Raw genomic sequence first — 57671 nt, 5'->3', positions numbered from 1 at the left:
AATGGTTTCTTCTTCTGTAACTACTTCAGAGAAATTCCGTCAAGTATTAGAAGCTTACACAATTGAAGCTGCATACAGCTCTTTAGTTTCTGCTTCACAAGGTACTTTAGAAGTTGATGGCAAGAGCATTAACGTTGATTTCGGCCAACTTGGTCGTATCACTTACGTTGCTCAATCGTTTGACTTAAAGCACGCATGGGTATGGGATAACAACACTAAACAGTGGAAAGAATTAGGTGATGAATACCTAAAACCTGTTAAAGAAGTTATTCGTATGGCGCGTAAGCAAGCGACATTAGAACTTGTTAAACTACCAATCTTTGGCGCGGAGTAATCAATAATGAAGAAACTATTTAAAGGTTTTGCTGTTGCAGCAGTACTATCTGTTTCTGCAGGTACCGCGCTTAACGCACATGCAAATACTGATGCTTTAGATAAAATCCTTGAGCAAGTTAAGCAAGAGCGTATCTCTGAAGGCAAAATCAATAAGCAACGTGAGCAAGAGTTCTTATCAGATCGTGCTGATAAGCAAGCGTTACTTAATAAAGCGAAAAGCCAATTAGCTGCTGAAAAAGCACGTGGCGATAGCTTAACAAAGCAGTATGCACAAAATGAAACTACTTTAGCTGAAAAAGAAGCAGCTCTACAAAGTGCACAAGGTACTTTAGGTGAGATGTTTGGTGTTGTACGTCGTGCAGCACAAGATGCAATCGGTTCAATCGAAGCGTCACTTGTTTCTGCTGAAAAGCCAGGCCGTGCTGAAATCTTACGTTCATTAGCAGCTGCTAAAGAATTACCAACAGTTCGTGAACTTGAAGAACTTTGGATTTCACTACAAACTGAAATGACTGAATCAGCTAAAGTTTCAACGTTTGAAACTGAAGTTGCAGGTCTTGACGGTAACCCATCAGTTAAGAAAGTAACGCGTATCGGTAACTTCAACTTAGTTACAGACGATGGCTACTTAATCTATTCACCAGAAACTAAGTCTATTCAGCCACTAGGTAAACAACCAGATGGTTATATTCTTGCTGGTATCGATGACTTAGCAAATACTTCTGCTGATAACTATGCTGGCGTATACGTGGATCCAACACGTGGTGCTATCTTACGTATCAATACACAAAAAGCGACGCTTGAAGAATACTTCCACCAAGGTGGCGTAGTTGGTTATATCATCACTGCGTTATTAGGTTTAGGTATGTTGATCACTGCAGTTCGTTTTGTTGACCTTACACTTACTACTAGTAAGATTAAGAGCCAACTTAAAAATGTTGCTACACCGAATACAAATAACCCACTGGGTCGTATTCTTAAAGTGTACCATGACAACAAGAATCAAGACGTTGAAAACCTTGAGCTTAAATTAGATGAAGCGATTCTTCGTGAAACGCCACGCATCGAAGCTGGTATCAACATCATTAAAATTCTTGCTGCAATCGCACCGCTACTTGGTCTACTAGGTACGGTAATCGGTATGATCTTAACGTTCCAAACAATCACATTGTTCGGTACAGGTGATCCGAAGATCATGGCAGGTAACATCTCTCTAGCACTTGTAACTACTGCGCTAGGTCTAATTGCTGCATTACCACTTATTCTTCTTCACGCTGTTGTTGCGGGTCGTAGTAAGTCGGTATTACACATCCTTGATGAGCAAAGCGCGGGTATCGTTGCTACTCACGCGGAGAAGGAGAAAGCCTAATGCTAGTCCTGATGGAGATCTGGGAATCTATCAGGGATTTTGTTGGCACAGGCGGCCAGGTTTTATACGTGGTCGCGATAGCACTCTTTCTGATGTGGGTTTTAATGATTGAGCGCTATTGGTTCTTACTTGCTGAGTTTCCTCGTATATCGAAGGGAATTGTAGCTAAGTGGGATGCCCGCCAAGACACTACGTCTTGGTACGCACACAGAATCCGTGAAGCATGGATTTCTGAAGCGTCTGAAAAATTAGATCAGCGTATGTTGTTGATTAAAACATTAGTAGCTGTTTGTCCTTTAATCGGCTTACTTGGTACAGTAACAGGCATGATCGCGGTTTTCGAAACCATGGCCAGCCAAGGTACAGGTAATGCACGTTTAATGGCATCAGGTATTTCAATGGCAACAATCCCAACAATGGCTGGAATGGTTGCGGCACTATCTGGAGTTTTCTTTAGCTCACGCCTTGAGGCAAGAGCGAGAATGGTGAAAGCCAAACTTGTAGATAGCATGCCTCATCACTAGAGAGAGAATTAAATATGGCACGTAAACAACGTTTTCGTGAAGAAGAAGAAGCAGCGGTAGATATGACACCGATGCTTGACATCGTATTTATCATGCTTATTTTCTTTATCGTAACTACATCGTTCGTTAAAGAGGCTGGTATCGAGGTCAATAAACCAAAAGCGGCCCAAGCTACGAAGCAAAAAAATGCTAACATTTTTATTGCAATTCGTAACAACGGCGAGATCTGGATTGATAAGCAACAAGTTGATGTTGAACGTGTTTCAGCAAAAATTGAAAGCTTATTAGCAGAACAACCTACTGAAGTTGTAATTTTGCAAGCTGATAAAGAAGCAAAACACGGCACAGTGGTTAAAGTTATGGACCAGATCAAAGCGACGGGTGATAACCTGAGAATTTCAATAGCTGGAGATCAGTAATGATTCGTTTTCTGTTTTCACTGATTGCAGGTGGGGCAGTTACTTTCGGCTTGTTCTACTTCATGGCCTTCCTCATCTCTGGTGGGGCTGACCGTAATACGGAACAAAAAGAGCAGATCATAGTCGAAATTATGACGAATCCGCCTGAATCTAAGGTGCAGGAACGGAAGCGAGTACCGCCTCCGCCGCCTCCACCGCCAAAGCAGCCGCCTAAACCGCAGCCGCCACAGCCGGAAAATAACAACCCAAATCCTGGTGCAATGTCATTTAATATGGGCAGCATCGATGTGGGAAGTTCGGCAGGTGGTCTAAGTGGTCCAGGGGCATTCGGACGAGATGGTGATGCGACACCTATCGTTCGTATTGAACCAAAATATCCAACACAAGCAGCACGTGATGGTAAAGAAGGTTGGGTTCAACTTTCATTCTCAATCGATGAGTTAGGTGGCGTAACTGACGTTGAAGTTATTGACGCAGATCCTAAACGTATTTTTGATAGAGAAGCTAAGCGTGCACTGAGCAAGTGGAAATACCGTCCTAGAATCATTGACGGTAAACCACAAAAGCAAGTTGGTTTACAAGTTCAGCTAGACTTTAAAATTAACCAAGGCAACTAAGGAGGCAAGTAATGAGAAATTTATCTAAAGTAACAGCACTTGCGGTACTTATGTCTCTTTCGGGTGCAGTATTTACTGCACCAGTTCTAGCAGCGCCGGATGCCGCAAAGATTGAAGCGCGCAAAAAAGCAAAAACTAGAGTGATGGGAGAGCGTGTTGGTAAGAAAGTTATCAAAGCGTTTGACTTGTATAACGAAGAAAAGCTTGATGAAGCTATCGCTATGTTGAAAGAAATCGACGCATCTGATGATTTCGACAAAGCAACGGTTAACCGCTATTTAGGTAGTATGTATGGTCAAAAAGAGCAGTATAAAACTGCGATTAAACACCTACAATTAGCTGTTGCCCCTGATGTTTTAAACTTTGCCGATCAAGAGCAAAGTTTAAAAACATTGGGCGATATGTACGCGGGTACCGAGCAGTATGCAAAAGCCAAAGAAGCATATGTAGCGTGGATGGATTTTACTGGTGAAGAAGATGCAACGGTTTATACTCGTATAGCTCAAGCTAACTACCAGTTAGAACAATTCAAAGACGTTTTTTCACCAGCAGATAAAGCAATTAAGCTTCAAAAAGAGCCTAACAAAGGCCCTTACCAACTTAAATTAGGTTCTTACTTTGAACTTAAAGACTATAAAAATATGGTTAAAGTTGGTGAAGAAATTGTTCGTATCTGGCCTGATGATAAAAAAGCATGGGTAAGCTTAGGTAAATACTACCTTCAAACGGAAGACTACAAAACGGGTCTTGCAACGATGGAAGTAGCTTACAAAAATGGTTATTTTGAATCTGAAGTTGATTATAAAGTTTTGTCTAACTTCTATTCATTGAATGAAATTCCTTATAAAGCCGCATTGGTTTTAGAGAAGTCTATCAATGATAAGATTGTTAAGCGTAATAAACAAAATATCAGCGCGGTAGCGAGTAACTATCATCGCTCGAAAGATATTGAAAAAGCAGCTAAATACTATGAAGAAGCGGCAAAATTTGATGATGATGCTGAGCTTTATCGCAAAGCAGGTTCATTATTATTGCAATCGCAAAATTATAGTGCAGCCGTTGTTCGTTTGAACAAGGCACTTGAATTAGGTTCTGATAAAAAAGGAACTATTTATTCAGATTTAGCAGAAGCTTATTATTATCAAGAGAAGTATAAGCAAGCTTATGCTGCAATTACTAAAGCAATGGATGACCCACGCACACGTAAGTTTGCCAAAGGTTGGTCTGTATTTATTAAAGATAAAGCCGCTCGCAACGGTGTTAAAATTTAACTTTAATTTGCTATAGCAATTTGTAAAAAGCCCCCTTTGGGGCTTTTTTATTGGATTAAATTTATGCTAAAGAACTTAATATGGGTATGCCTCAGTGCGTTTTTTTTGAGCGCATGCAGTGATGGAAATAAGCAGTATCAATCTAAAGAGCAAGCCCAACAGGCATTATACTCTCTCAATCAGTTTTTAAGACCGGCAAGTAATGTTACAAGCCCTGGTATATCTGAATCACAGTGGCCGTTTAGTGATGCGTATTTAAAAGAGCGCCACACAATATACCAAGCGATGCAGTCTCTGGAGTTATCAGCAAGTGATAAGCAGCTATTAGACTACCTCGTCATTGCAGAGCGTTTTCCACAGCGTTATTTCAGCTGGCCGGTATCTGTACCGGTGCTTGATACTATGCTCGAATACAATCAACAACAGGATATTACAGCTGGTATCGTTAGCTGGGTTAGTTTTACGCAGCAACAACTTGTGTCAGCAAAAGAAAGTAAACTTAGGCTCAATGCTATCGAGCTTAATGCATTGCAAACGCAAGTATCAAAAAGTCTTTCCCGCAAAGACTTACCAGTAGTTATTAAGCACACATTAACCGATTTCAATGCTTTTTTAGCGTCTTATACACCACGTGGTAGTGTTGGTTTACATGGTATATCCAATGGCGGGCCATGGTATCAAAGTAAGTTAAATTACTTCTCTGGGACAACGCAAGCCCCCATCAATTGGCTGGTTGCAGTGCAATCTCAATTGAAGGGTAGCAAACAGCAAGTCACCTCGTTTAATTTTGCAGTTGATCATCAACACTCTGTGCTTGAGCAGCATTTGGCACTGACTAAAAACCAACTAACTGGTTTTGATTGGGCGCAAAATTACCAAAACCTTCGCAGCTCTGCTCAACATCGAGCAAACGAACTTAGTGATGATGAGCGGGTATTCTGGCTTGCGATGATGGAAACCGATCTTGGTATTCATTACCATGCTTGGACAGTGCAACAAGCGAAAGTTAATTTACTGAAACGGCTAAAAATGACTCCACAACAAGCTGATTATTTAGTCGCAGATATCATTTTTTATCCGGCTTACAGCTTTGCGTTTGCAACACTTATCACTGCACCTTGAGTAATCAGTCGCATACTTTTATAAATTAGGCTCGCAATTGCTACAGCGTTGGATGGTAGGATCAACAATCAGTCGCTGCGGGTCGATTTCTTCTTCACAGTCACAGCAGTAGCCATATTGGCCAATATCAATTTGGCAAATGGCGGCTTCTAGTTGCTCTAATCGTAAAATAATATCTTGGTATTCTGTGCCAAGTTGCTTTTGTACCAGCTCTAACCATTGCTCAGGGTTGTGTTCGTGTAACGTAGCAACCAATGCATGATGAATAAGGTTATTTGACTCTGAAAGTCTTAATAGCAAGGTTTCTCTTGCTTGTAGCAATTCTGTATTTAGTAACTGAAGGTGGTGTTGAGCATCGATCATGGTTATTTCCTCGTTGAGCAATGCTGTTAGTATTCATGAATTAACAAAAAGCACCATGATGTGTGTCAACTTAAGGTGCAATTGCGTATTTTTTCAAAACATCAGCCACATCTTCTTTTATCTTCAAACGTCTGATCTCATCAAACAACGTATCAGCTTGTGCGTATTGACGTTTCAAATAGCCTAGCCATTGCTTAGTGCGAGCTGCAAAGTACTTTTCATCTTTCGCTGGATCATGATGTATGGCTGAATTAATTAAATGATGCAATACATGCTCCCATTGTAAGCTCGCATAGTGTTCATTGTTGATGTGTGCTTTTATTTTGCGTGCTAAATCAGGATGAGAAAGCGCGCCGCGCCCTAGCATTAAGTCAGTGCAGCCACTACGTTGTTGGCAAAGTAACGCATCTTCTACTTGCCAAATCTCGCCATTTGCTACCACGGCAATATTTTTATCTTTGATAAGGGGAGGGATTTTTTCCCAATAAGCAGGGGGGTTGTAGCCATCGCGTTTAGTACGGGCATGAATAGCAATGCTATTTGCACCAGCACTGACAACGGCATCAACAATTTCTTGGCTGTTACTGTCATCATCAAAACCTAAACGAATTTTTGCGCTTACTTGATGCTCGTTTGGCACGGCATCACGCACAGCTTTGATTATCTCATACATGTGCTCAGGATCTTTCAGTAGCACAGCGCCGCCTTTACTTTTGTTGACGGTTTTTGCTGGGCAGCCAAAATTAAGATCAACACCATGGGAACCCAGTTCGATCACTTTTACGGCATTTTCAGCCAATGCGTGTGCAACTTGGCCAAGTAATTGGATACGTACTGGAGTACCAGCGCGCGTTAAGCCATTGTTTTGCAATTCAGGGCAGTAGCGCTTAAACACTTTATCAGGTAGGCAGGCATCTATAACACGAACAAATTCAGTTACGCATAAATCAAAGCCACCGATATCGGTGAGTAGTTGACGCATTTTAAAATCGACAACTCCTTCCATAGGCGCTAAAACTAATTTCATGATCGAGGCACTTCATACTACTGAAAAGGAGGCGTAGTTTACCTGTATACTCATGTTACCTCAAGATATGAACCATACAGACAAGTTGCAAAGATAATATTGATAAATCCCGATTTAACTCCCATAGTTAATGTCGTCAGTTGTGTGACTTATGCAGTGAAAGCAAAAAATAATGTAAAAACTTGCGGCTAAGTGAAATATTATTTTTTGTAGCGAGGTCTACTTAATAGTTAGTACATCCTTTGTTTAGAGAGAGTCATAAAATGAATACAATTAAAAAGAATTCAATTGCGTTAACATTAGGCGCAGTCGTAGTAGGCAGCACAAGTTTTATTTCTGCAGATGTTCAAGCAAACCCATTTGAATTTCAACAAATGGTGACGGGCTACCAAGTTGACGCTACCGAAGGTAAATGTGGCGAAGGCAAATGTGGTGGTGATGCAAAAACGAAAGACGACAAAGCTAAAAAAGAAGGCAAGTGCGGCGAAGGTAAATGTGGTGGCGATGCTAAAGACGCCAAAGCTAAAAAAGAAGGTAAGTGCGGCGAAGGTAAATGTGGCGGCGATGCTAAAGACGCCAAAGCTAAAAAAGAGGGCAAGTGCGGCGAAGGTAAATGTGGCGGCGATGCTAAAGACACCAAAGCTAAAAAAGAAGGTAAGTGCGGCGAAGGTAAATGTGGTGGCCGTAGCTAATTTGGTTTGATATAAATTAGTCGCAATGCATAATCAGGGCCTGCATAGGCCCTTTTTTATTGGTGGAGATTTAAATGGCAGTAATAAAACAAGATGAATTTGGCATGGTAGGGCTTGGCTTACGTCGAGAGATGCTTGATGAGTTACTTACTCAGATGCCAAGTCAAATTGATTTTATGGAAGTTGCGCCAGAGAACTGGTTAAAACTGGGTGGCCGTTTCGCTAAGCAATTTAAGTCACTTACTGATGCTAATAATTTCCTATGTCATGGCTTATCGTTATCTATAGGTTCCCCTGAGCCGTTAGATATTGAATTTGTAAAATCATTAAATGTATTTTTCAAAACGCATAACATTAAACTCTTTAGCGAACACCTTAGTTATTGCTCAGGTAGCGGGCATATGTATGATTTAATGCCGATACCCTTTACTGAGCAGGCAATTAAACATGTTGTCTCTCGAATTAAACAAGTGCAAGACATTCTCGAGCAACAGATTGCGATTGAAAATGTCTCTTATTATGCTGCGCCAGATCAGCAAATCAGTGAATTGGATTTTACCAATGAGATTTTACAGCAAGCCGATTGTAAGTTGCTACTTGATGTAAATAACATTTATGTGAATTCAATCAATCATAGTTACAACAGCGAACATTTTTTAGCAAATTTGCCAACCAATCGAATAGCGTATGGTCATGTAGCAGGGCATTACAATGAAGCGGATGACTTGATTGTCGACACACATGGTGCGGATGTGATTGATCCGGTGTGGCATTTACTGGATCTTGCTTATCAGTATCACGGGGTGTTTCCTACTTTATTAGAGCGTGACTTTAATATTCCTGCGATGCCTGGGCTTATTAAGGAGCTGGATATCATTCATCAGCTACAAGCAAAGCATACTGTAACTCAGAATAAAGAAACTGCCTGATATGAACTTTATTGATAGCCAACAAGCGTTTATGGCACATATTCGTGACCCGAAATTACACCCAAAGCCCGATGGTATCGAAGACCGCCGTATGGCGATTTACCGTGACTTATTCTTTAATAATATTAGTGGCTTTATTTCCTCTGGTTTTCCTGTTTTGAAAACTCTTTACAGCGATGAAGACTGGTCAAAACTCGTTCGGCGGTTTTTTGCAGAACATGATTGTCAATCTCCGTATTTTTTGGATATCGCAGGTGAGTTTATTGCTTATTTAAGTAATGATTACGAATTACAACCAAGCGATCCCATCTTTATGTTAGAGCTTGCTCATTATGAATGGATTGAGCTGGATGTATCAATAACGCAAACCGATCCACAGGAATGTGCTATTACTGATCAGCTAACAGAGGCGGCACTTTATCTCAGTAGTACTGCCAGAAACTTAAGCTATCAGTTTGCTGTGCAGCACATTAGTGTGGATTTTCAACCACAGCACCCTAGTGAGCAGCCTCACTATTTCGTGGTGTACCGTGACACACATGACGATGTACAATTTTTAGCCACCAATGCAATGACGGCGCTGCTATTATCGATTATAGATAGCACACCGAGTATTCAATTACCGGCTTTAATTGCGCAAGTTGCCCAACATGCCCCACAATTTACACCAGAGCAATTATTTCAAGGTGCGACTGCAACTTTAAGTGCGATGGCTGAATTGGGTGTGATCGTGACAAAAAATCACGCTTAAAACCTTTATTGATTATTTTACATCGTCTATTATGTGCGCCTTAATTTGTCGCGCTTAATAAAAGGTAGTACCTCATGTCTGAAGATAAAGATTTTAAAGACCCATTTAATGCAATGTATTTTCTTGCGTTTTTAGCCGTGTTTGTAGGAATTGGCTGTTTAAATGCAATCCTAGGCTGGATCACCACAGTATCTTAATTTGCACCGTGCAAATTTAGCGGCTGCCTTTGCAGCCTTATCTTTTTCTAAACTTCCTGCCGACAACTGATTTTTGTGATGTTATACTTATCTGCTTTGTAATATTACAGATAAATAATTTAAATTATGACTCAAGTAACTCCATCTATCATCAAAGATAGCATTACTACCATTGCCGATTACCCTAAAGCGGGCATCATGTTCCGTGATGTAACAACGTTAATGGCTAACCCTGCGGCATTTCAAGCAACCATCAATGCATTTATTAGCGCCTATAAAGATCAAGGCTTTACTAAAATCATTGGAACAGAATCTCGTGGTTTTATTTTTGGTGCACCACTTTCCTATGCGCTTGGCATTCCGTTTATTCCTGTGCGTAAACCGGGCAAGCTACCACGTGCCGTGATCTCTCAAGATTACCAGCTAGAATATGGTGAAGATGTTTTAGAATTGCACACTGATGCGATTGTCCCTGGTGATAAAGTGTTATTAGTGGATGACTTATTAGCCACCGGTGGTACGATTGAAGCGACGGCTAAGTTAGTGAACAAATTAGGTGGTCATGCGACAGATGCAGCATTTGTAGTATCGTTACCTGAACTGGGCGGCGAGCAACGCATTGCAAAAATGGGTATTAAAATCCTAAAACTGGTTGAATTCGAAGGCGAATAATTAATGAGTTATCAAGTCCTAGCGAGAAAGTGGCGTCCACAGACCTTTCATGAATTGGTCGGTCAGTCCCATGTGAAACAAGCACTTATTAATGCTTTAACACAAAATAGACTGCATCACGCTTATTTGTTCACTGGGACTCGCGGGGTGGGTAAAACCACCATCGCACGAATTTTTGCAAAAAGTTTAAACTGTGATGAAGGTATATCGGCGCAACCGTGTGGAAAATGTAGCAGCTGTGTAGATATCGAAACCGGTCGCTATATTGATTTGCTTGAAATTGATGCGGCATCACGGACGAAAGTGGAAGACACCCGTGAAATTCTTGATAACGTACAATACGCCCCCACTCGTGGGCGCTATAAAGTGTACCTTATCGATGAAGTACACATGCTCTCAAAGCACAGTTTTAATGCATTATTAAAAACCCTTGAAGAGCCACCTGAGCACGTTAAGTTTTTACTCGCCACCACTGATCCGCAAAAACTACCAGTTACTATTTTATCTCGCTGTTTGCAGTTTAATCTTAATGCGTTATCACAACCGGAAATACTCCAACAGCTTGAGTATGTATTAGGCGAAGAAAAACTACGTTTTGAAACACAAGCACTGCAAATTATTGCCAAAGCGGCTGATGGTAGTATGCGTGATGCATTGAGTTTAACTGATCAGGCAATTGCACAAACCAATGGTGATATACAACATCAAGCCGTGCAAGCAATGCTTGGCTTGATAGATAACCATTATAGTCAGCACTTATTGGTTGCATTATTAGCCCAAGATGGCCCCGCATTGATGGCGCAAATTGAGCAAGTTGCGACGCAAAATCCAAATTATATTGCTTTGTTAGACGACCTAATCGGCCTGACGCATTTGACGCAGTTAACACAATTGGTGCCTGATGCTGCCAAGTTAGATGATTACAATCGAGAATTTATTAGTGAAGTAGCGCTTAGCTGCGACTCTCAGCAAATTCAGGTTTATTATCAATTGCTGCTCAACGGTAAAAAAGACTTACAATGGGCCCCAGAGCCTCGCTTAGGTTTTGAAATGATCATGCTGCGTTTACTGGCATTTCAACCAATTGATCATCAGGCACTTGCCAGCACAACCTCTACAGCCACATCGGCTGATGAGAAGCGTGACCGTGCGGGCTCTCTCAGGGATATTCTTAATAAAAATAAGCAAGGCTCTGCAGAGCGTTTTGCTAACCAAGACTCACTAGCAGCTACGTCGAGCACAACGGTCACTGAAGAAAGTAATACAGTCGATGATACAGTTCACCCTGCTACAATGCAGCAAGAGCAAATCAGTAACGTCAATAACGAGCCTGCTCCAGCCACTGCAAGTGCACCACAATCGAGTAATCCCGATGGTGTAGCGGATGATTCAGATAACGAACTAGAGCAGCAATTAGCATCACAATATGATGATGTGATGGGGAGTGCCCTCGAGCAAGGTTTTCATGCTGACAACGCTCATCAAGCAGAACAATATGCGAGTGAACAACAACCTGATATTGAGCAAAGCAGTGCTGCGTTACAGAACAATTCAATGCCAGAGTATGCCGCGACTACGGATGCAGGCCAAAAAGAAGCGCAAGCGCAGTCTGCCATAGCGCGTATTTTGCGTGATAGAAATATTTCTGGTGCTGGCACACTTTCGGGTGGTAAATCATCAGCACAGCCACAAATGGATAGTACCGCTGAGGTTGAGAGCAATCCATCAGTAAAAAAGTCACAACCCCAGATAACGGGGATACCTAGCCCTAGTAAAGCCGAGGCTGGCAGCTACACGCCTAAGAGTATGCCAACAAAGGTTATCAAGCCTGACTTTAAAGAAAAGCACCAGACGATAGTAGAAAACTTAGCGCCCGAGTTATTGGAGCAAATTAATCCACAAAAAGTGGTGGCTGAGGCAGAGCCTGAAATAAATATTCAAGTGCCAGATGATTTTCAAAGCCCGATCAGCGATATTCGTTTTGCGCATCAGCAAGATGAATGGGCTTATTTAATTAAGCGTATGGGGCTTGGTGGGCGGATGCGTCAGTTTGCTTTACATTCAATTTATTCTAAACAGCAGCAACAGCTGCATTTAGAGGTGGATGAGTCGCAAAAACACCTTGATACCCCCATGTTAAGACAAAAGCTTAATGCTGCTTTAGCGAGTATTTATGAGCATAACGTTGACTTAACCATCAATTTTGCTCCTGGGGTGATTGATTCTCCTTATTTAATTCAGCAAAAAATAGATGCAGGGCGTCATCAGCAAGCTATTGATGTGATCAACAGCGATGAAAATATCGTGCAACTACAGCAGCTATTTTCTGCAATTATCGATGAAAACAGTATTCAGGCATTGTAATTCACTGCAATAGCCCTTATCTTCATGGCAATTAGAAATAGAAAGAGAGAAAGTTATGTTTAAAGGTGGAATGGGTAATATGATGAAGCAAGCGCAGCAAATGCAAGAGCGCATGCAAAAAGCCCAAGACGAAATTGCTACACTAGAAGTCGTTGGCGAAGCCGGTGCTGGTTTAGTTAAAGTAACTATGCTTGGTAATCACAATGTTCGCCGCGTTGAGCTTGATGAGAGCTTAATGGAAGACGACAAAGACATGATTGAAGACTTACTTGCTGCTGCGTGTAATGACGCAGTACGTCGTGTAGCAGAAGAGACGCAAGAGCGCATGGGTAAAGTTACTGGCGGTATGCAATTACCACCAGGTATGAAAATGCCTTTCTAAGGCAAATCATGCAACTTTCCGAGAGTTTAAATCAGTTAATTGAAGCATTGCGCTGTCAGCCAGGTATTGGCCCAAAGTCAGCTCAGCGCATTGCATTTCATTTACTTGAGCGTGACCGTAAAGGTGGCGCTCAGCTAGGTGCTGCACTGAGCAAAGCAATGACCGCGATTGGTCATTGTCAATCGTGCCGTACATTTGCAGAGCAGCCACAGTGCGAAATATGTTTAAGCCCTAAGCGTCAAGACAGCGGCATTTTGTGTGTTGTTGAATCACCTACTGATGTACTTGCGATTGAACAGACTGGGCAATACAAAGGTTTATACTTTGTGTTAATGGGGCACTTATCACCCATTGATGGTATTGGTCCGAATGAGATTGGTCTTGATATTCTTGAAAAAAAATTAAGCCAAGGCGGCATCAATGAAGTGATTTTGGCAACTAACCCGACAGTTGAAGGCGAAACCACAGCGCATTATATCGCTCAGCTGTGCCATCGCTACAAGGTTGCTGCATCACGCATAGCCCATGGTATTCCGGTCGGTGGTGAACTTGATTTACTCGATGGTATGACCCTCATGCATGCTTTTAGTGGTCGCAGAGTTGTGGGGCAAGATTAATCATTTTTAGTTAATAACTGCAACGCGACTTTAGAACCTGCATTAACGCCCGTTATGCAGGTTTTTTGTTCTTACTGCCTTGGTAGTAAAAGTTTGATCGTAATTTTTTCATTAACTGTGTAATCTATTTTGTAGTGACGTGAGTTCATTTTTCATCAGTCAGGTTAATTTGTAAGGATCACAATGCAAGATAATAAAAAACCTCAGCGCGCTTTGTTAAAGAGCCGACGCTTTTTACCACTGTTTGTTACTCAGTTTTTCTCTGCGTTAAACGATAATATTTATAAACAAGCGGTGTTGCTGTTACTCATTTTTCAAACCGCAAATGTTGCCGATGGCGCTTTGTATTCTAATTTAGCAGCTGGCTTATTTATTTTACCGTTCTTTTTATTTTCAGGGATGGCGGGGCAACTTGCAGAAAAAAAAGAAAAATCAAAATTGATCCGTGCCGTAAAACTTGCAGAAATCCCGATTATGCTGGTAGGCGCAGTGGCCATTTCAACGCAGTCTGTTTGGCTGATGTTAACAACGGTATTTTTAACGGGGTTGCAAAGTACCTTTTTTGGCCCACTAAAATATTCAATTTTACCGCAACACGTCGCAGCCGACGAATTAACCAAAGCCAATGGCCTAGTTGAGTCAGCGACATTCGTGGCCATTTTGTTAGGTACAACGTTTGGTACGTATTACATTACTCAAACTTTAGGGCCAACGATTATTAGTGTGACAATTGTTGGCTTAGCGATTATTGGCTATCTGAGTAGTCGTTCAATACCGAACAGTCCGGCGAATGATGCTAATTTAGTGTTTAGCTTTAATCTTTTTTCATCAACTATAGGTTTGTTTAAAGTACTCAATGCTCAGACTGAATCAGTCGGAAAATCCGTACTTGGCATCAGCTGGTTTTGGTTTATAGGGGCGATTATTTTAACGGCGCTACCAAACTATGTGAAATATGTGATGGTTGGTGATGAGCTTGTTGTTACCAGCGCATTAGTGGTGTTTTCATTAAGTATTGCAATAGGATCGCTATTGTGCGAAAAGTTATCTCGCTCACGGATTGAACTTGGCATCGTGCCGTTTGGCGCGCTGTTGATCACATTATTTCTGTATTTACTAAGTCAAGAACCGGCAATGAGCTTTTACCAACCAGCCACTGTGAAGCTAATGACACTGGAGCAAATACTGCATACCGGTGATATGTATTGGCATTTTATCTGGATGGCAGGTATTGGTATTGCAGCGGGTTTTTATACGGTGCCGTTGTACGCGTTGATCCAACAACGTACCGAAGAATCAAGCCGTTCACGTATTATTGCTGCAAATAACGTATTAAACGCGTTGTTCATGGTCGCCAGTGCGGTGTTAAGTATTATAACGCTGTCTGTATTTGCATGGTCAATTCCACAGTTGTTGTTATTACTGGCAGGATTAAATTTACTGATCTCTGTGTATATTTATACCAAGGTGCCGGAGTTCTTCTTACGCTTTGTTATCTACTTGCTGACCATTTGCATGTATCGAGTGCGTACTAAGGGGGAACATAATATTCCCAGTGAAGGCGCCGCAGTGCTGGTGAGTAACCACGTCAGCTTTGTCGATTGGATGTTTATTTTAGCGGCATCACCAAGGCCTATTCGATTTATGGTGTTTGCCCCTATTTATTATTCACCCGCGCTGCATTGGCTATTTAAAATGGCTAAAGCAATTCCAATTGACAGTGAAAAAACTAATCCAAAGGCGTTTCAACAAGCATTTGATGAGGTTGCTAAAGCATTAGAAAATGGCGAGTTAGTGGGGATTTTCCCTGAGGGCAAACTAACTGGTGATGGTTCTATTGATATTTTCCGCCGCGGTATTGAACGTATTATACAGCGTTCACCCGTACCTGTTATTCCTGTTCATTTAGGCGGTTTGTGGGGCAGTATGTTTAGTCGTAGAGCTAAATGGCGACTACCACGACTTAAATGGTCGCTGGTGGCTGTGACAGTTGGCGAGCCAATAGCTGCAAGCCAAGTAACAGCCGATAAGTTGCGTGAGCACGTAGTTGCTTTAAATGAGCAGTATGAAGAAGGCGCCGTTTGATAACGATTAAACGTTAAAACAAAAAGATGTAAATCTAGCGCGCACCACTTATTGAGTCATCAGTGGTGCGTGTGAGTCTGTGTTTAGTGGTTTACTAACTTACGGCAAGCCATACGCCAACTGCAACCATTAAACTACCGGCGATGCGATTCATCCATTTTATATTATCACCTTGATTTAAAAACAGTCGTAAACTTTTCCCGCCCGTGGCATAGAGCATCATACAGGTAAATTCACTGAGCATAATAATGGCGACTAGAATACTTAACTGTGGCGCAATCGCGTAGTCAATATTTATAAACGGTGGCAGTAGTGAAATCATAAATGCCCAACCTTTAGGGTTGGCAATTGCGGTGATAAAACCTTGTGAGAACAGAGCTTGGCGAGAGACTTTTAGCTGGCTTTGGTTATCTAATTTGAGGGTTGATTTTGCGCGCCACATCATCACACCTATGTAGATTAAATAGCCTGCGCCGAGCCATTTTAATCCATTAAAAACCGCGGGGTAGTTGAGCATAATACTCGCTACACCGGCAACCGCAGCAATAGCGACCATGGCAACACCGAGTAACTCACCAATCATCATCCACATGGTTCTGCGAACACCAATACTCATCCCGAGCGTCATGGCCAAAGTCATACACATTCCAGGGGTAATAGAAACAAAAAAGAAAGTCGGTATAAATACTCCCAGTACAGCTAGGTCGAGCATGTCGATATCCGTTATTTATATTTATAGAGTGCGCAATAGTAATGGTTTTGGAAAGGGTTAGAAACCAATTTGGGATAGATAAGCATAACCATGAGATTGTAAGCAGCCACGATAAAGCTGCGGTTTATCACTTTTTTGTAAGTGAGTTTTAACAAATATATTTTTGCTTTGTTGGGTGCTTTGAATTAGGATCAAATTAGTTTAAAACCAAGAACTAATGTCCTGTGCCTAGATTACTTATTGTTATTGCCTCTATTTTCCTAAGTTTCACTGCAACAGCAGTTGAAGTGACTGATCTATATCAAGATGTCTTAAAAGTATCTGACAAATCCCGCGATGCTAGATTAAGCGCCAGTCGTGAAGCGTTACTTAATGTACTGGTTAAGGTGAGTGGCGATCCGAATGCGGATAAAAATCCAACTGCTCAGCAACGCAGTAAAGATATTTCAGAATATATGCTGAAATTTGAGTACGATGAAAAAGCAGATGGTCAGCTTAATCTTGTGGTTAAATTTGAGGCAAACAAGATCAATGCGTTGATCAAAGAGCTTAACTTACCGCTGTGGGGGACTCGTCGTCCACTCGTGGCGATTTGGCTTGCCATCGAAGATAACTGGCGCCGTGAACTGGTGACTCAAGAAAGTTACCCCCAGTTAGAGCAACTTATTTACAGCACAGCGGCTCGTCGAGGTTTACCAGTCGTCGTACCATTACTTGACTTAGAAGACCGCGCATTAGTGGGAATACCTGAAGTATGGGGTAATTTTTCTTCGCCGGTCGAGCAGGCATCGAGCCGTTACAGCGCTGAGCGCAGCATTACGGCTCGATTATATAAACAGCCAGACAGTGAGACATGGTTACTTGATTGGCGTTTCACTAACGACGACCTGTTTGAAGCAAACAGGGTGACAGGTGATAAACAACAAGCAATCGCTTTAATGATTGACAGCTTAGCGGCGGGCTTGGCAAATGAATATGCAGTTGACCCAAATTCTACTACACAGCTTGCGCACGCAATGTTTAAATTAAAAGGCACGAGTAATTTTGTAGATATTGAATTGGCAAAGCGTCAGTTGCAAAGTTTAAGTGTGGTGACCCAAGTAACCATCGTTTCGCGTACACCAGAGGTGGTCAGTTTTGCTTTAAATCACACAGGGAGTATGCATGACTTACAAAAAGCATTAGAGCTTGACCGTGCGTTTAAACCTTTTGTAGACCCGCGTGCTTTTTATCCTGTGGCAGCTCAAAACGACTTAGAATATCAGTGGGTTGGTCTTTAATGCAGGCAATGGAGCCGGTGCAAATGGCATTACCGGTCACATTACCGGATGATGAAACCTTTGCCTCGTATTTTGGCGGCGAAAATTCACTGGAAGTGAGCCATTTAAAAAATGCCTTCAAAAGTTTAGCAACCACTTTTCAATATACTTATTTATGTGGCTTAGGGGATTCGGGTAAATCACATTTACTGTATGCAACCTGTATTCATGCTCAAGAGCATGGCTTATCCACTATGTTGCTATCTATGCGTGAAGTGATTGATTTTGGTCCTATGGTACTCGATGGCTTAGATACCCTTGATGTATTGTGTATTGATGATGTGCACTTAGTGGCGGGCAATGACGCCTGGGAAAAAGCCTTATTTAATTTTTTTAATCGTTTCAACGAACCAGGTAAGTGCCTCGTGGTTACCGCGGATCTACTCCCTGACATGCTCAACATAAGCCTGCCTGATCTTGAATCAAGACTAAAATGGGGCACTACATTTCAAATTCGTTCGATGAGTGATGATGATAAAGCCGAAGCATTAGTAAAACGCGCCAATATGCGCGGATTAGAACTCAGTGATGAATGTGCACGGTTTTTATTAACTCGCCTAAGCCGTGATATGCGCGCACTCCTGGATGTACTGGATAAGCTTGACCATGCATCGATGGCTGCCCAGCGAAAATTAACTATTCCCTTTATAAAATCTACCTTACGACTGTAATTTCCCTCTAAAATAGCTCAAGTTACTATTTTGCTTAACCAGAATGGGAAAGAATTCAATAAGATTGGTATAAGGTCTGGAATCTAGCCTGTGCTTTCAGTTATCATTAGCTATTACTTAAATGCAATCACCTCTGTGAAAGATCAGGTATCGAATGAACTTAGAAAATATATTAGCGCAAGCACTTGAGGCGGTCGCCAGTGCCAGTGAAATCGCGCAGCTTGAAGATATCAGGGTTAACTACCTTGGTAAAAAAGGCGAAATCACTAACCTATTAAAAACCCTTGGTAAAATTGCTCCAGAAGAACGCAAAGAAGCAGGCCAAGTTATTAACCAAGCTAAGCAAGATGTGCAAGCTGCGATTAATGAAAAGCGCGAGTTACTAGCAAGCAAAGCGCTTGAAGAAAAACTCGCTGCGGAAACCATCGATGTAACCTTGCCTGGTCGTGTTATGCCAACGGGTGGCTTGCATCCGGTAACACGTACAATCGAACGCATTGAAAGCTTTTTTGGTGAATTAGGTTTTGCTGTTAAATCAGGCCCTGAAGTTGAAGATGATTTTCATAATTTCGACGCGCTAAATATTCCTGAGCATCATCCAGCGCGTGCTGATCACGATACCTTTTATTTTAATCCAAAACTGGTTTTACGTACGCAAACCAGTGGCGTGCAAATTCGCACCATGGAAACTGAGCAACCGCCACTGCGTATTATTTCGCCAGGTCGTGTATACCGTAATGATTACGACCAAACGCATACGCCGATGTTTCATCAGGTTGAAGGCTTAATGGTTGATACTGATGTTAGCTTCACAGAGTTAAAAGGTATTTTGCACGATTTCTTGCGTAACTTTTTTGAAGAAGACATGGAAATTCGTTTCCGTCCTTCATTCTTCCCATTCACAGAGCCTTCTGCAGAAGTAGACGTAATGGGTAAAGACGGTAAATGGTTAGAGGTGCTAGGTTGCGGAATGGTGCACCCGAATGTACTTAAATCAGTAGGCATCGACCCTGAAAAGTATACCGGTTTTGCCTTTGGTATGGGTGTAGAGCGTTTAACCATGCTGCGTTATGGTGTAAATGACTTACGTGCGTTTTTCGAAAACGATTTGAAATTCCTTAATCAGTTCCGTTAAGAGTGAAGAAATAACATGAAATTTAGTGAAAAGTGGTTAAGAGAGTGGGTTAATCCTGCAATTGACACGCAGGCTCTTTCGGAACAGTTATCGATGGCTGGCCTTGAAGTAGATGGTGTAGAGCCAGCTGCGGCAGAATTTTCAGGCGTTGTAGTTGGTGAAGTGGTTGAATGTGGCCAACACCCTGATGCAGATAAACTGCGTGTAACAAAAATTAATGTCGGTGGCGATGAGCTACTAGATATCGTCTGTGGTGCGCCAAACTGTCGTTTGGGTATCAAGGTCGCCGTTGCTATGGTTGGCGCTGTATTGCCAGGTGATTTTAAGATTAAAAAAGCTAAATTACGCGGTCAACCGTCTCACGGTATGCTGTGCGCTTTCGTAGAGCTGGGCATTAGCGAAGAAGGCGATGGCATCATGGAGTTGCCATTAGATGCACCTGTGGGCACTGACTTACGTGAATACTTAAGCCTTGATGACAACATCATTGATGTTGATTTAACCCCTAACCGCGGTGATTGCCTTGGTATTAAAGGCATTGCCCGTGAAGTGGGCGTACTTAACAGTATTGATGTTAAAGCGTTAAATATTCCTGCAGTTACGCCAACAATTGATGACAAAGTATCGATTGAATTGGTAAACGAAGATGCATGTCCGCGTTACTTAGGTCGTGTGATCAAAGGCATTAACCTAGACGCAGAAACGCCGCTGTGGATGGTTGAAAAACTGCGTCGCAGTGGTGTACGCGCCATTGACCCTGTGGTTGATGTAACTAACTACGTATTACTTGAGCTTGGCCATCCAATGCACGCATTTGATTTAAATGCCATTGAAGGTGGCATTAAAGTTCGCAGTGCTGATGCTGGTGAAGAACTGGTATTGCTAGATGGCAACACTGCAAAACTAAATGAATCAACGCTCGTTATTGCCGATCATAACAAAGCATTGGCGATTGCCGGTATTTTTGGTGGCGAGCAATCAGGTGTTACTGAGCAAACAGTTGATATCTTATTAGAAAGTGCGTTTTTCAATCCCGTTGCGATTGCAGGTCAAGCTCGTAGTTATGGTTTACATACTGATGCATCGCATCGCTACGAGCGTGGTGTTGATTTTGCGTTGCAATATGATGCAATGGAACGTGCAACAGCCTTACTACTTGAAATCGTAGGCGGTCAAGCTGGCCCTGTGGTTGAAGCAGTTGCCGCTGATAAGCTGCCAAAGGTTACTGAAGTACGCCTTCGCCGAGCGCGTTTAGACCGTGTTATCGGTCATCATATTGCCGATGAAAAAGTAACAGACATTCTTACTCGCTTAGGTCTTGATGTTAAAATCGTAGATGGTGTGTGGAGTGCTGATGTACCTAGCTACCGTTTTGATATTCGTATCGAAGAAGATTTAATCGAAGAAGTGGCACGTGTATATGGTTACAACAGTATTCCAAACGTTGCGCCAACGGCTAAATTAAAAATGACCACTCACAACGAAGCGAATATTGCGCTAAGCAAATTCCGCAATACATTAGTGACACGTGGTTATCAAGAAGCGATCACTTACAGTTTTGTTGACCCTAAAGCACAAGCAATTTTGCACCCAGACAGTGATGCGCTTGTTTTACCGCACCCAATTTCAATTGAAATGTCGGCAATGCGCGTCAGTTTGATGCCGGGTTTACTTGCGTCAGTAATGTATAACCAAAACCGTCAACAACCACGTATTCGTTTATTTGAGCATGGTCTTAAATTTTTACGTGATGAAAACGCAGAAAATGGCGTGAACCAAGTTGCAGTTATCGGTGGTGCTATTACCGGTCTTGCCCATGGTGAACATTGGGTTGAAGAAAAGCGCGCTGTTGATTTTTATGACTTAAAAGGTGATGTTGAAGCATTACTTTCATTAACCAATGATATAACACGTTTTGAGATCAAAGCAGAACAATCAGATGGTTTACATCCAGGTCAATCTGCAGTGATTTATGCTGCTGGTAAAAAGGTCGGTTTCTTTGGTGCTATTCATCCTCAAGTACAAAAATCGTTAGATATCAATAATGCGACTTATGTATTTGAAATTGAAATGTCTGCCATTGAAAAAAGAAATTTACCAGAGGCTGTAGGGGTTTCGAAGTTCCCTTCAAACCGCCGCGACATCGCTATTTTAGTGGAAAATCAGGTTAAATCTGGCGACATTTTATCAGTGATAGAAAAAGTTGGCGGAAATCAATTGGTTGACCTAAACTTATTCGATGTGTATAAGGGCAAAGGTATTGAGCCAAATTATAAGAGTTTGGCGATTGCTCTAACACTGCAAGCGGTTGATAGAACGCTCGAAGAGAAAGATATCAATCTAGTAGTTGATAACGTGGTGGCCGCACTGGCCGAACAGTTTAATGCATCGTTGAGGGACTAGATATGGCGCTTACTAAAGCCGACATAGCTGAACACCTATTTGAAAAATTGGGGATCAATAAAAAGGATGCCAAAGATTTAGTTGAAGCGTTTTTTGAAGAAATCCGCTCAGCGCTTGAAAAAGGCGAGCAGGTTAAGCTCTCTGGATTTGGTAACTTTGATCTTCGTGACAAGAAAGAAAGGCCTGGCCGTAACCCGAAAACAGGAGAAGATATTCCTATTTCGGCGCGACGTGTTGTGACCTTTCGACCGGGTCAAAAGCTCAAAACTCGTGTTGAAGTTGGCACGAGCAAATAAATTAAAAAAGGCAGCGTAAGCTGCCTTTTTCTTTTCTACTGCGTAAATTTGAATTTATCAGGATTAATTGTTGAGCCTAAAACTCTCGTGGTGAGACAAACTGGCCTGCATTAATGCTGTCATAGGTTTGCTGCGCCAAGGTATCTAAACTGTCGAGACTTTTCCCTGATGCAGTTAACTGTTGTTCAATAGGAAAAATTTCAACATTGGTTATACCAGAAAGCTGTGCAACCTTGGTAAAGGTATACGCGTGCTTATATTTTTCATGCTTGTAAAATAAACTGATCAAGGTGGTGTAAATTTCAGGATTTGGGATTTGATCTGCTTTATTTAGCTCTAAGGTTTTATAAAGTAAATCAATGGTTTTTTCTTCATCAAACTTAATATAGTAGCTGGCTAAGAAAAACTGGATTTCCGCATCTTCAGTCACGCTCGGATCGTTTTCAAGCGCGAGTAATTTAGTCAGTGCCGATTGGTTATTATTGCGCGACCATTGATAATACAACAGCCCTGGGTGATTGGTATTTTTGGTATCTTGATAAAGGCGCGTCATTTCCTTGATACTGGTTAAATGAGCTTCCACGCGAGAGGTGGTTTTTTCTTTTAATTTTATATGCTCAATTTTTGCTGCCAGCGAAACACATTGGTCGTACTTTTCAAAACCTTTTAATAGCAAGTATTTATTGTCATCAGTAGGTTGCTTGTATTCATGGTAACGGGCCATGATCACCTCAGCACGCTGCGCTTTACAGTGACTGTCTTTATTTAAGTCATTACATAATCCAGGAGTCTCCTCACACACCTTCGTCAGTGTCAAAGGCTCTTCACACCCAGTTAACGCCAATAAACTTACTACAACACTTGCTCTTAGCAACATCCCTTAACCCTAGCTTAATTATTTCTTTACTATTCTAGCTTAATGAATTGCTCTCTAACAGTGGAGAATAAAGTTAGTTTAAATTAGAATAGCGCTGCCCACTGAGGCATATTGCTCTCAAAACACAATATGTCTTAAGGCTATCCGTTCAAAAATTGTTTAATTAGGTAAATATAATGACCTCATCTCACGAGTTAGAATACACAAATAGTTGGCAAGAACGCCAAGATTACGCTGAAAGCATGCAACCTATCATTGGTAAGCTGTATCGTAATCGCGGTATTGAAATCGCTGTATATGGCCGTCCTCTCGTTAATGCCAGTACAATTGATATCATTAAATCTCATAAAACAGTGGCACAATTTGAAGGCACTAAATTACGTTTACGCGAAAGCTTCCCATTTTTAGAAGCTATCAGCAAAATGGATTTAAACTCTGCACGTATCGATATTGGCAAACTTGCTTATGGTTATTTATTTAACGATGCTGCAAACGGTCGTTCTATCGAAGAATATTTAAACGACGAGCTAGCTGAAATTGTTAACTCGCAAGCGAAAGAGCCACGTGATGTGGTGTTATACGGTTTTGGTCGTATCGGTCGTTTATTAGCGCGTTTGCTAATTGAAAAATCAGGCCCATATGCTGACTTACGCTTACGCGCCATTGTTGTACGTGGTGGTAAAGATGGCGACCTTGAAAAGCGTGCGAGTTTATTACGTCGTGATTCAATTCACGGTCCATTCAATGGCTCAATCACTATTGATAAAGAGCGTAATGCAATTAAAGCAAATGGCAGCTACATCCAAGTTATTTATGCTAATTCACCAGATGAAATCGATTACACATCGTATGGTATCGACAATGCGCTTATCGTTGATAACACCGGGATCTGGAAAGACGAAGCTGGCCTTGGTCTGCATTTAAAATCAAAAGGTGCTGCTAAAGTATTATTAACAGCCCCTGCTAAAGGTAATATCAAAAACATCGTATATGGTGTTAATAACCAAGATATTCTGCCTGAAGATAAAATTGTTTGTGCAGCAAGCTGTACTACCAATGCAATCACGCCGACATTAAAAGCACTTAATGATAAGTTTGGTATTAATAATGGTCACGTAGAAACAGTACACTCGTACACCAATGACCAAAACTTAATTGATAATTATCATAAAGCAGATCGTCGTGGTCGTGCTGCAGCACTCAATATGGTTATTACTGAAACTGGCGCAGCGAAAGCCGTTTCAAAAGCATTGCCAGAGCTTGAAGGTAAATTAACGGGTAACGCAATCCGTGTACCTACGCCTAATGTGTCTTTAGCTATTTTGAACCTGAACCTTGCAACCAGCACGACGGTTGAAGAGTTAAATTCGTTCTTACGCCATGCTGCACTGCATTCAGATTTACGTGATCAGATTGATTACACTGCATCAACTGAAATTGTATCCACTGATTTAGTCGGTAGTCGTTATGCGGGCGTGGTTGATTCAACAGCCACAATCGTTGATGACAACCGTATTGTACTCTACGTTTGGTACGATAATGAATTTGGTTACAGCTGCCAAGTTGTGCGTTGTATGCGCGATATGGCTGAGGTTTCATTCCCAAGCTTGCCGCGCTAAGAGGCAATAGCTTAAAAATCTTTACAAAAAGCCAGCATTCGCTGGCTTTTTTAGTCGTGAATGTTTTTTCAAAACTAAAGCCATGTGGTAGGCTGTATTTAGTTTGCTACATTTAAATAACAATACGTCTATTACATTAGGGCGTTGTTTAATTTCTCACTGACAAGCGAAAGGTGAGCGATTAATTTTTCATATATAGGTTTAATAAAATGAAAATCACCAGTAATTTTGACAGTGGCAATATCAAGGTCATTGCCGCGACCGACCCACTAAATATTCAACTAGAGATCAATAAAGATCATTTATCTGATTTTTTTCAGTGGTTTCATTTTCGTCTAGAAACGACACCTTTTCAAAGCCACAAACTACATATCAATAATCTTGAGAATTCTGCTTACCCAGATGGTTGGGATGGCTATCAAGCGGTCGCCTCGTATGATCGCCAAACATGGTTTCGAGTTCCTTCAAACTATGCTGATGGCACGTTATCATTTGAGATTGAGCCAGAGTGTGGCACTGTTTATTTTGCTTACTTTGCTCCATATAGCTACGAGCGCCACTTAGATCTTATCACTTGGGCACAAAGCCAAGAGGCTTGTCAGCTGGAAACACTCGGTGAAACCCTTGATGGCCGTGATATGAGTGTGTTGCGCATTGGTGGCGAAAGTGACGAGAATAAAAAGACAATTTGGATCACAGCCCGTCAACATCCAGGCGAGACAATGGCTGAATGGTTTGTTGAAGGCGTATTGCATAAATTATTAGATGATGAAGACCCGCATGCAGCGGCATTGTTATCAAAAGCGGTATTCTACATAGTACCAAATATGAACCCTGACGGAAGCGTACGTGGCCATTTACGTACTAACGCCAAAGGCGTAAATTTAAATCGTGAATGGCAAACACCGAGCATGGAAAATAGCCCTGAGGTGTATTTAGTACTAAACAAAATGCGTGAAACGGGTGTTGATATGCACTTAGATATTCACGGTGATGAAGCTATTCCATATAACTTTGTTGCAGGCAGTGAAGGTATTCCAAGCTATGATGCACGCCTAAAAGACTTAGAAGACAGTTTTAAAGCCGCATTACATATAGTAACACCTGAGTTCCAAGATGTGCATGGCTACGACAAAGACGAGCCAGGTCAAGCAAATCTAACCGTTGGCTCATCTGCTGTTGCAGAAGAATTTAAGGCACTGGCTTATACCGTTGAAATGCCATTTAAAGATAACGATGGTTTACCTGATCCAGATTATGGCTGGTCAGATCGCCGCTCGTATCAATTTGGTCAAGATACACTGGCTGCCATCGTCAACGTTGTTGACAAGCTACGCTAATAGAGAAGGGCATCATTTAATGATGCCTTTTTATTTTTTTAGTATGTAATGGTGAATATCTTTCGAACACAGTAATAACGATTATTCGATAGATATTCACCTAATTGCTTTACACCTGAGTTAGTGCAGCATAATTCATTTTTTTTGATAATTAACTGTTAACAAGGTTAGGTGGTTTAAGTTAATATTCAATAAATTGAAAAGAGAAGCAGGCGCTGGTGTCTTTAGCCAATGATCTATTACTTCTTTGCAATCAGTCGCGCATTCTGAGTCGCTCAAGCACAGTATCGTAACTATATAAATAATAAATATAACTATAGAGGATATCCATGGAAGCTTTTGTAAGCACCGTTAATGACATTGTTTGGAGTAATGCACTCATTTATTTATGTCTAGGCGCAGGTCTTTTTTATTCCGTATTAACCCGTTTTGCTCAAATTAGACATTTCAAGGAAATGTGTAAACTCCTATTTAGCCCAAATACTTCAGATACCGGTATTTCGTCTTTTCAGGCGTTAGCGGTTTCATTATCTGGACGAGTAGGTGTAGGTAATATTGCGGGTGTGGCAGCAGCCATTGGCTTTGGTGGCCCAGGGGCTATTTTTTGGATGTGGGTCGTGGCTTTTTTAGGTTCAAGTACCGCGTATGCAGAATCAACCTTAGGGCAAATTTATAAAACCGAAGAAGACGGTCAATACCGCGGTGGCCCAGCTTATTATTTTGACCGTTGTTTAGAACAAAAATGGTTAGCTGTTTTATTTGCCATCGCTGCAATTATTGCATGTGGCGTGTTCTTACCTGGTGTGCAAGCGAATGCCGTTGGTAACGCTTTTACGCAAGTTTTTGGTGATGGCACTATGGTAACGACCAGTTTTGGTGATGTAGGCAGTTTTAAACTGGTTGCATTGGCTATCATCCTTATTGTGTTAGCGTTTATTATCTTTGGTGGAATTAAACGCATTGCCAACTTTACCCAAATCGTCGTGCCATTTATGGCGCTAGGCTACATTGTGCTTGCTTTAATCGTGGTATTTTTAAATATCGATAAAGTACCGGGAATTTTCTCGTTGATCTTCAGCGATGCATTTACCGCTCAGGCTGGCTTTGGTGCGGCTATTGGTTGGGGTGTAAAGCGTGGTATTTATTCTAACGAAGCTGGTCAAGGTACAGGCCCCCATGCCGCCGCTGCCGCAGAAGTTGATCACCCAGCGCAACAGGGCTTAGTGCAAGCATTTTCAGTGTATGTTGATACGATTTTTGTTTGTACAGCGACCGCGCTGATGATTTTAATTACGCAACAATACAATGTGGTTGGTGAGTTACCAGCAGGGCAATTTATTGTACAAAACGTTGATGCAGCAACTGAAGTTGGCTCAGCGGCCTTTACGCAAATGGCTTTATTTAGCGTGTTTGGTGGTTTTGGTGAAGCGTTTGTTGGTATTGCATTATTTTTCTTCGCATTTACTACAATCCTTGCTTATTACTATATTGCAGAAACCAATGTTGCCTATTTAAATCGCTATTTTAAAGGCAGTATCCCACTGGTAATTGTGAAGTTAGTGATTATGTTTATGGTCTCATACGGCATGGTTAACAGCTCTGGCTATATCTGGAATATTGGTGATATTGGCGTAGGGTTGATGGCGTGGATCAATATTGTCGGGATCTTAGCGATATTTTTTGTCGCAAGACCAGCACTATTATGTTTGCGTGACTATGAAGACCAAAAGAAAAGTGGCGGTCCAATTACATTTGATCCGGTTAAGTTAGGTATCAAAAATGCGACTTTCTGGGAAAAGCGTCTAGCAAAACACGCTAAAGATGCTGAGTCAAAAGATTAATCAACGTAATTAAAGTTGTTTTTTGATCCACACCGATTGGGTGTAATTGAAAAAAGACAACGACAAATAAAACACGTACAATAAAGGGCGCCGCAGGGCGCCTTTTTTATGCGTAGATTTTTATGCAAAGTATGGAGAGAGAGATGGCGATTGTTAGTTGTCCTAGTTGTAATAAGTCAATATCCGATAAACATAAACAGTGCCCACACTGTGATAGTAATGTAGCGCAGCTTGATGACGAGCAACGTCAACAGCTAGCACGCGAAAAGCGTATTCAAAAACAACAAATGTTTATGAATCATTCTTTTTTTGCGCTGATCATATTTTTAGCTGGCTTCTTTTGCTTGTACTTTTTGAACCCTGAACCTGAAACACCAAATTGGTACGCATGCGCCGCAGCCATCGCTATTGGCTGTATTTGGTATTTAATAAATCGCGTTATTTTAGTGATGCTGAAAAAGAAAAAATGACATGAACATCGACAATCTTGTAAAAACAATTACCCCAGAATTATTCGAACGCTTACAGTATGGTGCGGCAACAGGAAAATGGCCTGATGGCACTGTGTTAAGTGATGAGCAAAAACAGCAGACAGTGCAATTAGTGATGCTCTATCAAGCTAAAGTTGCGCAAACAAATGAGCAATTTACCATTGGTTCTAATGGTGAAATGGTGCAAAAAACTAAAGCACAATTGCAAAAAGAATTCACCGCAGATAACGAAATAGCAAGGTTTAGTGAACATGATCTTTAAACACCTTTTTACCCCGAAGTGGAAGCACCCAAAGCAACAAGTACGTTTAGAGGCCATTGAAAATCTCGATGGAGAGCGTGATGCGACTATTTTAAATACATTAGCACTTGAAGATAGTTCTGCAGAAATTCGTAAAAAAGCACTGACTAAAGTAAACGACTTAGTGTTGTGGTGGCAGGCGTATAAACAAGATCAAAGCTTAAAAGAACTGGCAGAGCAACACATATCTAGCGCAGTTTTAAGTGACGAAAGTAAATTGTCTAGCCAAATTAAAAACGAATATATAGAGCGTTTTGCACCAGTTAAAACCCTTGAGAAGTTGGCATTTGCAGAAAAAGAACTGCAAGTTAGAGCAAAACTTTTAAAACGTTTAGCTAACCCAAAACTAGTTGAAAAAGCGTTTAAAGAAGGCTCAACTGAGCTACAAATGTATCTTGTAGAGCAAGTGATCACGCATCAATTAGTTAAAAGCTTAGTAAAGCATGCACAAGGGGATGCAAAAGTCGCCCTTGAAACGCATATTGAAAATGAACGTTTAGCGATTGAAATGCCATTACAAGTGCAAAATGACACCCGTGTTATTTTGGCAAAACTCAATGCATTACGTGAAAAGCAAGATTTTGCCGTGGTGACTCAACAATACGCTGAGCTGACGAATCAATGGCAAGCGCTAGAACTGACTTGGTTAAGCCCTGAACAACGTGACATAGTTGCAGCCAAATATATTATGTTGACCGACAAGCTAAATGAGTTAGTTAATCAACTACAGGCTGAACATGATCAGCAGCAGCAACGCTTGGCGTTACAACAACGTCAGCTGTTAGCATTGGCAAATTTAGAAGCGCTTAGCGATGAAATTGAAAATGCATTGCAATTGGGCTTAGAAACACCAGAACAAATACAACAAGATTGGTTAGAAGCGAAAGTAGCGCAAGCGCAAGATAGCTTGGCGCAAAGTGAATTACCAGATAATGCCCAGAAGCTGCAGATTACCACGCGATTAACGAGTTTGTTTAAACAAGTCGCTAAATTACCCGAACTTAGTGAAGCGATCAGTGCATTTAAAGCCGCATTAACAGAACTGACTAACATCAGTACCGACGATATTGAGCAAACAAATTACGATGACGCTGAGCGTCATTTTAATCAAGCGCATAAAGCTGCTAAAGCACCGTTGGCACAGTTACCAAAGACTTTACAAGGGCCTTTTAAAGCGCAACTTGCACAGCAGCAGCAACGTTGGAATACGGCGGTTGCACCTATCAGTGATAAGTTAACTAAAAATCAGCAGCTCGCGGCTCGTAAAGGGCGTGACGTAAAACGCTTAATTGAACAAGGGCGTTTTAATGTTGCGTTTGGTGTTTTTAAAGGCTTTATTGAGTTATATGAGAGCCTTACACCGAATAGCCAGCAAAGCCTTGAAAAGCTGAAAGCAGATCTTGAACAGCAATTAGATAACGCCCGTGACTGGCAAAAATATGCATCTGCACCGAAACGCGAAGAATTACTGAGCGAGATCACAGCGTTGCTTGAACAACCGTGTACGGATGCGAAATCGCGTGCAAGTGAAGTGAAAACATTACGCCGTCGTTGGAATGAACTTGGTCGTTTAGATACTGAGCAAGAGCAAGCACAAGGTAAAGAGTTTGATGACAAAATCGAACTACTATTTGCACCTTGTCGCGACTATTTTGCCGAGCTTGAACAGCAACGCGAAGCGAGTAAGCTTGAGCGCGATGCTATAATTAAACAAATGGCGGTCTTAAATGAGACTGACACAGCTAGCACAGGCTTTGATTGGAAAGAATTTGAAAGCCAATACAACCGCATCAATAAAGTTTGGCGTAATGCCGGCAATGTAGAGCCTAAGGTATATCGTGCACTACAAACACAATATAAAGCGCTGCAGCAGCAAGTATTTAATACTTTAAATACCTTTCACAAAGGTAATGCCGCGGCAAAGAATGAACTTGTAGAGCAAGCACAACAGTTAGCGCAAAGTGATGACTTAGCGAGCGCATGTCAGCAGCTAAAAGAGTTACAACAGCAGTGGCAGAACATCGGTTTTGCGGGGGTCAAAGCTGAAAATGCATTATGGCAAAAATTCCGCCAATTTAACGATGTAACCTTTGCTAAACGCAGTGAAGAGTTTGCCCAGCATAAAGAGCAACAAGCTGCCGACAATGCGGTAATAACAAGCCAATTAGTTGAACTTGAAGACGCGTTAGCAGCTGTTAGTCAAAAAGCACAATTACTGGATTTACGTACTAAGGTCGTTGCACTTGAAAGTAGCAAAGAATTAAATAATCGTATTCAAAAGTTATTGACTAATATTGACGATAAACTCACTGTCGTATCTGAGCAAGCGGCCCAAGCAGATTTTGCAGCTTTGTTTACTGCACTGCAAGACCAGCAAGCCATTCCTACACAGTGGCAAAGCAATGTTGGTACGCAGTTAAGCGTTGCACAACTATTGGTGAGAATGGAGATCCTTGCTAATGTGAGCAGCCCTGAAGGTATATCACGCATGGCTGAGCAAGTTGCGATGCTTGATGATAAACATCGTGGCGAACAAGCTGATTTACAGTATTACTTAAAACAACTTTTGGCACTCAGCCAAGGTTCAGTTGATGCTGACACACTGACTCGTTTAAAAGTAATTTTTAATGTTTAATGGCTGTTGGCTCCAGTAAATTGAATGATAAAGCCGCCATTGTGCGGCTTTATTTTTATTAAGTTTTTGGCGTTAATACTTTGAATACAGTAAAGGAAAAATAATGAAGTATATTTTATTGATTGGCTGTTTATTTCTTTCAGCGTGTAATACTACTAATGGTGTTTCTGTCTATTCATTTACTAGCAGCGAGATAGAAACAGTGCTTACCCAACAATTGCCAAAGCTCAGTGAAAAAGTGAGCTTGATGGGTTTGCCTGTGCAATTTGATGTGAATGATTTAAGTGTAAATGTTGGCCCTGATAATCGTGATGTCGTTGTACTAGGCGCAGATTCAAGTGCCGTTATAAATGCCTTTGCGCTTAAATACCCTGTGCGTTTAAAGTTGCAAATAGAAGGTGCGCCTTTTTATGATAGTGAGAAGAAAGCGGTATTTTTACGCAATGTAAAATTACTTGATTCAACCGTAGACGCTGGTGGCTTTAAAGGTAATTTAGCGGTACTTGATGATGAAGCAATGAAAATAATTAACGGATTTTTAGCTGTGAATCCGGTTTATAAATTAAATATGAATGATCCTAAAGTAGCGTTATTAAGCAAGCTGCCTTTAGATATGAAAGTAGAGCAAGGCGCAATTAAATTAGTACCGAGTATTTAATCTTTATTATCCAGATATAAAAAAGCCCTGTACCAACAGGGCTTTTTTGTATCTATAAGATTATTACTAAATATAAGCACAGTTGCTACTGCTTAATTTATAAGCGAAGGTGCCCGCTTTAAGGGCTGCTGTTGATAACAGAACATTGTGATGTAAATTAAAAATAAATTCAGTATATGGGTACAAGCTGGGTGTTTAATCGACTATACTGGTTGTTAGTTAATCACCTTTAATTGCCTACTTTATGGATAAAGAGCCTCTTATGAAAAAACGTAACGTGATCTTCAGTGCTATTATGACAGCTGCATTTTCGGTTGTAGCTTTTGCTAATGAGCCCGATTTAAATTCTAATCCGTTTCTTGCAGAGCAATCAACGCAACAGCAGGGCGCTCAGGTGTTCTCTTTTACAGAAACGCCAATTGTCCTGCACGAACATGATAAAGTTAATGCAGCTCAAGATACAGACTATATTCGGCTCGCTGTAGAGACGAAAACGAATGGTTATGCGTTAGTCGACACAGCTCAGATCAAAGATATTGACAAAATGATTGCAGAGCAAAAATACGGCCATGAACTATTTCTGCGTAGCTTGAAACCTGAAATCATGGCTGCGCAATCAATCGCAGACCAAACTAATTTGTCTGATCAATTTGCAGGCGACACAGTCGCTTTAGATAATATATTGTTGCAACAAAAATTTACTGTGATGAGTAAAACCGTTGGCGGAAATTTTATTGCTGGTAGCGGTTGGGATCAGTTAACTCAGGTTGTTAAAAATGATACGTTTGGTATTGTGATTATAGAAATATTTAGTTTTAGCCAAAACAGTGCTGTATATATTGATTCGGACGCGGTGAATTATCATGTGAATAGCAATCCTGGCATCCTTTATGTACTTAAAGACAATAGCGATAATGTGTACACGAGTTTATCTTGGGCTGACGAAAAACAATCCTATTTTATTGGTCTTGAAAAAAATATTAATGATATTGGTTTAGTTGGGAAATTTAAAACGCTAATAACGTCGATATAGTTGTATTATAAAGCGCTCACAACTCTTTATGTAAAGTACGCGTGTTAAATATATTTCTCAGCACTGATAAAGTAAATAATAAACTATTTAATTTTAATTAATGACTATAGTAATCTGATTATTAATCTTAGTTTAAATAAAATCCTTAAAAACTGATTAATCGACTTGGCCTATTTTAAAAAATAGGCTTATAATTTACTTGAATCAAATCTAATTTATAACTTTACAATGTAGTGAGTCGAAAATGAAAGAAATAAAAGCGTTTATAAAATCAGCGAGTCTTGCAGACTTAGAAAAAGCACAAGCATTATTAGCTGACGCTATCGCAAAGTATACGCAGCAGCAGCAAGCAAAACAGGAAGTACTTGAGCTGTTAAAAGAAAAAGGCTTAACTCTTGAAGATCTTCAAGAGGGTGCAAATGATAAGCGCACTAAAGTAATGCCAAAATACCGTATTGAATTTGAAGGTAAAATTGTTGAATGGACAGGCCGTGGTAAGCGCCCTAAAGCATTCCAAGGCGTTGAGCTAACTAAGCACTTAGCTTAGTATTTTGGGGCCGTTGGCCCCATTATTTATAAAAAACGTGTCTTCCATTTCCCCCTCCTAAGTTGCCACCATGACGTATACATTACGCCCTTATCAACAAGAAGCTGTTGATCGTACCGTTGCTTATTTTCGTAAAACCTCAGAGCCTGCTTTAATCGTATTGCCTACCGGTGCAGGGAAAAGCTTAGTGATTGCTGAGTTGGCGCGCATTGCCAGACAAAAAATCTTAGTACTTGCCCACGTTAAAGAATTGGTTGAACAAAACGCTGAAAAATATAAAAGCTTTGGTCTGGAGGCGAGTATTTTTTCTGCAGGTTTAAAGCAGAAATCGTTAGCGCATCAGGTTACGTTTGCTAGTATCCAATCGTTGTCACGCAATAGTGAGCAACTCAATGAACACTATTCGTTAGTGATCATTGATGAGTGTCATCGTGTCAGTGGTGATAAAGATAGCCAATATGAAAAAGTGATTTTGGCATTAAAAGCACATAACCCTCAGTTAAAAGTGTTGGGGTTAACTGCCACGCCTTATAGGATGGGGATAGGCTGGGTGTATTATCGTCATTATCATGGTTTTGTTCGAGGGGACAAAAACAGCCCATTTCAACAGTGCATCTTTGAGTTACCGCTGCGCTACATGATCAAACATCACTACCTCACGGCCCCGCGAGAAGTCGATGCTGCAATCAGCCACTATGACTTTTCGTCTTTAAACTGTGATTCATTCGGGCGCTATACTGGCGAGGATATGAATCAATTACTAGCAAAAAATAGCCGCGCAACGAAAGCGATTGTGCAGCAAGTCATTGAGTACAGTGAGCAACGCGAAGGGGTCATGATTTTTGCTGCGACAGTGTTACACGCACAAGAAGTGTATGGCTATTTGCCCGAGCTGCAAGCGGCTTTGATCACCGGTGACACACCTAATGATGAACGCGACCAAATAATTATGACCTTTAAACAGCGGCGAATAAAATACCTTGTTAATGTATCAGTCCTGACCACGGGTTTTGACGCACCACATGTGGATTTCATCGCTATATTACGGCCAACCGAGTCCGTTAGCTTATACCAACAAATCGTTGGTCGTGGCTTGCGTTTAAGCGAAGGGAAGACAGAGTGTTTAGTCATTGATTATGCGGGTAATGGTTTTGATCTATTTTACCCTGAGGTGGGCAGTAAAAAAGCTGACAGTGATAATGAGCCGGTACAAGTGCCATGCCCTGGCTGCGGTTTTGCTAATATTTTTTGGGGGAAAACAGATAGCCAAGGTAAAGTTGTTGAACATTTTGGGCGGCGCTGTAAAGGGTTGCTTGAAGATGAGGACGGTTTACAAGAGCAATGTGACTACCGATTTCGTTTTAAAGAGTGTGAAGCGTGCGGCGCAGAAAATGATATTGCTGCCCGTCAGTGTCAAGCGTGTCATGAGGTAATGGCTGACCCCGATGATAAATTACGTGCGGCACTCAACTTAAAAGATGCACTAGTACTGCGTTGCAGTGGTTTAAGTGCTGCAAGCCTTGCAAGTAATCAGCAGATAATAAAGATCACCTATTATGATGAAGATGGCGCTAGTTGTGATGAAGTGTATGACTTTGCAAAACCGGCAGCACGTTATGCGTTTAATAAACAATTTGCTAAGCGCACTGCACAAGGACAAGCACCGAAAGAGTTTAAATCAGCACAGCAAGTGATTGATAAACAATTACAACTGGTAGCGCCGGATTTTGTGATTGCCAGAAAAAGTAAAAAATACGGTTGGAAGGTTGCCGATAAACTATTTGATTACCAAGGAAATTTCAGAAAGGCGAATCAGTTAAGTGGTTAAACTTAACTGATTTATAAATTAGTCTTGCTCGTCTTCCATTAATCCCCAGCCGTCACCATAGCCATTATAGCCATTAGCGATACTTTCTAAATATTGCTCAGTTTGGCCTAGTAAGGTGTGATCTGGCACCATTTGCACCTGAGTAACAACTTCCCAAATACCGGTATCTTTGCATTGCACTAACTCGGTTGCCGGTGCAAGCTCATCTTCGGCTATTGCCGTGGCAAATTTTTCAGCGTCTACTTTTTGCTCAAATAAAATATAGAAATCGATTTTGTGCATCAGGGCTAAATCTATGCCTGCAGCTGCGATTTCAGCTAAAAGTTGGCCATTGTCATCATCAGGAAAGTGCATTTAAAAACTCAATAAAATTATTTCAAATTAGTAATGACTATTGTAACCAAAATTCAGCCCATAAGCGTACTAATTTTCACATTTGAGTTACTGCGTGAAGTGGCTTCATTATGGTACTATTTCTTTCATTATCGATAAATCGTTTTTAAGTAAGGAAATTACTTGCCTAGCTGGATATTAACTCGCATTGCAGTTGGTTTATTTTTATTGTTTTCATTAAATGTGTTTGCGGCCGTACAAGTTGTAAATAGCTATGAAATAAATGGTATTAAGGGCGATCTTGAAAAAAATGTTGCACTGTATTTAAAGCAACTAGAAGGTGAAAAAGCCACCAGTACTTTGTTAAGTCATGCAAAAAAACAAGTTGCCAGTAGCTTAAAAGCACTGGGGTATTATAAACCTGTTATTAAGCTTGATTATGCGAACGAAACAAAAACATTGATTGCAACAATCGACCGTGGGCCAGTAACGCGTATTGCTGACGTACGTATCACCGTAAATGGCGCAGGTAAAGATGACTTATTACTTAAGCAAACCATAAACAGTATTGCGCTAAAGCAGGGTGATATTTTAAATCATAGTCATTACGATGCTGCACGCAAAAAAATTGAAGGGCAACTGCTTGAATTAGGCTACTTTGATGTCAAGTGGCTGACGCATCAGCTTGCTATTTCAATAAAGAATAATAGCGCAGAGGTGATATTAAGCATAGATACCGGTGTTCGTTATCAATTTGGTGATTTGGTATTAGGTGAGCAAACCCCAGCTGAAAAATACATTCGCTCGTTAGCCAAATTTAAGCAAGGTGAAGCGTATAAAGCAACGTTAGTATCAGAGTATAACTTAGCGCTTTCTACCACACCGTATTTTGCTAGTGTCCGTGTGTATGCTGATATATCTGAGCGTGCGGATCAACAAGTACCAATCAAAGTTGACGTGCTGCACAAGCCAGCCAATAGTTATGAAGTGGGTGGTGGTTATAGTACTGATTTGGGGCCTAAGGTTCGTTTTAAATGGACTAAACCATGGATCACCGAAAACGGTCACTACCTTGAAAGCAACTTGAATGTATCTCAGCGTCAGCAAGACATCTCACTCGGTTACACTATTCCTGTTGACGATCCTAATGATGATTTATGGCGATTTTCAGCGGGTTACAAGCTCGAAGATGAGTTAACTAACGATGTATACAGTAAAATTTTAACAGGTCAAATACAACGGCAATGGTTGACGGATGACGACTGGGTACGTACTGCATTTTTACGTCGAGACCGTGAGACTTACCGAATTGGTGATGAAGAGCAAAGCTCGAAAATGTTAATGCCTGGGATCAGTTATGCAAAAAAAGAAACTGAAGGGGGTACAACGCCAACATCGGGCTATCAGTGGTTGTTATCTGCAGAGTTTGGTTTAAAGGATATGTTTTCTACAACCAACATTGTCAGAGTTCAGATCCAAAATGCCTGGTTACAAACTTACCTCGATCGTCATTTACTGTTTTTAAAAGCGAATGTAGGTGCCATGTTAGTAGATGATATTAACAATGTGCCATTTTCACTGCGTTTTTATGCTGGTGGCGACCAAAGTGTGCGTGGCTTTGCATATCAATCAATATCACCTGAAGATGAAGCTGGTCGTTTAATAGGTGGTAAATATTTAATGACAGGTACGGTTGAATATAATTACCAGTTTGCAGAAAGCTGGCGAGCCGCTTTATTTGTGGACAGTGGTACCGCGACCAACGACTTTACAGATCGCGTTGAAGTGGGCGCTGGTTTTGGTATTCGCTATTTAACGCCAGTTGGACCTGTGCGCATTGACCACGCGTGGGGACTGACCAAAGAAAGTAAAAGTACGCGATTAAGTATTACTATAGGGCCTGAAATTTAATGTCAAAAATGAAAAAAATCACCGCGGCGCTAACAGTTTTTTTTGCATCAATCTTGGTGTTAGTCTTTTGCGTGCTTTTTACCGCGCCGGGTAATCAGTTTATAGCATACACTGCTAATAAACTTGTTGACGGTTTGCAAGTAACGATTAAAAACGGCCGGTTCTTATATAACGATTCATTTGATGTTGAGTTTAAAAAAGACGGCCTGGATTTCAAAGCAAAAAATCTCAAAGTTGATTTGTTTTGGTGGGGCTGTAATGGTATTTGTATCGAAAATATCAGTGCACAGAGCATTGCGCTAGTATTGCCACAGTCAACACAAGCGGTGACAGAAGCTGAGCCGGTATTAGCAGAGCCCGTTGATACGGACGCAATTGAGGAAATTAGCTTACCGCTGGCAATTTCGATTAAACGAATTGCCATTGCATCATTTGAACTTGCCCATGCCAGTGCCGATGTTGCAGTGAAAAAGTTTGTATTGTCAGCGTCTGCAGAACATTCATTGGTTACTTTAAGTTCATTAACCATTGCACAGGTTGATGTGCTACTTAAAGAAACTCAAGCTGCTCCTGTCGAACCATTAACTGCACTAGCAGCTTTACCTGACATTCATTTTAGCTCGCCGCTTGCAGCAAAACTTGAGCAGCTATTGATCTCCAAAGTCACACTTGTACAAGCAGAGCAAAGCCATGAAATTAACGATATTAAAGGCTCATTCGCAATAGATAAAAGCGAACTTACGCTGCCTGAACTCAGTGCTAATTACTTACAGTGGCATTTAGATACCCAGTTAAAAGCTAGTTTAGTGGATGATACACCCATTAGTGCAACAATTGCTGTTAATAATCCAGAGCATCAACTAACCCTGAATGCAGCTGGTGACCTGTCTGATTTGCAATTAGATGTGGTAACCGAAGGGCAGTATCCACTGACTGCAAAAGTAAATGCCGATTTAAAAACTACAAACTTCCCTTTCTCAATCAATGCGAATATTACCCAGTGGCAACTAGAAGTGGATGGTAATAATTTAAAAATAAATGATGTGCAGCTAACTGGTGAGGGTAATGCCGATGATTATAAGGTGCAATTAGCTGCGCAAAGCCAATTAGCAGCTTATCCCAAAGTACAGTTACAATCCTCACTCAGCGGGGGATTAACAAATATAAATGTGGACAACTTGTCATTACTAGCAAACGAAAGTAAAGCCACGGTGACAGCATCAGCGAGCTGGGCGGATGGTATTGAAAGTCAATTTTCAGGGCAGCTAAATAATCTAAAAGCACAATATTTAACTGACACTGTAACCAGTGATTTATCAGGGCAATTTAACGGGATATTTAAAGCTCAACAACAACAGTGGCAGTTGAAAATGACCGATACCCAACTTGGCGGTACGGTTGACGATATTCCATTTACCTTTGTCAGTGATTTTGATTTAAATAATTCATTGCATGCCAGTATTGAGAAATTTGAGCTTGTCAGTGGTGAAAATAAACTCGTCTTATCAGGTGATATTTCCGAGCAATGGGATATTAAAGGCTTGCTGCATTTAAATAAACCAGAACAAAAGAAACTACCATTTACCGGTGTTGGTGAAGGGAAACTTGCTATAGCAGGTCCTCGTTTAGAGCCTGTTGTTAATTTAGATGTTGGTCTACGTGATTTAAGTTTTGCAGATATTAGCATTGAAGCTTTGACGGTAAAAACTGATTTTAACTACGCAGCTGATTGGCAAACTAATGTGAGTTTAAAAGTAACAGATGCCACTGTAGCTGGGCAGCAAATTAATAGTTTTACAGTTACCGCAGCAGGGGATAAAGCGGATCATCAACTACAACTTGATTTAGATGCTGTAGAAGGAAAAGCGCAGCTGGAAGTTGCAGGTAAATTTACCAATAACTTGTGGCAAGGTAGCGTAAGTAATGTGCTGCTAAGTGATAACGTAATTGATTTTACTACTGAGCCAGCAGTTGCAATTAAATATAACATTGATAATGGTGATTTCTCCGTTCAGCAACATTGTTGGCAAAGCCAAAACAGTAAATTGTGTATTGACCTACTAAACCAAACCACGCAGCTTGGGCAGTTGAATGCCAAGCTAGAGAATTTTGATTTAGCCGAAATTAAACATTTATTGCCTGAAAACATTATTACTGAAGGCGGTTTTGCTGGGCAGATCAAAGCAAATTGGCAAGCGAGTCAATTACAAAGCTTATCTGCGACAATAAACTCCCATGACTTGGCTGCAATACTTATTAACGAAGAGAAGCGTTATCGCTTGCCAATAGAGACATTTACCCTCAATGCTATCGCTGATCCCAAAGATGCAAAGGTACAAGCTAGATTGAGCTCCACAGTGCTTGGTGATATCAATGCGGATGTGAATGCTGAAGATTTAACGGGTCAGCAGTTACTAAGCGGTCAGCTGGTAATTGATAAGATTTTACTAACAGATCTCCAACCGTTTATTGGGGTGCTTGAGCAATTAAAGGGCAGTATCAGTGGACAAATTGCTTTAGCAGGTTCACTAAGTGCGCCTTTGCTTAATGGTGAGCTGGAAGTCATAGATGTGAATTTACAAGGCGATCAGCTGCCAGTTGCGATTGTCGATTCAAATATCAGTATTACGTTCGATAAAACCAAAGCCACTCTAGATGGTAAGTTAAACGATGCGCAAGGCGGTAAGTTAGCATTAGTGGGCGATGTAGATTGGCAAGGTACTGAGCCTGCCGTGAACTTAGCTGTGCTTGGGGAGCAATTTTATGTTCGTGCCCAGCAAGGTGTAACATTTAAGATATCACCGGATTTAAAGATTAGTTTAGCTGATAAGGCCTTTAAATTAGCGGGACAAGTAGTTGTGCCGTATGGCCGAATTGAAATTGAAGAGCTTCCGGAAGGGGCTGTGCAAGTAAGTGACGATGAAATTATTATCGACAAACAAGCAGAGCAAACACAAGCAGTACCGTTTGATTACGATATTAACCTTAAACTGATCGTTGAAAATGATGTGCGCATTGATTCGTTTGGTTTGGAGTCTAAAATTGAAGGTGATTTATCAATTAAAATGGATCAGCAAACCCCGATGATCGCAACCGGTGAGTTGAATTTACGCGAAGGGACTTATCGTTCTTTTGGGCAAGATTTACTTATTCGCACCGGTCAAATTGGTTTTAGTGGCCCAATCGATAAACCGTACTTAAATATCAAAGCAATCCGTAACCCAGATAATACTGCTAACGATGTGATCGCTGGGATCACTTTAACGGGTAACATTGAGCAACCGGTATTAAAGGTATTCTCTGAGCCTGCAATGGATCAAGCGCAATCATTGGCTTACTTATTAAATGGCCAACCCTTGGATGAAGGGGATAGCTCCACTGACGCGATGTTGACACAGTTATTACTTGCACAAGGGGTGAGTCGCAGTGAAGGGATGGTGTCAAAAGTGGGCGAAACATTTGGTTTATCGGATGTTAGCTTGAGCTCAAAAGGCAGCGGTGATGAAACCAAGGTAGAAATCTCTGGTTATGTAGCGCCCGGCATTCAAGTTAAATACAGCGTAGGTATTTTTGATTCTCTAAGTGAAGTGGCAGTACGTTACCAATTACTGTCGCAGCTCTACATTGAAATTACCAGTGGCTTATATCAGAACGTTGATATACTTTATAAATTTGATATAGATTAAGGGCAGATATACGTTGCAAAAACTGTTATTAGTTTGCTTACTGATTTCTTTTAGTGGTTTGGCGAGCACACCATTAACGGTTCGTTACTCTGCTGGTGGCCATGCTTATCCAGCAGAGCTACTGACGCTGATACTTAGTAAGTCTGCGATTACTATGGTGCCCAGTGAAGTGCCAGATATTCCTTCACAAAACAGGGCTATAAGGTTACTAGGTGAGAAAAACGGTATCGATGTGTTTTGGGGAGCCACGAGTTTAGAATGGGAAAAACAGGCCAAAGCAATTTTGATCCCCATAGATAAAGGTTTATTGGGTTATCGTATTCCCGTGGTGCATACTAGCCATAAAGACATGTTTGCAGAAGTCACTCATTCAAGACAACTTACTCCCTTTGTATTTGGTTTACGGGAAGATTGGCCGGATAGTGCTATTTTTAAAAGTAACGAGTTAGAAACACTCATATATGGGACAGGCGCAGAACCTATTGCAATGCTGCGCTCAGGGCGTATTGACGCGCTGCCATACGAAATCTTTGATATAACTAAAAATCATGGTGATGATATTATTCACGAGCCGCATATTGCTATTCGCTATCCATCAGCAGTCTATTTTTTTGTGGCAAATAATAATCAAGCATTACACAAACTACTCTATGACGGCTTATCAGCTGCGATTGCTGATGGCTCTTTTGACACGTTATTCTTCAAATATTTTGCTGCCACTATTGCACAAGCCAATTTAAAAAACCGCCGTATTATTGAACTGACCAACCCTTTACTACCACGCAGTGCGCCAATTTATCAGCCGCAGTTTTGGCTTGATAAAAACAGCTTAACCAAATAACCTAGCGCCATAACAATAATTATAGGTGCAACATGTTTAAAAAATTATGCTTTATTGGTGGTACTTTATTAACGAGCCAAATGAGTATGGCACAAGCTGATACTCAGCCTACTGCGGCACAAATTATTAATCAAGCAACGCAGCAGCAATGGCGCTTAGTGGATGCTGACAATATTATCAAAATTACCCTGCCAACCGGTGCCGCTTATATTGAACTTAACCCGCTGCTTGCACCAAAACACACGCAAAATATCAAACAGCTCGCCCGCGAAGGCTTTTATAAAGATTTAAATGTGTATCGCTTTGTGGAAGGTTTTGTAGCGCAAGGTGGCGATGAAAGTGGTAAAAAACCAGTCAAAAATGGCGCTAAAGCAATACCTGCCGAGTTTTATTTAACGACCCCAAACCCTGTTAATATTACCGAACTTGATCACCATGATGGCTATGCCCCAATTACCGGGTTTTTAAATGGCTTTGCGGTGGCACAAGACGATGCGCAAACACAAACGTGGCAAGTGCATTGTAATGGGGTATTTGCAATGGCGCGGGATAACGATATTAACAGTGGTGGCACTGAGTTTTATGTCACAATAGGGCAAGGCCCGCGTTATTTGGACCGAAATATTACCGTGTTTGGCCGTGTACTGGAGGGGATGGAGCATTTTAATCGTTTATCGCGCGCGAGCATTAAAAACACTGCTTTTAATCCTATTACAGACCTACAAGTGTTAGCTGATATTAGTCAGCAAGATAACAGCCAGTTTAAAGTTATGCGTACTGATTCCAATGCATTTTTAGCGTTGATCAAAGCACGCCAAAACCGCTCAGAATCATGGTTTGTCGAAACGCCAAATTATGTAGATGTTTGCGGTATGCCTATACCCACTAAAAGAGTTGAACGTTAACGAGCTAACTATAAACCCCGAGCTGGCTCGGGGTTCTATACAATAAAATACCTATTACTGGCGGTTTATTTTCACCTTGAATGGGGTGACATCTTGATCCGTTGAACGGTACGGGTTGATGTCGAGTCCGCCACGGCGGGTATAACGGGCGTACACTTCAAGTTTTTGTAAATTCAATTGCGTCATTAAGTCACAATAAATACGCTCTACGCATTGCTCATGAAATTCATTATGAGAACGAAATGAAATTAAGTAACGCAGTAATGACTCTTGGCATATTTGTTCGCCAGTATAACGAATAATAATACTTGCCCAGTCTGGCTGCGAGGTGATCAAGCAGTTTGATTTTAATAAATGACTGTGCAGCGTTTCGGTGATCGTTTCACTGCTTGATGCTTTTAAACTATTTGTGCCAAGTTGGTAGTCAGTTACTTCAATGTCTAACTCATCAATGCACACACCTGGTAAGGGTGTACAAGGCAAGCAGTTATAATCTGTCGGGCTGTATAAAGTGACCGTAATAGGCATTGCTACTGCGCTTGATAAGTCAGCGGTTAAAATGGCGGCAACATCATCAACACAATCAAAACGAGTCTGATTAAAGCTATTTAAATACAATTTAAAAGACTTAGATTCAATGATATGGCTGCTCTGACAAGGAAATTCAAAGCTTGCGACAGCAACTACGGGCTTACCTTTTTGGTTTAACCACGAAAGCTCGTAACCAGTCCAAATATCTTGGCCTTTAAAAGGCAGGGCGTTTTCATCAATGCTTAAATCGTCGCGGTTAAGTTTTCGGGCGATTGGAAACAGTAGGCTAGGTGTATAAGTATCAACATACTCAGTTGATTGACCAAGCACACTGCCTTTTAATTCTGGTGCGTTGCTGTAATCTGTCATGTTAGGTCTTTTGTAGTTACAATAGCGCTATTATACCTAAAGCTTATGAGTTTCACAGCATGACTATTATTACCCAGTTAGAACAACTCCATCAACGCTTTGCTAGTAAGCAACAAGCGCAAACAGGCAAATTACCTCAGATTGAACATGACAGTGATTGGCCAAGCCTGTGTGAAGTTGGCAACCCCGATGAGCAAGGATTGATCCAATGGCAAGCGGTTGCTCGCACTCCAGGTGGCTCTTTAACTGATTTAGCTAAGGCGTTAGAGGTTGAGTTTCCAAAGGCGCTGCAACAGTACTATGGCGCGTTTTTCGGCGGCTGTATTATTGCTAATATTGACGGGCATGACGTGGAGCTATTACAGGCGTGGAGCGATGATGATTTTGATTTACTGCAGCAAAATATAACCGGTCATGTTTTGATGAAGCGCAAACTAAAACAACCGCCAACTGTATTTATTGGTTTAACTGATCAAGAAGATTTATTGGTTTCGGTGTTATTAGAAACAGGAGAGGTGTGTTTAGAGTATGTAGGTAAAAAACCTCATCATGTGCTTAGCGCTGATCTTAGCTCTTTTATTACAGCACTAACCGTGTAAGCGCTGTTACTGCGCAGTAGCAAACGCTGCGCAGTGCTTTATTAGAAGCGATTTGTTACTGAAAATCCCACGATATATTCGACACTAAGCCACATGGCTCACAGCGAAAATCAAATAACCCAAACCATGATTCAGGTAACTTCCAGTCGCCATTACAGCTTGGACACTTTCGTTCGCGTTCTGAGTTTTTGTCTTTGCCGCCCACCCGATACAAATAATAATAGACAGGCTTTTTAGTCAAAAAGCTCACTCGTTTGGCAATATCTTTACCACGGCGTGAAAGATCGCTATCAAGGTTTGATATTTCATCTAAAGCGGGAAATTCACACCGTGTAGCGCCATTAATTTGAATTTGATCACACGCTTGCCAATCTTCTTGCCACTTTATTAAGGTTTTATAATCACCATTGGCAATCGCAGGAATACGAAATAAAGGCACCGGTAAAAAGTCATCACCACAATACAATGGACTACATGTATGAACATACGTGGTATATAAAATATAACTCGATGGTTCATGACACTGATCAGCACCATTGGAGTGGATATCTTGACCAATCACTTTGACTTTAGGAGCCAGTAACCCGGCATCATGAAGTTTATCAATACTGTGTTTAACAAACGGACTGTTGTTAAGTGGGTGCATTGCCTCATCAGTCGGGCACATTACGCGGGTAACGAAGTAACCATCTTTGAGCACAGTTGGAAATTCTTCCCCCATTATTTGGCCGTTAAAGCGCAATGCATTCACTAACCGATTTATTGCTTGCTCGGCATTTTCAAGGGTCGTATCTTGGTAACAATCAAACGTTAAATCAACAACAAACATGTAAAGTCTCTAGTTTTTATTTTCGAGTAAAGCAAGTAAGCGATCAAGCTTTTGTTCAATACGATCAAGTTGGCTTTCGTCATTGCTAGCCTCTATTACAACATTGGCTGATTTTGCCAAGTTATGAATAGAATCTGGATTATTTTTATATTGGCTTACGGCTGCAATAATAACAGGTAACGGGATCGGTTGTGTTAGTTTACTTTTAGTTAAAGCGACAGTAGGGGTTTTGCCTTCGTCAAGAAGGGCTTTGATTGCATCAAAAACAACGGCATTCATTCTATTTTTAAACTCTTTAAAGTAAGGCGCAACACGCAGATGTGCTGCGCCGGGTATAATAACAGGTGGTTGGCTATAGCCAAGTACTTTTACTGCTGACGTAAACGTACATCTAGTTCGTCAATCACTTCACTCCAATCGCCGTCTTCTGCTAATGACTCTGCAATAAAGTGGCGTTGTGCTTGATCCCAAAATGGCGCGTCTTGCAACAAGGTGGTATCGGGTAATGAATGAGCAGCAATGAAAGTATCAATTTCACTCTCTGAACTTGCTAAGCCCAGTTGTTTGAAGAGTGTATTGATATCGTGTTTGGTGGTATCCATGTCATGCTCCTTGGTGATAACTGAAAAACAGTAATAGAACTTTATGATGGGTTGTTAGAGTTTAACACCCGCTGAATTTGCCTTTTAATGCAGATAGGAATATACCTATAGCTGTTGCTACAGAAAAAATCAAAATAAAAATAAGGATGAGTCATGACCGTAGAGACTGAGAATGAAACATTACGTGTGCAGTATATAGCCGCAGAAGACATCAGTATCGCAGCGAGTTTAATTTACCAAGCCTATCATGATGATCCGCTCTTACAGCCTTTGCTAAACTACAGTGAATCAAATAAAGCCAGCTATGAAAAAAAACTACGTGCTTTGATCCGCGAAGAGCTCAACACATTTTGGCAAGAAAAACAGCCGTTAATTGGTTTGTATAAACAAGATAGGTTAAAAGCAGTCGCGTGTGTGTTTGAATCCGATAGTCAGTTACAAGCCCAGCGTTATTGGCATTGGCGTTTAAAACTAATGCTAAGCGCAGGCTATCTACAAACCAATCAATTGATTGAAAAAGAACAAACGATCCGCAATGCGCTCAGCAGCCAAGGTAATTATTACTTTTTAGCATTTATTGCCGTTGATCCGCATTTTCATGGCCAAGGTATTGGTCGCTACTTATTACGCGGCTTAAATGATTTAGTGCAAAGTAATGAGAGTGCCTCAGGCATGGCGGTTTTTGTTACCCAAGATAAACACACTGCATTTTTTGCCAGTGAAGGGTTTACGTCTTTACAGCACCTTACGTTTAATAATGTACAAGGTGAACTGCTGTTTAAATCAGCTGAATGGCATTGATAAGGTATAAACGCCATTATGGAAATATCACTGTGAGAGATATCTTACATTATCGTGCGCTTTAGCCGTTTATTGCTCTATAATTAGTGCTGTTAAGTGGTTAAGTTATTGTTTTATATTAACTATATTGTTTTTGCAAAATTGTGACATGAAAATTATTATTATTTGTAACTATCGCTAACTCCACTTTGCTTTAAACTTTACTTTGTCAAGACGACACAGACTCAATGAATGAGCTGCTGCCAAGGAAATGGATTATGGCAATTAAGCATGAAGCTTAGCAGGAAGCAAACGGACAAGTTAACACGGATGCAAGGACGAACAAGGACACCGCCAGGATGCGGCACATTAGCGGAGCTAATGATAAGGACAATTCAAAGGATTATATTACAGGAAGTAATAGGAGCGGTTGGAACCGTAGGACGGCCAGGCTGGCAAGAGGATAACACTAGGACGTGTAGGATATTGCATAGATGCAATGTGAGGGTGTATTTGGATATATACCCGTTCAGGGGATAGATAAAAATGGTAGCTTCGGCGTAGGTATGGATGCCTTGTTATGGACGAAGTCAGATTGGGGCGTAACTATATGTTACGCCTTAGTTTTTTAAGTTGACATATAACAGCCACCCACAAAACCATTTCTAACTTTCTAACTTTCTAACTAGATCTTATGCGGTGGTACTACCACGCTTTTTAGCATTTCATTTTCCATCAACAACACGCCTTGGTAAACACTTTCACCATCACTGGAAAACTCAAAAATAAACTCGCTCTTAATACCTGGCTTGCCGCTTTTTAATAAGCCAAAGCGGCGTTTAATACAGGCGACACTCATTAACTGTACTTGCAGTTGCTCGCTTTGCCGTTTGGCATGCGCATTGGCAGCCTCAGCCACTTTACGATTAAGCCAAAACAGATAAATAACCGCACCAATGATAATGAATGTCCACAAACTTGCCATTTACGAGAATAACCTTCCAATTGCGCGGGCGAGGGTTTCGCTGCGATTTTCTTTACGTAACAAACCTAATAAGTGCGGGCGAATACTTGGTATTGCAACTAAATCCGCGAAAATACTTGGGAATAATTCTTCAATCTGTTGCTGGTGGGCGCAGTTATCCATAAAAATATGCAACCGTTCAGGGTCGCTTAGTAAATTAAAGCAGCGACCTGCTATGGTTTGCAGAACATCTGACTCACAGGCAATATCTGACTGTAAAATGGTATCCACTAATTGTGCTGTTAGTGTCTGCGCTTGTGCTTTAGACATTGCTCGCAAGGCGCAGCACAGTGCTAATGTATCTTTTTGTGTAATGGCTTGTTGAGCATAACTTAGCAGTTGCTCGCTTAATGATGGGGGGATTTCAACATGTTCAAGCATGGCACTGAGTGGCTGTAATACCTCTGCTGGCAGCTGCAGCCAAGCATTTTGTAACGCGGCTAAGTTTTTATCATCATCTAAGCGTAGCGCAAAATCAGCAATGCCTTGCACCGCAACACTTTGCCAATTATCAAACCCGAGTTTGCCACTAAAATACAATTGGCTGTATTCGTAATATTGTGACGCAGGTTGTTTTAACAGTACTTTTAATTGTGCGTTAAAGGCGGCTAATTTATTGGCATTGGGGGTAAAAACGTAAGGGTTGTTATCAAGTTTACCGTCGGCTTGGCTGCCGGTTAAATCATTACCAATCGCTTCAATCACCATATTGGCAAAATGGTCGCGGCTTGCACAAACCAACTTACTTTGCTCGTCAACCGGAAACTTTAAAAACCATACATAGGGTTCGCTACTGGCTTTGCTATCCCAAAATTGAATGGCTAACCAAGCATGGCCTGCTAAAGGAAAAGGGTAAGGGATTTGCGCCTGCTCAATGGCCAGAAACTGCTTCTTATCTAGCTTTGTGATATGTCTGCCAATATCAAAAACGCGCCATGTGGTGCCTGCGCCATCAAGTAATTGCCCTAAAGTTGCGATTTGCTCGGTCATAATGATCCACTGATTTTTACTGCAAAATTCTGCAAATTATACGTCATAGCAGGCCATGTGGGAACAGGGTATAATCACACAATGATAATCAAAGAGGGCGGTTATGTACCAACAGACCCAAGCGTATTTAACGCAACTAATAGCCTTATTAAAGCAGCACCAATTGTGGCAAGATGAGCCGATTGCTGCTCAAGCGTTAAATTCAACAGTGCCTTTTTGCCACGATACTATGGCGTTTGAGCAATGGCTGCAATTTGTATTTATTGAAAAAATGCAGTTATTGATCAGTGAACTTCACCCGTTACCCAGTAATTTGGCTATCGCGCCAATGGCTGAACTGATGCTAGCGCAAAAACCGGGTGGCACAGCAATTACGCAACTGCTGGCCCAGCTTGATCAATTATTAGGAAGTAATAATGAATGAACGCCTAGCCCCAGTTGAGTTTGGTGAACTTGAAATTTTGTATCGTGATGAAAACTATATTGCCATTAATAAACCGTCTGGTTTGTTAGTGCATCGCTCATTTTTAGACAAACACGAAACGCAATTTGCGATGCAGATGCTACGCGATCAAATTGGCCAACATGTATTTCCTGTCCATCGCTTAGACAGACCGACTTCGGGCGTCTTGCTGTTTGCATTAAGCTCTGAGGCTGCACGAGATATCAATCAGTTATTTATTGATAATCAAATTACTAAACGTTATTTAGCGTTAGTGCGTGGCTTTGCCCCAGAGTCGGTGTTTTTAGACAAACCACTCAAAGAAGAGCTGGATAAAATCGCAGATAAATTTGCAGCACAAGACAAAGCACCGCAGGAGGCGCAAACGCAGTTTAATTGTTTGCAACAAGCAACGCTGCCTTTACCTATTGGTAAATACCCAACGGTGCGTTATTCCTTGGTTGAGTGTTTTCCTAAAACAGGGCGCAAGCATCAAATTCGCCGCCATTTAAAACATTTGTCTTTGCCGATCATTGGTGATGTAAATCATGGTGACAACCAACATAATCAGTTTTTTAGAGAGCACTTTGCACTGCGTCGGTTAATGTTATTTGCAACTGAGCTTAACTTTGTGCACCCTTATACTCAGCAACCAATAAAAATTAAAGCGCCACTGGGTGAGGCAATGCTTAGCATTTGCACTCAACTAGGCTGGCCCAATCAAGAAAAGGATTATTAATGGCGACTATTAGCATTTTTGTAGGCAGTGTATATGGCGGCGCTGAACGCTTAAGTGATGACGTTATTGAGGCGATTGAGCAATCAGATCATCAAGCTAAGTTGATAAGCTCTCCAACAATTGATGATATAAAATCGGCCAGTCATATTTTAGTGATCACCTCTACCACCGGTCAGGGCGACATTCCCGATAATTTAGAGTCGTTTTACGCGCAGCTTAATAGCCAATTTCCTATGCTAACAGGTAAACCTTACGGAATTATTGCTATGGGCGACAGAAGCTATGGTGATACTTTTTGTGGTGCAGGGCGCAGTTTTGATGAATTGTTTCGTGACTTACAAGCCAAGCCTATTGGCCATCGCTTAGAAATTGATGCATGTGAAGATTTTGAACCTTGGCCAGTCACGGAGCCATGGTTAAAGCAGTGGCTTACTAAAATTCCAGAGTATAGATAATAAAAAAGAGCGTATTCGCTCTTTTTTATTATCTATATCGTTTTGTTTAGGTGCTTTTTACATCCACTTTAAGCTTTAACTTTTGCCCTGGTTGTAAGTACTTTTGACCGGCAAGGTTATTCCACTTAATAATATCGTTTACACTTAAGTTAAATTTATCGGCAATGCGCGCGAGCGAGTCACCACGGCGTACTTTATAGGTAATAGTACGATTGCTGCTGATCAAAGCGGTTTGTGTATTGCTAGACGTTTTATAAACAGTTAACTTTTGCCCTAAGCGTAATACGCTGTTCTTTTTAAGCTTGTTCCATTTTGCCAGTTCATTAATAGTAACGTCATACTCTTGGCTAATATCCCATAAGGTATCGCCACTTTTAACTGTGTGAGAGAGTTTCTTTTGGCTATTTTTATTCGCCGCCAAGCGGACTTGTTCAGGTAAGTGTTCGCTATTAATTGCGCCGTCACTTAAGGGCACTAATAACTGCTGACCAACACGAATGGTATTTGATTTGAGCTTGTTCAGCGACTTGATTGCACTGGTACTGGTTGCAAATTTTTTCGCAATTACCGATAGGCTATCACCGTTTGCGACAATATATTGTTGCCAACGCAAGCGATCTTTAAGTGCAGTTTTCGCCAGTAGCTGTTGAAACTGTTCAACTTTATCAGTGGGTAATAATAAAAAGTGTGGGCCATTTGGATCCGTTGCCCAGCGATTAAACCCAGGGTTTAAGCGATACAGTTCTGTTAGGCTGATATCGGCCATTTGAGCCGCTAACGCCAGATCAATTTGGGAGCCAATATCAACTGCCTCGACAACTTGTGCATTGATGATTGGGTTCCAGTTTAGGCCAAATTCATCAGCGCGTTTTAATAAGTCAGACAGAGCAAGTAATTTTGGTACATAAGCGGTGGTTTCGCTTGGTAAATCAAGCGACCAAAAATCGGTCGGTAAATGTTTTTTGCGATTCTTTTTTATCGCGCGTAACAAACGCCCTTCACCTGAATTATAGGCGGCAATCGCATTCAGCCAGTCACCATCTAAGGTTTTGTGCAAATAAGATAAGTAATCAAGCGCGGCCCGTGTTGATTGCACAATGTCACGACGACCGTCGTACCACCAGTTTTGTTTTAAATCAAAACGTTCACCGGTTTGCGGCATAAATTGCCAAATACCCGATGCACTGCGGTTAGAATAACCGAATGGATCAAAGGCACTTTCTACAATCGGCAGTAATGCAATCTCGATCGGCATGTTGCGCTTTTCAACTTCTTCCACAATAAAATGCAAGTAAGGCTCAGCACGTTTTGAAATGCGATCTAGGTAAGCTTGGTGCTTTGCATAATAATTACGCTCGCTAACCACAGGGCGGTTTTGCGGTACTTCTATTGATAATTGGTAACGAATACGCTCCCACACATCATCAAAAATCGGTGGCGCTTCATCAACATCATTTAATTGATGGTATTGCGCATTGATCATCAATGCGTCGCTAATATCATTTGGGCTTGCGCCTTCAAGTTGCGATTGCGTTGCTTGATTGGCAACTTCGTCATCAGACGATGTTGATGTCAATGTTTGACAACCACTTAGCACTAACGCCAAGGCTAAAACGAGGGGGGATTTATTCATAAATACCAATACATCAGGTAAAAAACTCGGCGAATACTACCCGTAATAAGCTAACATTGCCACTTTTTGACCATTTAAAAACTGCAACAACTGACTGATTAACCTGATAATAGGTTGATTATTATCAGGTAATATTTTTAAAAGTGGTCTTTCCAGGTTCTAAGACCTGCAAAGTTTTGCCAAGGTTCATTATTTTGTAATATGTTTTTTGTAAACGGGTTAAATTGCTTAGGTATGTTGTCTGTTATGCCTGCAATATCACTGCGCATAAAAGGGTTAATTTTTAGTTCTAACGCGAGCGTGCTTGGTAAGGTTATTTGCTTATTGTTGCGCTTTGTATCCACCCATTGCGCGTACTCAATTAAATCACGGTTGCTAGGTTCAACTGCCAACGCAAAGGCTAAATTTGCTTGTGTGTATTCATGAGTACAGTAAATTTTGCAGGTTGGCGGTAATTTTTTTAACTTATCAAAAGAGTGCTGCATCTGCTCAGCGCTGCCTTCGAATAAACGCCCACAGCCACCACTAAATAAGGTATCGCCAGTAAAAGCAAGCGCTGGGTTGGTATAACAAATATGATCTAAAGTATGCCCTGGGGTGGTAATAATCGTAAACTCAGTATTAAGTACTGTGATCACATCGCCGTCGTTTAGCGCTTTAGTGATCCCTTTAAATGGGCTATTAGCTGGTCCGTAGACTTCAATACCGGCAAACTCTTCTCGCAAGGTATTTACGCCATCGGTATGGTCATAATGATGATGTGTAATTAAAATTCCCGCAAGGGTTAAGCCAGCCTCAGCTAAATAGTTGAGTACAGGCTCTGCTTGGCCTGGGTCTACCACCCAAGCCGCAGTGCTGCTCTGCTCATTGATACACCAAATATAATTATCTGAAAAGGCTTTAATTGCTTTGACTTGCACCATGTGACTTTGCTCTATAAAGTGACGATATTACACAGTATAACGAGCTCAGCGAATGAAACCAGCCCTTAGTTTTCAAGAAGGACCCAAACCACTGTCGTGGCAAGAGTTTCCTCATGGTGACTATTTACGTAGTGGCATAGAACGTAAAATGGATAAGTGGTTACCGCGTATGTTTGGTTATCACATGTTAAAACTGGGAAATTTGAGTGGTGAACTCAATACCAGTAAAAGCACGATAAAACATCAAGTGTGTGTGGCGGAATCTGGTCCATTCACTGGCGTGGTAGCAGATATTGATGAATTACCTTTTTACGAGCACAGTATCGATGCGTGTATTTTAAGCCATTGTTTAGAATATCATTCTGATCCGCATCATATATTACGTGAAGCACATCGCACTTTGATCCCCGGTGGTTACATGGTGATCACCGGCTTTAACCCATTTAGCTTGTGTGGTTTGGCGCAATTACTGCCTTTTAGTGGCCAAAAGTTACCTTGGACTGGGCGCTTTTTTACTCCTGCACGTGTCAAAGACTGGCTTAATTTATTGGGGTTTGAAATTGTCAGTGACGAGCGTTTTATTTATTCATCGTTGGCGCGCGGTAATCGTTTATCGCGGTTTGCGCCGTGGCGGCGTTTTACTAAGCAATATTTAAAACCAATGGGCAGTGTTTATATGCTGGTGGCGCGCAAGCGAGTCGCGCCATTAACACCCATTAAACCCAAATGGCATGCTCGCCCTCAATTTGCTCCTGTAAAAGGTGCAGGCTTGCGACAAACCTCAAAGCAGCACCGTGAGCGGGATAGTTAAATAACGTTGCTCATTTTGTTGTACTTGCGGTAATTGCCCTGCACGAATATTCATTTGTATTGCTGGGTGCAGTAAAGCCGGGGCATTAAGAGTTGCATCACGAGTTTGTCGAGTATGAATATAATCCTGCTCATTAGCTTGTAGATGAATATTACTATTGCGTTGCTGCATAACAGTGGTTTTATTGGCTAACTCGCGACCATTTGGTTGATAGTCATGGCACATCCATAAGGTGGTTTGATCTGGTAATGACAGTATTCGTTGTAAAGAATGATACAACTGCTCGGCACTGCCACCTGGAAAATCACAGCGCGCGGTGCCGCTATCAGGCATAAAGAAGGTGTCACCGACAAATAAATTCCCTTCAATTAAATAACACACGCTATCTGGGGTATGTCCAGGTGTTGCGATCACAGTAACGTTAGACTCGCCAAGCATAAAGTTGTCATTATCGTTAAATAGCTTTTCAAAAGGGCTGCCGTCACAGGGCATATCGATATCATATAAGCGGCTAAAGTGTTGCTGCACTTGTTTTATCTTACTGCCAGTTGCGAGCTTACAAGGGTGAGTTGTGCCTAATTGCTGCTTAATATAACTGGCTGCGGTAATGTGGTCGGCATGAGCATGAGTTTCTAAAACCCACTCAAGCAGCAGCTCATTTTCATTTATGTGGCGAATAATGTCATTGGCGGTATTAAAGCTTAGTATGCCGCTGGCTGCGTTAAAGTCTGCAGGGCTATCAATCAACATGGCTGCCTTAGTGAGACTGCAAGACACTAAATAGCTAAAGGTCGCACTTTGTTGATGAAAAAAAGACTCGACTAAAATAGACATTAAACAACTCCGTTATATGATATAGCTAAATCTTATATCATATAACTAAGTTGTTAAATGCTTTGCGGTGAATTTTTTAAATTAAGCTTATTCTGGTTTATAGCCTGTATCTTCAAGTAAGTTTTTACTGCCAGCGGCATCACGGGCTAAATCATCAACAATTTCGTTGTATTTATTACCACTATGACCTTTTACCCATTTCCAAGTAATGTTATGACGGGCGCAGGCTTCATCAAGGCGTTTCCATAAATCGACATTTTTAACTGGTTTTTTTGCGGCGGTCTTCCAGCCGCGTTTTTTCCAGTTGGCAACCCAAGATTCAATGCCTTGTTTTACATATTGGCTGTCGGTGGTGAGGTTAATCTCACAAGGACGGTTCAAACTTTCAAGTGCAACAATGGCTGCGAGCATTTCCATGCGATTGTTAGTGGTGAGGGTGTAACCTTGGCTTAATTTTTTTTCGTGGTCATTATAAAACATAAAAATACCATAACCGCCGGGGCCCGGATTACCTAAACATGAGCCATCGGTGTAAATCTCTACGGTTTTTTGCACTGTTTTCCCTTGATCTTATGTACAATAAAGTGATTATAGAAAGATACCAGAGTCAGGCTAAATTCGATATGGCACGTAGACAAATAGTTTTAGATACAGAAACCACCGGCATCGACCCCAAACAGGGGCATCGTATTATTGAAATCGGCTGTGTGGAATTAGTTAATCGCCGTTTAACTGGCAATAACTTTCACGTTTATATTAATCCGCAGCGTAAAAGTGAAGAAGAAGCCATTGATGTTCACGGTATCACTAACGAGTTTTTACGTGATAAACCGCTATTTCATCAAATCGCCCAAGAATTTCTCGACTATATTAAAGGGGCGGAGCTCGTCATTCATAATGCGCCGTTCGATGTCGGCCATATGGATAATGAATTTGCGTTACTTAATCAAGGTTATCAAAAAACCCATGATTACTGCCAAGTTCTCGACACGCTCAAAATGGCGCGTGACTTGCATCCAGGTCAGAAGAACAACCTTGATGCGTTATGTCGTCGTTATGATGTAGATAACACGAAACGTACCTTACACGGCGCGTTACTGGATTCTGAGATCTTAGCTGACGTTTATTTAGCGATGACCGGTGGGCAAGTAAAGCTCAACTTGAATCAAAATAAAAATCAAGGCAGTGAACAGCAGCAAAAAGAATTGCGTCGTTTAGATCCCAACCGAGCGCCGTTGGTAGTCCTGCATGCCAGTAGTGATGAGCAACTGGCTCATGAAGAACGATTAAATATAGTCGGTAGCCAATGTTTATGGCGTGCCGAATAAGGCAAAGCATGAGAAGCATACTGTTAGCTGTGTGTTTGGTAATGATGTTACCAAGTACCAGCAATGCAACAAGTGAAGATAAAATAACCTTACTGCAACGTGATGGGCAGCAAAATGAAATTCCATTATTGGAAAATCGTTTTCGCATCGATTATAAAGTTGACGAAATTACCTTATTGTTTTTTCGTAAGCCCGGTGCGCCTGCAGTCGTTTTAGTTAAACCTGATGGCAGTAAATACTATGCAACGTCAGCAAGAAAGGATGACAATCTGCAATGGTTTGATGAACTCAGCTATGACTTGATCACCATAAAAAATCCTATGCCAGGACCTTGGCAAGTGGTTGGCAGTATTTTACCGAAAAGCAGAATTGTAGTACTTGGTGAAGTAGAGCTACAAGTTGAGCCATTACCAGCGCTTTTGTTTCGTGGCGAGACGGTAAAAATGACTGGGCAGATTTTAAATGATGGCCAGCCAATAAACACCGGCTTATTTCGTGATGTAGTTAGCTTACATGTTGACTTTATTAGCACCAACAACAGTGACTTTGCTAACTTTGGTGCGGGTACTCACAATGTTGCAGAGTTTAAAGATGACGGCCGTGGTTTTGATGAGCGCCCCAAAGACGGCGTTTTTACCGGAGAATTTAAATTAGTTTTCCCAGCCGGGCAGTGGCAACCGGAACTTTACATTGAAACCCCACTATTAAAGCGCACAGTCGTTCAAGATATTTTAGAAGTTAAAGAGCCACCTTTTAGTTATAGCATCGCACTTGCCGAGGATGACCTACAAGAACATCAATTAACCATCACCCTCGATAAGCAAATTGTGCAGCCTGAAACCGTATTGATCCAAGGCAAAATTTATTACCCCAATAATGAAGAGCAGATGTTTACCTTGGACGCTAATAACGGTTTAACCCGTGAATTGGCAATTAAAAATTATGATTGGGGTAGATATAGTGTTGAACTGTCTGTTTTTGGCACTAATGTGAATGGCCGTGAATTTATGGCAACACTCCCCACTTATAAGTTTGAAATAGAGCGGCCGATAGAAGCAGTACCTGAATTACCAGCACCCGTTATTAGTGAAGCAGAGCAACAAGAGATAGAAAGAGTTGCGAAAGAGGCAGAATCAATGGCAACAATGACATTTATAAGTTTAATTGTTGGTGGAAATCTGCTCATCTTATTCCTTGGTTGGTTAGCAATTCGTGTGTTTGTTCAGAAAAAATCGGTCATGCCAAAAATTAAGCTGCCATTTTTGCAGAAAAAAACAGCAGTTGAAAATGAGCAGCAAAGTGAAGAAAAAAAAGAACTTGATAAAAATGGTTCAAAAAATGACAAATCAGGTGAAATTTTAAACCTTTCGATGTCAGATGACTAAAAAACCTATAAAAAAACAAAAAAGCCCTTGACGAAATAGGGGTTGGTTCGTATTATTCACGCCGCTGTCAGGGGAGACTCAGGCAGCAACGAAAATGTGGAGTGGTAGTTCAGTTGGTTAGAATACCGGCCTGTCACGCCGGGGGTCGCGGGTTCGAGTCCCGTCCACTCCGCCAATTTTCGACAATTTGTAAGCAAGACTGGAGTGGTAGTTCAGTTGGTTAGAATACCGGCCTGTCACGCCGGGGGTCGCGGGTTCGAGTCCCGTCCACTCCGCCA

The 57671-nt window shown here is 41.3% G+C and carries 58 protein-coding genes and 2 tRNA genes (1 of these 60 cut by a window edge); 45 read left to right on the top strand and 15 right to left on the bottom strand.

Annotated features, from left to right (window positions below):
* From V7783_RS11945 to V7783_RS11915, 7 genes are all read left to right on the top strand, one after another.
* Positions 1–334, top strand: partial view of a DUF3450 domain-containing protein gene (locus V7783_RS11945; RefSeq protein WP_335678890.1) — the 3' end only. Its footprint begins 437 nt before the window's first position; only the last 334 of its 771 coding nucleotides appear in the window; its start codon lies beyond the left edge, outside the window; its stop codon occupies positions 332–334.
* Positions 335–340: 6 nt separating this feature from the next.
* Positions 341–1705, top strand: coding sequence for a MotA/TolQ/ExbB proton channel family protein (locus V7783_RS11940; protein WP_335678889.1), 1365 nt, complete (start codon positions 341–343; stop codon positions 1703–1705).
* Entirely contained in the window at positions 1705–2229 is a 525-nt protein-coding gene (locus tag V7783_RS11935) for a MotA/TolQ/ExbB proton channel family protein (protein WP_210796583.1), read from the top strand. Before V7783_RS11940 ends, V7783_RS11935 begins: the two co-directional genes overlap by 1 nt.
* 14 nt (positions 2230–2243) lie before the next feature.
* Entirely contained in the window at positions 2244–2648 is a 405-nt protein-coding gene (locus tag V7783_RS11930; protein ID WP_016707785.1) for an ExbD/TolR family protein, read from the top strand.
* On the top strand, positions 2648–3265 hold the full coding sequence (locus V7783_RS11925; RefSeq protein ID WP_335678888.1) for an energy transducer TonB: 618 nt from the start codon (positions 2648–2650) through the stop codon (positions 3263–3265). The genes V7783_RS11930 and V7783_RS11925 overlap by 1 nt, the downstream gene beginning before the upstream one ends.
* A gap of 11 nt (positions 3266–3276) precedes the next feature.
* Entirely contained in the window at positions 3277–4536 is a 1260-nt protein-coding gene (locus tag V7783_RS11920) for a hypothetical protein (RefSeq protein WP_335678887.1), read from the top strand.
* Positions 4537–4599: 63 nt separating this feature from the next.
* Positions 4600–5658, top strand: coding sequence for a hypothetical protein (locus V7783_RS11915; RefSeq protein ID WP_335678886.1), 1059 nt, complete (start codon positions 4600–4602; stop codon positions 5656–5658).
* A gap of 18 nt (positions 5659–5676) precedes the next feature.
* Here the strand turns inward: V7783_RS11915 and V7783_RS11910 are convergent, their stop codons facing one another.
* Together V7783_RS11910 and V7783_RS11905 are read right to left on the bottom strand one after the other, a co-directional pair.
* Positions 5677–6021 (bottom strand): TraR/DksA family transcriptional regulator, encoded by a 345-nt coding sequence (locus tag V7783_RS11910; RefSeq protein WP_335678885.1) that lies wholly within the window; start codon positions 6019–6021, stop codon positions 5677–5679.
* Positions 6022–6091: 70 nt separating this feature from the next.
* Positions 6092–7048, bottom strand: a complete 957-nt coding sequence (locus V7783_RS11905; RefSeq protein ID WP_335678884.1) for a tRNA-dihydrouridine synthase — start codon at positions 7046–7048, stop codon at positions 6092–6094.
* A 263-nt stretch (positions 7049–7311) separates the two neighbouring features.
* Between V7783_RS11905 and V7783_RS11900 the strand changes: the two genes are divergently transcribed.
* From V7783_RS11900 to V7783_RS11860, 9 genes are all read left to right on the top strand, one after another.
* Positions 7312–7740: an HvfA family oxazolone/thioamide-modified RiPP metallophore gene (locus V7783_RS11900; protein ID WP_335678883.1), complete on the top strand. Its 429-nt coding sequence runs from the start codon at positions 7312–7314 to the stop codon at positions 7738–7740.
* Positions 7741–7814: 74 nt separating this feature from the next.
* Entirely contained in the window at positions 7815–8669 is an 855-nt protein-coding gene (locus V7783_RS11895) for an HvfB family MNIO-type RiPP peptide maturase (protein WP_335678882.1), read from the top strand.
* A gap of 1 nt (position 8670) precedes the next feature.
* Complete coding sequence (locus V7783_RS11890) at positions 8671–9420, top strand: HvfC family RiPP maturation protein (protein WP_335678881.1); 750 nt, start codon at positions 8671–8673, stop codon at positions 9418–9420.
* A gap of 74 nt (positions 9421–9494) precedes the next feature.
* Positions 9495–9617, top strand: coding sequence for a hypothetical protein (locus tag V7783_RS11885; RefSeq protein WP_016707776.1), 123 nt, complete (start codon positions 9495–9497; stop codon positions 9615–9617).
* A 126-nt stretch (positions 9618–9743) separates the two neighbouring features.
* Positions 9744–10289 carry an adenine phosphoribosyltransferase gene (gene apt / locus V7783_RS11880; protein WP_149982901.1) on the top strand — a complete coding sequence of 182 codons (546 nt, stop codon included), beginning with the start codon at positions 9744–9746 and terminating at the stop codon, positions 10287–10289.
* Positions 10290–10292: 3 nt separating this feature from the next.
* On the top strand, positions 10293–12653 hold the full coding sequence (dnaX, locus tag V7783_RS11875; protein WP_335678880.1) for a DNA polymerase III subunit gamma/tau: 2361 nt from the start codon (positions 10293–10295) through the stop codon (positions 12651–12653).
* A 55-nt stretch (positions 12654–12708) separates the two neighbouring features.
* Positions 12709–13035: a YbaB/EbfC family nucleoid-associated protein gene (locus V7783_RS11870; protein ID WP_335678879.1), complete on the top strand. Its 327-nt coding sequence runs from the start codon at positions 12709–12711 to the stop codon at positions 13033–13035.
* An 8-nt stretch (positions 13036–13043) separates the two neighbouring features.
* Positions 13044–13652: a recombination mediator RecR gene (gene recR / locus V7783_RS11865; RefSeq protein ID WP_335678878.1), complete on the top strand. Its 609-nt coding sequence runs from the start codon at positions 13044–13046 to the stop codon at positions 13650–13652.
* A gap of 183 nt (positions 13653–13835) precedes the next feature.
* The gene (locus tag V7783_RS11860; RefSeq protein ID WP_335678877.1) at positions 13836–15737 is read left to right on the top strand and encodes an MFS transporter; all 1902 of its coding nucleotides are present in this window, start codon (positions 13836–13838) and stop codon (positions 15735–15737) included.
* Positions 15738–15831: 94 nt separating this feature from the next.
* Here V7783_RS11860 and V7783_RS11855 read toward each other — a convergent pair whose 3' ends face one another.
* Entirely contained in the window at positions 15832–16449 is a 618-nt protein-coding gene (locus tag V7783_RS11855; protein WP_335678876.1) for a LysE family translocator, read from the bottom strand.
* Positions 16450–16673: 224 nt separating this feature from the next.
* Here V7783_RS11855 and V7783_RS11850 point away from each other — a divergent pair, with 224 nt between their 5' ends.
* The 5 genes from V7783_RS11850 to ihfA all read left to right on the top strand — a co-directional run bounded on the left by V7783_RS11850 (position 16674) and on the right by ihfA (position 22273).
* The gene (locus V7783_RS11850; protein WP_335678875.1) at positions 16674–17729 is read left to right on the top strand and encodes a DUF2066 domain-containing protein; all 1056 of its coding nucleotides are present in this window, start codon (positions 16674–16676) and stop codon (positions 17727–17729) included.
* The gene (hda, locus tag V7783_RS11845; protein ID WP_335678919.1) at positions 17729–18439 is read left to right on the top strand and encodes a DnaA inactivator Hda; all 711 of its coding nucleotides are present in this window, start codon (positions 17729–17731) and stop codon (positions 18437–18439) included. Before V7783_RS11850 ends, hda begins: the two co-directional genes overlap by 1 nt.
* Before the next feature lie 154 nt (positions 18440–18593).
* Positions 18594–19574, top strand: a complete 981-nt coding sequence (gene pheS / locus V7783_RS11840) for a phenylalanine--tRNA ligase subunit alpha (protein WP_192541605.1) — start codon at positions 18594–18596, stop codon at positions 19572–19574.
* Positions 19575–19589: 15 nt separating this feature from the next.
* Positions 19590–21977: a phenylalanine--tRNA ligase subunit beta gene (pheT, locus tag V7783_RS11835; protein ID WP_335678874.1), complete on the top strand. Its 2388-nt coding sequence runs from the start codon at positions 19590–19592 to the stop codon at positions 21975–21977.
* Between the two features lie 2 nt (positions 21978–21979).
* Complete coding sequence (gene ihfA / locus V7783_RS11830) at positions 21980–22273, top strand: integration host factor subunit alpha (RefSeq protein ID WP_016707763.1); 294 nt, start codon at positions 21980–21982, stop codon at positions 22271–22273.
* Positions 22274–22349: 76 nt separating this feature from the next.
* On the opposite strand, the gene V7783_RS11825 is transcribed toward ihfA, so the two are convergent.
* A complete protein-coding gene (locus V7783_RS11825; protein WP_335678873.1) occupies positions 22350–23150 on the bottom strand; it encodes a DUF2989 domain-containing protein in 801 nt (266 codons plus the stop codon).
* A 176-nt stretch (positions 23151–23326) separates the two neighbouring features.
* On the opposite strand from V7783_RS11825, the gene V7783_RS11820 reads away from it, so the two are divergent.
* From V7783_RS11820 to V7783_RS11775, 10 genes are all read left to right on the top strand, one after another.
* A complete protein-coding gene (locus V7783_RS11820; RefSeq protein ID WP_335678872.1) occupies positions 23327–24769 on the top strand; it encodes a glyceraldehyde-3-phosphate dehydrogenase in 1443 nt (480 codons plus the stop codon).
* Between the two features lie 209 nt (positions 24770–24978).
* On the top strand, positions 24979–26109 hold the full coding sequence (locus tag V7783_RS11815) for a M14 family metallopeptidase (protein WP_335678871.1): 1131 nt from the start codon (positions 24979–24981) through the stop codon (positions 26107–26109).
* 329 nt (positions 26110–26438) lie between these two features.
* On the top strand, positions 26439–27950 hold the full coding sequence (locus tag V7783_RS11810; RefSeq protein WP_192541601.1) for an alanine/glycine:cation symporter family protein: 1512 nt from the start codon (positions 26439–26441) through the stop codon (positions 27948–27950).
* 143 nt (positions 27951–28093) lie between these two features.
* On the top strand, positions 28094–28420 hold the full coding sequence (locus V7783_RS11805; protein WP_335678870.1) for a hypothetical protein: 327 nt from the start codon (positions 28094–28096) through the stop codon (positions 28418–28420).
* A gap of 1 nt (position 28421) precedes the next feature.
* The gene (locus tag V7783_RS11800) at positions 28422–28703 is read left to right on the top strand and encodes a YeaC family protein (protein WP_016707757.1); all 282 of its coding nucleotides are present in this window, start codon (positions 28422–28424) and stop codon (positions 28701–28703) included.
* Positions 28693–31377 (top strand): DUF349 domain-containing protein, encoded by a 2685-nt coding sequence (locus V7783_RS11795; protein ID WP_335678869.1) that lies wholly within the window; start codon positions 28693–28695, stop codon positions 31375–31377. Before V7783_RS11800 ends, V7783_RS11795 begins: the two co-directional genes overlap by 11 nt.
* 103 nt (positions 31378–31480) lie before the next feature.
* Complete coding sequence (locus V7783_RS11790; protein WP_301561998.1) at positions 31481–32035, top strand: DUF1439 domain-containing protein; 555 nt, start codon at positions 31481–31483, stop codon at positions 32033–32035.
* 262 nt (positions 32036–32297) lie between these two features.
* Positions 32298–33068: a hypothetical protein gene (locus V7783_RS11785; protein ID WP_335678868.1), complete on the top strand. Its 771-nt coding sequence runs from the start codon at positions 32298–32300 to the stop codon at positions 33066–33068.
* 244 nt (positions 33069–33312) lie between these two features.
* A complete protein-coding gene (locus V7783_RS11780; protein ID WP_335678867.1) occupies positions 33313–33615 on the top strand; it encodes an H-NS family nucleoid-associated regulatory protein in 303 nt (100 codons plus the stop codon).
* Between the two features lie 70 nt (positions 33616–33685).
* Complete coding sequence (locus V7783_RS11775; RefSeq protein ID WP_335678866.1) at positions 33686–35443, top strand: DEAD/DEAH box helicase; 1758 nt, start codon at positions 33686–33688, stop codon at positions 35441–35443.
* Positions 35444–35461: 18 nt separating this feature from the next.
* On the opposite strand, the gene V7783_RS11770 is transcribed toward V7783_RS11775, so the two are convergent.
* Positions 35462–35797, bottom strand: a complete 336-nt coding sequence (locus tag V7783_RS11770; RefSeq protein WP_335678865.1) for a ribonuclease E inhibitor RraB — start codon at positions 35795–35797, stop codon at positions 35462–35464.
* Positions 35798–35959: 162 nt separating this feature from the next.
* Between V7783_RS11770 and V7783_RS11765 the strand changes: the two genes are divergently transcribed.
* The 4 genes from V7783_RS11765 to V7783_RS11750 all read left to right on the top strand — a co-directional run bounded on the left by V7783_RS11765 (position 35960) and on the right by V7783_RS11750 (position 43119).
* The gene (locus tag V7783_RS11765) at positions 35960–37687 is read left to right on the top strand and encodes an autotransporter assembly complex protein TamA (protein ID WP_442961368.1); all 1728 of its coding nucleotides are present in this window, start codon (positions 35960–35962) and stop codon (positions 37685–37687) included.
* Entirely contained in the window at positions 37687–41373 is a 3687-nt protein-coding gene (gene tamB / locus V7783_RS11760) for an autotransporter assembly complex protein TamB (protein ID WP_335678864.1), read from the top strand. The genes V7783_RS11765 and tamB overlap by 1 nt, the downstream gene beginning before the upstream one ends.
* A gap of 13 nt (positions 41374–41386) precedes the next feature.
* Complete coding sequence (locus V7783_RS11755; RefSeq protein ID WP_335678863.1) at positions 41387–42214, top strand: hypothetical protein; 828 nt, start codon at positions 41387–41389, stop codon at positions 42212–42214.
* Between the two features lie 80 nt (positions 42215–42294).
* Complete coding sequence (locus tag V7783_RS11750; RefSeq protein WP_335678917.1) at positions 42295–43119, top strand: peptidylprolyl isomerase; 825 nt, start codon at positions 42295–42297, stop codon at positions 43117–43119.
* Between the two features lie 54 nt (positions 43120–43173).
* Here V7783_RS11750 and queF read toward each other — a convergent pair whose 3' ends face one another.
* Positions 43174–44019 (bottom strand): NADPH-dependent 7-cyano-7-deazaguanine reductase QueF, encoded by an 846-nt coding sequence (gene queF, locus V7783_RS11745; RefSeq protein ID WP_335678862.1) that lies wholly within the window; start codon positions 44017–44019, stop codon positions 43174–43176.
* Between the two features lie 59 nt (positions 44020–44078).
* Here queF and syd point away from each other — a divergent pair, with 59 nt between their 5' ends.
* Positions 44079–44618 carry a SecY-interacting protein gene (gene syd / locus V7783_RS11740; RefSeq protein ID WP_335678861.1) on the top strand — a complete coding sequence of 180 codons (540 nt, stop codon included), beginning with the start codon at positions 44079–44081 and terminating at the stop codon, positions 44616–44618.
* 55 nt (positions 44619–44673) lie between these two features.
* Here the strand turns inward: syd and V7783_RS11735 are convergent, their stop codons facing one another.
* The 3 genes from V7783_RS11735 to V7783_RS11725 all read right to left on the bottom strand — a co-directional run bounded on the left by V7783_RS11735 (position 44674) and on the right by V7783_RS11725 (position 46049).
* Positions 44674–45447, bottom strand: coding sequence for a Zn-ribbon-containing protein (locus V7783_RS11735; protein WP_335678860.1), 774 nt, complete (start codon positions 45445–45447; stop codon positions 44674–44676).
* A gap of 9 nt (positions 45448–45456) precedes the next feature.
* The gene (locus V7783_RS11730; RefSeq protein WP_192541587.1) at positions 45457–45726 is read right to left on the bottom strand and encodes a hypothetical protein; all 270 of its coding nucleotides are present in this window, start codon (positions 45724–45726) and stop codon (positions 45457–45459) included.
* A gap of 89 nt (positions 45727–45815) precedes the next feature.
* A complete protein-coding gene (locus V7783_RS11725; protein WP_064668351.1) occupies positions 45816–46049 on the bottom strand; it encodes a DUF2789 domain-containing protein in 234 nt (77 codons plus the stop codon).
* A gap of 153 nt (positions 46050–46202) precedes the next feature.
* On the opposite strand from V7783_RS11725, the gene V7783_RS11720 reads away from it, so the two are divergent.
* A complete protein-coding gene (locus V7783_RS11720; RefSeq protein WP_335678859.1) occupies positions 46203–46850 on the top strand; it encodes a GNAT family N-acetyltransferase in 648 nt (215 codons plus the stop codon).
* Positions 46851–47514: 664 nt separating this feature from the next.
* Here V7783_RS11720 and V7783_RS11715 read toward each other — a convergent pair.
* Complete coding sequence (locus V7783_RS11715; protein ID WP_192543040.1) at positions 47515–47814, bottom strand: DUF3301 domain-containing protein; 300 nt, start codon at positions 47812–47814, stop codon at positions 47515–47517.
* Complete coding sequence (locus V7783_RS11710) at positions 47815–48843, bottom strand: DUF3549 family protein (RefSeq protein ID WP_335678858.1); 1029 nt, start codon at positions 48841–48843, stop codon at positions 47815–47817.
* Between the two features lie 103 nt (positions 48844–48946).
* Between V7783_RS11710 and V7783_RS11705 the strand changes: the two genes are divergently transcribed.
* From V7783_RS11705 to V7783_RS11695, 3 genes are read left to right on the top strand one after another with little or no spacing between them, the layout of a single operon-like run.
* Positions 48947–49267 carry a YqcC family protein gene (locus V7783_RS11705; RefSeq protein WP_335678857.1) on the top strand — a complete coding sequence of 107 codons (321 nt, stop codon included), beginning with the start codon at positions 48947–48949 and terminating at the stop codon, positions 49265–49267.
* Positions 49260–50024, top strand: a complete 765-nt coding sequence (gene truC / locus V7783_RS11700; protein ID WP_335678856.1) for a tRNA pseudouridine(65) synthase TruC — start codon at positions 49260–49262, stop codon at positions 50022–50024. The genes V7783_RS11705 and truC overlap by 8 nt, the downstream gene beginning before the upstream one ends.
* A complete protein-coding gene (locus tag V7783_RS11695; RefSeq protein WP_335678855.1) occupies positions 50024–50479 on the top strand; it encodes a flavodoxin in 456 nt (151 codons plus the stop codon). Before truC ends, V7783_RS11695 begins: the two co-directional genes overlap by 1 nt.
* Before the next feature lie 46 nt (positions 50480–50525).
* Here the strand turns inward: V7783_RS11695 and V7783_RS11690 are convergent, their stop codons facing one another.
* Together V7783_RS11690 and gloB are read right to left on the bottom strand one after the other, a co-directional pair.
* Positions 50526–52112: a LysM peptidoglycan-binding domain-containing protein gene (locus V7783_RS11690; protein WP_335678854.1), complete on the bottom strand. Its 1587-nt coding sequence runs from the start codon at positions 52110–52112 to the stop codon at positions 50526–50528.
* A 137-nt stretch (positions 52113–52249) separates the two neighbouring features.
* Positions 52250–53035 carry a hydroxyacylglutathione hydrolase gene (gene gloB / locus V7783_RS11685; protein WP_335678853.1) on the bottom strand — a complete coding sequence of 262 codons (786 nt, stop codon included), beginning with the start codon at positions 53033–53035 and terminating at the stop codon, positions 52250–52252.
* 52 nt (positions 53036–53087) lie between these two features.
* On the opposite strand from gloB, the gene V7783_RS11680 reads away from it, so the two are divergent.
* The gene (locus V7783_RS11680) at positions 53088–53846 is read left to right on the top strand and encodes a class I SAM-dependent methyltransferase (protein ID WP_335678852.1); all 759 of its coding nucleotides are present in this window, start codon (positions 53088–53090) and stop codon (positions 53844–53846) included.
* Here the strand turns inward: V7783_RS11680 and V7783_RS11675 are convergent.
* Together V7783_RS11675 and rnhA are read right to left on the bottom strand one after the other, a co-directional pair.
* Positions 53817–54680 (bottom strand): MBL fold metallo-hydrolase, encoded by an 864-nt coding sequence (locus tag V7783_RS11675; RefSeq protein ID WP_335678851.1) that lies wholly within the window; start codon positions 54678–54680, stop codon positions 53817–53819. The two genes, V7783_RS11680 and V7783_RS11675, sit on opposite strands and share 30 nt — an antisense overlap.
* A gap of 87 nt (positions 54681–54767) precedes the next feature.
* Complete coding sequence (rnhA, locus tag V7783_RS11670) at positions 54768–55235, bottom strand: ribonuclease HI (protein ID WP_335678850.1); 468 nt, start codon at positions 55233–55235, stop codon at positions 54768–54770.
* A gap of 68 nt (positions 55236–55303) precedes the next feature.
* Between rnhA and dnaQ the strand changes: the two genes are divergently transcribed.
* The 4 genes from dnaQ to V7783_RS11650 all read left to right on the top strand — a co-directional run bounded on the left by dnaQ (position 55304) and on the right by V7783_RS11650 (position 57671).
* Positions 55304–56008: a DNA polymerase III subunit epsilon gene (gene dnaQ / locus V7783_RS11665; RefSeq protein ID WP_064668339.1), complete on the top strand. Its 705-nt coding sequence runs from the start codon at positions 55304–55306 to the stop codon at positions 56006–56008.
* A gap of 8 nt (positions 56009–56016) precedes the next feature.
* Positions 56017–57393 (top strand): TIGR03503 family protein, encoded by a 1377-nt coding sequence (locus tag V7783_RS11660; protein WP_442961367.1) that lies wholly within the window; start codon positions 56017–56019, stop codon positions 57391–57393.
* A 98-nt stretch (positions 57394–57491) separates the two neighbouring features.
* Positions 57492–57568 (top strand) — tRNA-Asp (locus V7783_RS11655).
* Between the two features lie 26 nt (positions 57569–57594).
* Positions 57595–57671: transfer RNA gene (locus V7783_RS11650), tRNA-Asp, on the top strand.

The organism is Pseudoalteromonas sp. (assembly GCF_036960685.1).
Lineage (GTDB): Bacteria > Pseudomonadota > Gammaproteobacteria > Enterobacterales > Alteromonadaceae > Pseudoalteromonas.
The sequence above is the reverse complement of the archived record's forward strand: the minus strand, read 5'-3'. Positions and strand labels throughout refer to the sequence as shown.

Bases quoted from the DNA above. Each gene is read 5' to 3' on its own strand.
- V7783_RS11940 (WP_335678889.1), top strand. From the start codon at position 341: ATGAAGAAACTATTTAAAGGTTTTGCTGTTGCAGCAGTACTATCTGTT.
- V7783_RS11935 (WP_210796583.1), top strand. From the start codon at position 1,705: ATGCTAGTCCTGATGGAGATCTGGGAATCTATCAGGGATTTTGTTGGC.
- V7783_RS11930 (WP_016707785.1), top strand. From the start codon at position 2,244: ATGGCACGTAAACAACGTTTTCGTGAAGAAGAAGAAGCAGCGGTAGAT.
- V7783_RS11925 (WP_335678888.1), top strand. From the start codon at position 2,648: ATGATTCGTTTTCTGTTTTCACTGATTGCAGGTGGGGCAGTTACTTTC.
- V7783_RS11920 (WP_335678887.1), top strand. From the start codon at position 3,277: ATGAGAAATTTATCTAAAGTAACAGCACTTGCGGTACTTATGTCTCTT.
- V7783_RS11915 (WP_335678886.1), top strand. From the start codon at position 4,600: ATGCTAAAGAACTTAATATGGGTATGCCTCAGTGCGTTTTTTTTGAGC.
- V7783_RS11910 (WP_335678885.1), bottom strand. From the start codon at position 6,021: ATGATCGATGCTCAACACCACCTTCAGTTACTAAATACAGAATTGCTA.
- V7783_RS11905 (WP_335678884.1), bottom strand. From the start codon at position 7,048: ATGAAATTAGTTTTAGCGCCTATGGAAGGAGTTGTCGATTTTAAAATG.
- V7783_RS11900 (WP_335678883.1), top strand. From the start codon at position 7,312: ATGAATACAATTAAAAAGAATTCAATTGCGTTAACATTAGGCGCAGTC.
- V7783_RS11895 (WP_335678882.1), top strand. From the start codon at position 7,815: ATGGCAGTAATAAAACAAGATGAATTTGGCATGGTAGGGCTTGGCTTA.
- V7783_RS11890 (WP_335678881.1), top strand. From the start codon at position 8,671: ATGAACTTTATTGATAGCCAACAAGCGTTTATGGCACATATTCGTGAC.
- V7783_RS11885 (WP_016707776.1), top strand. From the start codon at position 9,495: ATGTCTGAAGATAAAGATTTTAAAGACCCATTTAATGCAATGTATTTT.
- apt (WP_149982901.1), top strand. From the start codon at position 9,744: ATGACTCAAGTAACTCCATCTATCATCAAAGATAGCATTACTACCATT.
- dnaX (WP_335678880.1), top strand. From the start codon at position 10,293: ATGAGTTATCAAGTCCTAGCGAGAAAGTGGCGTCCACAGACCTTTCAT.
- V7783_RS11870 (WP_335678879.1), top strand. From the start codon at position 12,709: ATGTTTAAAGGTGGAATGGGTAATATGATGAAGCAAGCGCAGCAAATG.
- recR (WP_335678878.1), top strand. From the start codon at position 13,044: ATGCAACTTTCCGAGAGTTTAAATCAGTTAATTGAAGCATTGCGCTGT.
- V7783_RS11860 (WP_335678877.1), top strand. From the start codon at position 13,836: ATGCAAGATAATAAAAAACCTCAGCGCGCTTTGTTAAAGAGCCGACGC.
- V7783_RS11855 (WP_335678876.1), bottom strand. From the start codon at position 16,449: ATGCTCGACCTAGCTGTACTGGGAGTATTTATACCGACTTTCTTTTTT.
- hda (WP_335678919.1), top strand. From the start codon at position 17,729: ATGCAGGCAATGGAGCCGGTGCAAATGGCATTACCGGTCACATTACCG.
- pheS (WP_192541605.1), top strand. From the start codon at position 18,594: ATGAACTTAGAAAATATATTAGCGCAAGCACTTGAGGCGGTCGCCAGT.
- pheT (WP_335678874.1), top strand. From the start codon at position 19,590: ATGAAATTTAGTGAAAAGTGGTTAAGAGAGTGGGTTAATCCTGCAATT.
- ihfA (WP_016707763.1), top strand. From the start codon at position 21,980: ATGGCGCTTACTAAAGCCGACATAGCTGAACACCTATTTGAAAAATTG.
- V7783_RS11825 (WP_335678873.1), bottom strand. From the start codon at position 23,150: ATGTTGCTAAGAGCAAGTGTTGTAGTAAGTTTATTGGCGTTAACTGGG.
- V7783_RS11820 (WP_335678872.1), top strand. From the start codon at position 23,327: ATGACCTCATCTCACGAGTTAGAATACACAAATAGTTGGCAAGAACGC.
- V7783_RS11815 (WP_335678871.1), top strand. From the start codon at position 24,979: ATGAAAATCACCAGTAATTTTGACAGTGGCAATATCAAGGTCATTGCC.
- V7783_RS11810 (WP_192541601.1), top strand. From the start codon at position 26,439: ATGGAAGCTTTTGTAAGCACCGTTAATGACATTGTTTGGAGTAATGCA.
- V7783_RS11805 (WP_335678870.1), top strand. From the start codon at position 28,094: ATGGCGATTGTTAGTTGTCCTAGTTGTAATAAGTCAATATCCGATAAA.
- V7783_RS11800 (WP_016707757.1), top strand. From the start codon at position 28,422: ATGAACATCGACAATCTTGTAAAAACAATTACCCCAGAATTATTCGAA.
- V7783_RS11795 (WP_335678869.1), top strand. From the start codon at position 28,693: ATGATCTTTAAACACCTTTTTACCCCGAAGTGGAAGCACCCAAAGCAA.
- V7783_RS11790 (WP_301561998.1), top strand. From the start codon at position 31,481: ATGAAGTATATTTTATTGATTGGCTGTTTATTTCTTTCAGCGTGTAAT.
- V7783_RS11785 (WP_335678868.1), top strand. From the start codon at position 32,298: ATGAAAAAACGTAACGTGATCTTCAGTGCTATTATGACAGCTGCATTT.
- V7783_RS11780 (WP_335678867.1), top strand. From the start codon at position 33,313: ATGAAAGAAATAAAAGCGTTTATAAAATCAGCGAGTCTTGCAGACTTA.
- V7783_RS11775 (WP_335678866.1), top strand. From the start codon at position 33,686: ATGACGTATACATTACGCCCTTATCAACAAGAAGCTGTTGATCGTACC.
- V7783_RS11770 (WP_335678865.1), bottom strand. From the start codon at position 35,797: ATGCACTTTCCTGATGATGACAATGGCCAACTTTTAGCTGAAATCGCA.
- tamB (WP_335678864.1), top strand. From the start codon at position 37,687: ATGTCAAAAATGAAAAAAATCACCGCGGCGCTAACAGTTTTTTTTGCA.
- V7783_RS11750 (WP_335678917.1), top strand. From the start codon at position 42,295: ATGAGTATGGCACAAGCTGATACTCAGCCTACTGCGGCACAAATTATT.
- queF (WP_335678862.1), bottom strand. From the start codon at position 44,019: ATGACAGATTACAGCAACGCACCAGAATTAAAAGGCAGTGTGCTTGGT.
- syd (WP_335678861.1), top strand. From the start codon at position 44,079: ATGACTATTATTACCCAGTTAGAACAACTCCATCAACGCTTTGCTAGT.
- V7783_RS11735 (WP_335678860.1), bottom strand. From the start codon at position 45,447: ATGTTTGTTGTTGATTTAACGTTTGATTGTTACCAAGATACGACCCTT.
- V7783_RS11730 (WP_192541587.1), bottom strand. From the start codon at position 45,726: ATGAATGCCGTTGTTTTTGATGCAATCAAAGCCCTTCTTGACGAAGGC.
- V7783_RS11725 (WP_064668351.1), bottom strand. From the start codon at position 46,049: ATGGATACCACCAAACACGATATCAATACACTCTTCAAACAACTGGGC.
- V7783_RS11720 (WP_335678859.1), top strand. From the start codon at position 46,203: ATGACCGTAGAGACTGAGAATGAAACATTACGTGTGCAGTATATAGCC.
- V7783_RS11715 (WP_192543040.1), bottom strand. From the start codon at position 47,814: ATGGCAAGTTTGTGGACATTCATTATCATTGGTGCGGTTATTTATCTG.
- V7783_RS11710 (WP_335678858.1), bottom strand. From the start codon at position 48,843: ATGACCGAGCAAATCGCAACTTTAGGGCAATTACTTGATGGCGCAGGC.
- V7783_RS11705 (WP_335678857.1), top strand. From the start codon at position 48,947: ATGTACCAACAGACCCAAGCGTATTTAACGCAACTAATAGCCTTATTA.
- truC (WP_335678856.1), top strand. From the start codon at position 49,260: ATGAATGAACGCCTAGCCCCAGTTGAGTTTGGTGAACTTGAAATTTTG.
- V7783_RS11695 (WP_335678855.1), top strand. From the start codon at position 50,024: ATGGCGACTATTAGCATTTTTGTAGGCAGTGTATATGGCGGCGCTGAA.
- V7783_RS11690 (WP_335678854.1), bottom strand. From the start codon at position 52,112: ATGAATAAATCCCCCCTCGTTTTAGCCTTGGCGTTAGTGCTAAGTGGT.
- gloB (WP_335678853.1), bottom strand. From the start codon at position 53,035: ATGGTGCAAGTCAAAGCAATTAAAGCCTTTTCAGATAATTATATTTGG.
- V7783_RS11680 (WP_335678852.1), top strand. From the start codon at position 53,088: ATGAAACCAGCCCTTAGTTTTCAAGAAGGACCCAAACCACTGTCGTGG.
- V7783_RS11675 (WP_335678851.1), bottom strand. From the start codon at position 54,680: ATGTCTATTTTAGTCGAGTCTTTTTTTCATCAACAAAGTGCGACCTTT.
- dnaQ (WP_064668339.1), top strand. From the start codon at position 55,304: ATGGCACGTAGACAAATAGTTTTAGATACAGAAACCACCGGCATCGAC.
- V7783_RS11660 (WP_442961367.1), top strand. From the start codon at position 56,017: ATGAGAAGCATACTGTTAGCTGTGTGTTTGGTAATGATGTTACCAAGT.